Genomic DNA, 57,671 nt, shown 5'->3' with positions numbered 1-57,671 from the left:
ATTTTTGATAAATATAATGTCCCCACAATTTATAATTATCATGATCTTGATAATTCAAGGTAGTTAATATTAAATCTTTACTTTTTTTTATTTTATTTTTTAAATTAGAATTTCTATATTCTATAGAATAGTTAATTTTTTCATTAAAATTTTTAGAAAAAAAAGCACTTAATATTTTTTCTCCATTAAAAGAATTATTTATATAAAAAATTTCTGAAATAGGAGTTTTTACATCATAATATTGAATTTTTTCTCGATAAAAAAAAGGATCTTGAAAAAAAAAGATATTTTTTTGCATATTTTGATTAAAATTTCCTTTCATAAATTTTTCATCTCTAATAATAAGAAAGTCTTTTCCATTTCTGGAAAAAAAACTTATATCATCATTTTTTAAAAAATTTTGAGAATAATATTTTTTTATAGAAAAAGATTTTTCTAAAAAAGTTTTTTTTATATTCATTTCTTCTGTCCAATATTTATAATCTTGAAAAGTAGGATGATAAAATTTATCATTTTCTTTTTCGTCAATATGCATTTGATTTATTTTTTTTTCATCTATACTGTTACAGATGCATGTATAGATGCATGAATTATAGATAAAAAAAATAAAGAAAGTAAAAATAAATATTTTCATATAATCGAATTATGCACTATTTATTAAAATAAATAGAAAAAAATTTATTTATATTTGCATGATGTAAATGTCATTTCTCAAGTAGTAAATGGTATTCTTCAATTAAAGTATTGTGTTGACAATATTTTTGAGGCTTGTCTTTGTGACGGCCTTTTTTTATAATGTCAAAATACCATAAATCATGTTCAAATTTAATTTTAGAACTATTCAGAAAAAAATTTTAGCTGATAGTACTACACCAATAGAATTATATTTAAAATTAAGAGATGTTTTTCCTAATCCGTTATTATTAGAATCTTCTGATTATCAATTTTCAAAAAAAAATTTCTCTATTCTTTGTCTTAATCCTATTTCTGAACTTATTTTAGATAAAAATGTATTGAGAATATCATATCCTAACAGTGTTCACAAACACATTTTTATAAATGAAAAATTAGATATAAAAATTTTAATTGAGGATTTTTTTTCAAAATTTGAAAATAAAAATATAACTATTGATTATTCAGGATTATATGGATATATATCTTATGATAGCATTCAACATTTTGAAAATATTCAATTTAATTCTACAATTAAAGAAATATATAATCTTCCACAAATACGGTTCGGTTTTTATAAAAATTTAATCGTATTTCATCATTTTCATCATGAAATCTATTTAATAGAACATCAATTCCATGATTTTGAAAAAAAAACTTATATCAATCAATTAATTGAATTAATCAAAAAGAAAAATTTTACATCTTTCTCATTTAAATCTGTTGGAAATCGTCATTCAAATGTAACAGATATGGAGTATAAAAAAATGGTATCTTTAGGAATCAAAGCCTGTTTACGTGGAGATGTTTTTCAAATTGTGTTATCTCGTCAGTTTCAACAAAAGTTTAAAGGAGATGAATTTAATGTATATCGTGCTTTACGATTTATAAATCCTTCTCCGTATCTCTTTTATTTTGATTATGGAAATTATAAATTGTTTGGATCTTCTCCAGAATCACAACTTATTATTCATAATCAAATAGCTTATATTAATCCGATAGCAGGAACAATACGAAGATCAGGAAATAAAGAACAGGATAAAAAACTTTCAGAAACCCTAGAAAATGATCCGAAAGAAAATGCAGAACATGTTATGTTAGTAGATTTAGCAAGAAATGATCTTAGTAAAAATTCTTATAATGTAAAAGTAGAAGAATTTAAAGAAATTCAAATTTTTTCTCATGTATTACACATGGTGTCTAAAGTGTCTGGAAAAATAGAAAAGAATATATCAATTATAAAAGTATTTGGAGATTCTTTTCCTGCAGGAACTCTTTCTGGTGCACCTAAGTATAAAGCTATGGAATTAATCGATCAAATTGAAAATCAAAATAGAGGAGTATATGGAGGAGCAATTGGTTTTTTTGGATTAAATAATTCTTGTATTAACACGGCGATAATTATTCGTTCTTTTGTAAGTAAAAATAATATCCTATTTTTTCAAGCTGGCGCAGGTATTGTATCCAATTCTAAAGAAGAAAAAGAATTGGAAGAAGTAAATAACAAACTTATGGCCTTATTGAAGTCTATCGAATTAGCTAAAAACATATGAAAGTATTATGAAAAAAAAAATACTGATTTTGGATAATTATGATTCCTTTACTTATAATCTTGTTCATGCTGTCAAAAAATCGACAAAAAATTCTATACAAGTATCTAGAAATAATGAGATTCAACTTTCAGATATAGAAAAATATAATAAAATTATTCTTTCTCCAGGACCTGGAATTCCTGATGAAGCACATATTTTAAAATCTTTAGTGAAAACTTTTGCATCTACTAAAAGTATTTTTGGAGTTTGTTTAGGACAGCAAGCAATAGGAGAAGTATTTGGAGCTACTCTTATCAATACAAAAAAAGTTTATCATGGAATATCTAGTTTGATTCAAATAGTAGATCCAAAAGAAATTTTATTTCAAAAATTACCTAAAAAAATTAAAGTTGGACGTTATCATTCTTGGATTATATCTCAAAAAAATTTTCCTGACGAACTTCAGATCACAGCTATTGGAAATAAAGGAGAAATTATGGCATTACGTCATAAATTTTACGATGTACGTGGGGTCCAATTTCATCCAGAATCTATTTTAACTCCATATGGAGAAAAAATTATAGATAATTGGTTGAATTTAAGTTAAATTATGAAACAAATACTAAAAAATCTTTTTTTAGAAAAAACACTGAAAAAACAAGAAGCAAAGAATCTATTTTTAGAATTATCAAAAGGAAAAATGAGTCCAACACAAATTATAGCTATAATCACTATATATAATATGAGATCTCCTACTTTAGAAGAAATAATAGGATTTAAACAAGCTATAATGGAACTATCCATAAAAGTTAATCTTACAGAATTTAATGCAATTGACATTGTAGGAACAGGCGGGGATGAAAAAAATACTTTTAATATTTCTACTTTAGCATGTTTTATTGTAGCAGGAGCAGGAGAAAAAGTAATAAAACATGGCAGTTTTAGTTCTTCTTCTATTACTGGTTCTTCAAATATATTAAGAGGATTGGGATATCATTTTACTAACAAAGAAGAAAATTTAAAAAACCAATTAGATAAAGTAGGAATTTGTTATTTACATGCTCCGATATTTCACCCTATATTAGGGACTATATCTGTAGTCAGAAAAGAATTAGGAGTCAGAACTATTTTTAATACGCTTGGTCCATTATTAAATCCAGGAAAACCAAAAAATCAATTATTAGGTGTCAATAATTTAGAATTAGCAAGAATATATTATTATATGTACCAAAATACAAATAAAAATTATGCTATTGTTCATAGTTTAGATGGATATGATGAAATCACACTTACTAGTGGATTCAAATGTTATACGCAAAAAGGTGAACAATTTTATTCTATAGAAGAATTAGAAATGGGAAAGAAAAAAATTATAATTAATCCAAAAGAATTAAAAGGAGGAAAAAATACAGAAGAAAATATCCGTATATTTATCAATGTTTTATCTGGAGAGGGGACTTTCTCTCAAAATGAAGTTGTTTTAACAAACGCTACATTTGCATTAAGTTTATTAAATCAAGATAGTCTTGAAAATAATTATGATAAAGCAAAACGTTCACTAAAAAGTGGAAAAGCAAAGAATATTCTAAAAAAATTATTAAGCTTATGAATATTCTTGACCAAATTATATCTATAAAAAGAAAAGAGGTCTATAACAAGAAAATTGTATCTCCTATAAAAAAATTAGAATCTAGTTCTTTTTTTCAAGAAAAAACTTTTTCTCTGGTAAAAAATATAAATCAAAGTCATACGGGTATCATTGCAGAATTTAAATGTAAATCTCCATCTAAAGGAATTATTAATAATACAATATTTGTAGAAAAAGTAGTTAAGGATTATGAATTATCAGGAGTTAGTGGAATATCTATTCTTACAGATGAACACTTTTTCTCTGGAAAAAACGAAGATTTAAAAAAATCACGTTCTATAGTTTCTATTCCTATATTAAGAAAAGATTTTATTATCGATGAATACCAAATTATAGAATCTAAATCTATCGGAGCTGATATTATTTTATTAATAGCGGGAATTCTTTCTAAAAATCAGATATTTAATTTTTATCAACTTTCAAAAAGTATTGGTTTAGAAGTTTTGATTGAAATTCATAATGAATTTGAAATAGATAAGATAACAGATAATTTTGATATTATAGGAATTAATAACAGAAATTTGCAAACTTTTATTGTAGATTATAATAATTGTTTCAAATTATCTTCAAAAATCCCTAATGATTATGTGAAGATTGCAGAAAGTGGAATCAATAACGTGAATCATATATTAGAATTAAAAAAACAAGGATTCAAAGGTTTTTTAATTGGAGAATATTTTATGAAAGAAAAAGATCCTGGAAAAACCTGTAAGAACCTTATAGATTCCTTGGAAGGGAAGGAAAAAATATGATATGAGATCTATAAAAATGAAAATATGCGGAATAAAATTCAAAATACAAAAAATATCTGATTTGTTACCTGATTTTATAGGTTTTATATTTTATCCTCATTCTCCAAGGTTTGTAGGTTTCAATTTTATTATGCCAAAATTTAAACAAAAAATATTAAAAGTAGGTGTTTTTGTGAATGAATCAGAAGAAAATATATTGAAAATAGTAAAGAAACATAAATTAGATATTGTTCAATTACATGGGACAGAAAGTCCTTCTTATTGTGAAAAATTATTTCAAAAAGGGTTAAAATTAATTAAAAGTTTTAGGATAGATAATCTATTTTCTTTTAATCAAGAAACTATAGATTATATTCCTTTTTGTACTTATTTTTTATTTGATAGTCATACAATTCATTATGGAGGAAGTGGGAAAAAATTTTGCTGGAAAAAACTTGATGAATACACTTTTCATGTTCCATTTTTCTTAAGTGGAGGTATTGGAATGGAAGATTTTGATCAAATCAAAAATTTTTTTCATCCTAAAATGTTTGGAATAGATGTTAATAGTAGATTTGAAATTTTTCCAGGAAAAAAGAACAGTATCAAGTTAAATATATTTATGAAAAAAATAAGAAGTTTATGAAATTTTTTGTAGATAAAAATGGATATTATGGAGAATTTGGAGGGGCTTTTATACCTGAAATGTTATATCATCATATAAAAGAATTACAATGTAAATACAAAAAACTGATTACAAGCTATGAATATCAAAAAATGTATAAAGAATTATTAAAAAATTATGTAGGGAGACCTTCTCCTTTATTTTTTAGTAAAAAGTATTCTAATCAATACAATGCTAAAATTTATCTTAAAAGAGAAGATTTAAATCATACAGGATCTCATAAAATAAATAATGCTATAGGTCAAGCTTTATTAGCTAGAAAATTGGGAAAAAAAAGGATAGTTGCAGAAACAGGGGCTGGACAACATGGAGTAGCGACTGCTACTATTTGTGCATTAATGGATTTAAAATGCATAATTTTTATGGGAGAAATAGATATGCAACGTCAATATAGTAACGTCATCAGAATGAAATCTCTTGGAGCTGAAGTTAGTCCAGTTTATAGTGGAAGTAAAACGTTAAAAGATGCTGTCAATGAAGCTATTCGTTATTGGATCAATCATCCAGAAAGTTATTATTTAATAGGTTCCACAGTAGGTCCTCATCCTTATCCTCAAATGGTAGCAGATATTCAATCTATTATTAGTGAAGAAATTAAAATACAATTAAAAGAGGTAGAAGGATTTTCTTTTCCTAATTATGTAGTGTCCTGTATAGGAGGAGGAAGCAATGCTGCAGGATCATTTTATCATTTTCTTGACAACGATTCTGTATATCTAATCGCTGTAGAAGCAGCTGGATTAGGTATTGAAACAAAAAAAACAGCTGCTTCTATTCACTGTGGATCTAAAGGAATATTACATGGAAGTATGACATTGATTTTACAAGACCAATATGGTCAAGTTCTTCCTACTCATTCTATATCTCCTGGTCTAGATTATCCAGGAATTGGACCTATGTTTGCCAATCTATTTGTAAAAGAACGTGTAAAATTTTTATTTTCTACAGATGAGGAAGCTTTACAGGCAGGATATGAGTTAACTCAATCAGAAGGTATAATTCCTTCTTTAGAAAGTGCACATGCATTAGCTGCATTAAAAAAAATACCTATTCAAAAAAAAGATGTAGTAATTGTGACATTATCTGGAAGAGGGGATAAAGATATTAATATTTACGATAAATATTTTGTTAAATTATTAAAAAATAATGAATCAAATTCATAATTTATTTAAAAATAAAAATAAAAGTATATTATGCATTTATTTTACAGCAGGATTTCCTTATATTAACAGTACAATGGAAATTGTAAAAATTTTGCAAAATCTTTCTGTTGATTTAATTGAAATAGGAATCCCTTATTCTGATCCTTTAGCAGATGGAATAATTATACAAAATAGTAATCAAATTTCGTTGAATAATGGAATGAATATTTCTTTATTATTTGATCAAATAGAAAAATTTAAAAATGAAATAAAAATTCCTATTATTCTTATGGGATATTATAATCAATTTTATCAATTTGGACAAAAGAAATTTTTAAAAAGATGTAAAGAATCAGGTGTTTCCGGACTAATTTTACCTGATCTTCCTATTGATATTTATTTGAATAAATATCAAAACATATTTCATAAATATTCTTTGTCTATGATATTTTTGATCACTCCAAAAACTCATTCATCTAGAATACTGATGTTAAGTAAAATTAGTGATGGTTTTTTATATATAGTTTCTTCTGTTTCTACTACAGGTAGTATGAATTTTTTTGGACAGGAACAAATATCGTTTTTCGAACGTATTAAAGAATTATCTATTGATACTCCAAAATTAATTGGATTTGGCATAAAAGATAAAAAAACTTTTGATTTATCATGTCAGTATGCTAATGGAGGAATCATTGGAAGTTCTTTTATTCAATCATTATCATTAGATAAAAATAAATTAGATCAAAGTGTAACAAAATATATAAAATCTATTAGATAGTTTTTTTACGATTTCCGAAAATCATAGTACCTAATCGAACAATTGTTGTTCCATATTTTATAGCTATATTATAATCTCTGCTCATTCCCATAGAAAGAATATAATGTCCATATTTATTTTTATACTCATTATATATTTTACGTAAATATGAGAATTCATCATGTACTTTTGTTAATTTTTCTTGAAAAGAGGCCATTCCCATTATCCCTATGATTTTTACATTTTTCATTTTTTTATAAGTTTCATTTTCCAATATTTTAGAAGCTTCTTGATAAGTGATTCCTGATTTATTTTTATCATCACAAATTTTTATCTGTAAAAGACAGTTTATGATTTTCTGATATTTTAATGCAATTTTATTGATTATATCAATTTGTTTTATATTTTGAACACTATGAATTAAATGAATAAAAGGTATTATATATTTTAATTTGTTACTTTGAATTCTTCCAATCATATGCCATCGAATGTCTTTCGGCAATTTTTTATATTTTTCTACCATTTCTTGAATATAATTTTCACCAAAATCTCTATGCCCTACTCTATACAATTTCTCTATATTAGAAAAATTTTGATTTTTAGAAACTACTAATATTTGTGTATTCTTTGGTATTAGTTTTTTTATGTCAAAAAATTTATTTTCTATTATGTGATTCATCATCATACTTACGAAAATTTTTTTTCGAATTTTTTCATAATCTCAATGAGAAATTGAACACTTTCTAATGGAAGTGCATTATATATACTCGCACGATATCCCCCTAGATATCTATGCCCATCTAATCCTACAATATTCTCTTTTTTACATATTTTATTAAATTCTTTTTCTAATTCTAAGTTTTTTTCTTTTAAAAAAAAAGAAACATTCATATTAGAACGATTTTCTTTATGTATTTTATTTTCAAATAAATGATTTTTATCTATTTCATCATATAATAGTTTAGCTTTATACTGATTTTGTTCTTCTAAAATAGAAAGGCCTCCTTGATTTTCTATCCATTCTAAAGTCAACATAGAAGTATAAATAGAAAAAACATTTGGAGTGTTTAAAATACTATTGTTTTGTATATGAATTTTATAATCCATATAAGAAGGAATAGTTTTTTTGAACTTTCCCAAAATATCCTTTTTTACTATAACAATGGTCATTCCTGCAGAACTTATATTTTTTTGTGCAGAAGCATAAATTAAACTGAATTGACTAAAATCTAATTTTCTACTCAAAATATCGGAAGACATATCACAAACGACTGGAGTAGATGTTTGAGGAAAAATTTTCATTTGTGTTCCAATGATTGTATTATTAGATGTACAATGAAAATAATCCATATCACATGGAATATGGTAATTTTTTGAAATATATGTATAATTTTTATTTTTACCGGAAAATAACACTATTACTTCTCCAAACTTTTTGGCTTCCTTAATCGCGTTATGAGCCCAAAACCCTGTATCTAAATAAGCGGCTTTTTGATTCATTAAATTATATGGAACCATTGAAAATTGTAATGTAGCACCTCCTTGAAGAAACAAGATAGCATAATCATCATTTAAATTCATAATACGTTTAACTAAAAGAGTAGTTTTTTCAATTATTTCTAAAAAATCTATACTTCTATGAGAAATCTCAAGCAACGATAATCCGGAATCATTAAAATTTATTACAGATTGAGCTGATTTTTTAAGAACTTCTTTTGGTAAAACAGAAGGCCCTGCATTGAAATTATGTACTTTCATAAATAGAACAACTAATTCTTTTCAAAATTAAAAAAAAATACTATGATATTGATATCTTGAAAAGAAACAGATAATAACTCAACTATATTTGTATTCCTAATATTTTTTTTGTTTTTTCTGTCACTTTGAATCTATTATCTAAACAATTTTTTATGATTAAAATAATATATCCGTTTCCATTAATTAACAACCACGTATTTTCTTTTTCTAAAAGAGAAAATTTTTTATCCTTATAATATTTACTTAATTTTTTTCTTCCTTTTCCTTTCATGTTAAAAGGATAAAAAAAATCTCCTTTTCTCCATGTTCTTAATAATAATGGAAATTGAATTTTTTTAAAATCTATAAGAAATAGATCTTTTTTATTTTTTTTTTCTGGATTGTAAAAAAATTTCATATTAATAGGAAATGATATTTGATTGGCTACTTTTAAATCCGTTATCATATAAGTTTTTTTTTTATTTTCTAATAATAATTGATGAGAAATTAAAATCCAATCATTTCTATTTTTAATGATACGATAGTTTTTGGATATAAGTTGTTTACCTGATTGTGCATCAATAAGATTTTCCATACTTTTAATATCATTAAATCCATATGGAGAAAATAATTTAAATAAATAAAAAGACAGAGGTTGTAAATTTTTAAAATTTTTACATTTTATTTTCCAAAAAAATGGATCATATTTTTTTTCTATTGTAAGTTCTTTACGAACTTCTTCTATTTTTTTTTCTATTAAAAAATTTTCATCATAAAGATGATTAATAGTTTTTTGTAATCCATTATGAATAGAAAACGAATAAAATGTATCAAAAGTAGATAAAATTGAACGAATTTTATTTCTTAAATATTTCATTTCTTGATTACTACTGTCAGACCTCCATTTAATATTTTTTATTTTTGCATAATGTAAAATTTCTTTTTTAGTAAAATTAGAAAGAGGTCGAATAAATTTTTCATTTTTTTTAGGTATTCCTAACAATCCTTTGATCCCTGTCCCCCTAAAAGCATTTAGAAAAAAAGTTTCTATAGAATCATCAAAATGATGCCCTAATACTATATATTCATATGAATTTATTTTTACCAATTTTTTAAACCAATCATATCTTAGCTTTCTAGCGGACATTTGTATGGATAATTTATGTTTTTTAGAAAAATATAAAGTATCAAATTTTTTGACATGACATACTATATTTTTTTGAACACAAAAATTTTTTATAAAAATTTCGTCCTCATTGGATTCTTTATTTCTTAATGAAAAATTACAATGTGCTACTTCTGGTTCAATTTCAGGAATATCAAGTAGTAAATTAATAAGAACCATACTATCTAATCCACCGCTTACAGCTACACATACTTTTTTTCTTTTTTTATTTTTAATTAAATTAGAGAAAAAATATTTTTTAATTTTATCTAAAAAAAAATGATGATATAATTTTATTTTCATAAATAATTATTAAATAGATTTCATGATTTCTTGAACTATATCATTTTTTGATTTTTTGTATACATTTATTTTGTTTAAAGATTTTTCATAAAAATATGCTCTTTTAAATAAATGTTTGATGATAAATTGAAATAATTCATTTTTAGATAGATGAGATATTAAAGGTCTCGTTTTTTTTTCTGTAAATAGTCTTCTAAATAAAGTGTAACTTTCAGTTTTTAAATAGAATGTATTTGAATATTTATTTAACAAATAAATGTTTTTGTAAAAACAAGGAGTTCCTCCTCCAACTGATAAAACATATTTATTTTTTTTTTTCAAAAATTTTTTTAACATAAAATGTTCTTTTTTTCTAAAAAAAAATTCTCCCTTTTTCTTAAAAATGTTACAAATAGAATCATTTTTTTTTTCAACAAGAATGGAATCCAAATCATAAAATTCTAAATTTAACTTTTTAGATAGCATTTTTCCTATAGTTGTTTTTCCACTTCCCATATATCCAATTAAACTGATTTTCATAAATCAAAATTATAGTATATTTGTTCAAATTCATAACAACTATTATATTAGACCTGGTAGCTCAGCTGGTAGAGCATTACACTTTTAATGTAAGGGTCCTGGGTTCGAATCCCAGTCAGGTCATTTCGTTTCTTTATATGGTGAAAATTTCCAATGCAACCGGACAATGATCAGAATACTGAATTTCAGGCATAAGATAAGCATTTTTGATCTCTTTTTTTAATGAATTACTTACCATTGCATAATCAATTCTCCATCCCTTATTATTTTTTTTAGCATTATAACGATAATTCCACCAGCTATAATGATGAGGTTCTTTCACTAAACTTCTAAAACTATCTATAAATCCTAAATTGATAAAATGAGTCATCCATTTTCTTTCTTGAGGTAAAAAACCTGACAATTTTTGATTTCGAATAGGATCGTATATATCTATTTCATGATGACAAATATTATAATCTCCACAAATGATGAGATTGTTTAATTTTTTTTTTATTTTTTTGATATGTAAAAAAAATTTTTTCATAAAAAAAAATTTAAAATTCAATCTTTTCATCATATTATTTCCTGAAGGAATATAAAGACTAATTACTGACATATTTTTTAGATCTATACGTAATACTCTTCCTTCTTCATCAACAGAATTTAATCCTATTCCATATTCTACATGAATCGGTTTTTTTTTACATAAAATAGCTACGCCACTATATCCTTTTTTTTTTGCAGGGAACCAGTAATGATTATAACCCAAACAATCAAAAATACTTGTATTTATTTGTTCTGGAAAAGCTTTTATTTCCTGTAAACATAAAATATCTGGTTTATTTTTTTTAATCCAATCAGATAATCCTTTACGAATTCCAGATCGAATTCCATTTATATTATAACTGATGATTTTCATTCTTTTCAAATTTTTAAAAGTAATTAATAAAATATTCAAAATAGTTTTTATATTTGCTGTTATGCGTTATGCATTAAAATGAATATTAATTTTTGATTCACTAAAATTTAAAAAGCTTACAACAGTAAGCTTTTATTATTTTTTCCTGTGTTGGATTATGGATAAACTGAAAATAGCTATTCAAAAATCGGGCCGTCTTTATGACGATTCTATAAAATTACTGAAAGATTGCAGCATTGAAGTTAATATTGGAATAGATAAATTAAAAACAACAGCTCTTAATTTCCCATTAGAAGTACTTTTCCTTAGAGATGATGATATTCCTCAATATTTAGAAGATGGAGTAGCTGATATAGGAATTGTAGGAAAAAATGTTCTTCTAGAAAAAAGAAAAAGAATAATAATTAAAGAAACTTTAGGATTTGGAAAATGCAGACTTTCTATAGCAGTTCCTAAGTCTTTATATTACAACAAAATCAATGATCTAGATGGAAAACGTATTGCAACAAGTTATCCTTTTTTAGTTAAGGAATTTTTTAAAAAAAGATATATAAATGCAGAAATTCATGAAATATCTGGAGCAGTTGAAATTGCTCCTGGAATAGGATTAGCGGATTGTATTTGTGATTTAGTGAGTAGTGGATCTACACTTTTTATGAATGGATTAAAAGAAGTCGAAACTGTTCTTCAATCTGAAGCTGTATTAGCTTCACATCTAAATTTAGGTTCTCCACAAAATATTATTATGGAAAAATTATTATTCCGAATTAGAGCTGTAAAAAAAGCCAAAAATAATAAATATATTCTATTAAACGTTCCAAATGAAAAATTAGAAAAAATCATATCTTATCTTCCGGGAATTAAAAGTCCAGTTATTCTCCCTCTAGCAAATTCAGAATGTAGTTCTGTACATTCTGTGGTCAATGAAAACGATTTTTGGGGAATAATAGAAAACTTAAAAGCGCTTGGAGCTCAAGATATATTAGTACTTCCCATAGAAAAAATTATACTATAAAAATATGGACATGATTCAAGTATATACTCATCCTACATATGAAACATGGAAATCTATTTCGAATAGAAATTATCAAGATATTTCTAAATTAAAGAATTTAGTAATTCCTATTATTGAAAACGTGAAAAATTATGGAGATGTAGCTTTAAAAGCTTATACAAGAAAGTATGATCATACAGACGTCCAATCTATTCAAGTGACAAAAGAAGATTTTGATCAAGCTGATATCAAAATTTCAAATTGTTTAAAAAAATCTATTGAAATTGCATATCATAATATTAAGCATTTTCATCAAGAACAAATACATGAGGAGCCTATAATAGAGATATCAAAAGGAGTTTCTTGTTGGAGAAAAATTACTCCAATCGAAAAAATTGGTTTTTATGTACCAGGAGGATCTGCACCTTTATTATCTACTGTCCTAATGTTAGGAATTCCTGGGAAATTATCAGGATGCAAAAATATTATTTTATGTACTCCGCCAAATAAAAATGGAGAAATTCATCCGTCTATTTTATATGCAGCTAAATATGTAGGAATTTCACAAATCTATAAAGTAGGAGGAGCTCAAGCTATTGCTGCTATGGCTTATGGAACAGAAAGTATTCCTTCTGTATATAAAATATTTGGGCCAGGGAATTCTTATGTAACGATAGCTAAACAGATTGTATCTCAAAAAGGAATGGTATCTATAGATATGCCGGCTGGTCCTTCAGAAGTGGCAATTATGGCTGATAATAATGCTACCCCTAAATATGTTGCAGCTGATTTATTATCCCAATCTGAACATGATCCAGAAAGTTATATTATTGTAGTTACTACAAATAATCAATCTTGGATCAAAGAAGTGAAAAACGAATTAAAAAAACAATTTTTAGATATTTATAATAAAAAAAATATTGTTGAAAAATCTTTGAGAAAAAGTAAAATTGTCGTTTTTTCTTCTTTAAATGAATGTTTAAATTTAATTAATAAAATAGCTCCAGAACATTTGATTATTAATTGTAAAAATGCTTCTTATTGGGGGGATAAAGTAATTAATGCTGGATCTGTTTTTTTAGGAAATTATTCTCCAGTCAGTGCAGGAGATTATGCTTCTGGAACGAATCATGTCCTTCCTACATATGGATATGCTAAATTTTACAGTGGAGTATCTATAGATAGTTTTGTAAAAAAGATTACTTTTCAAAAAATATCTAAAAAAGGATTGAAAAGTTTATCAAAATGTATCAGTATTTTATCTTCTGAGGAAGGACTACTAGCACATAAAAAATCTATCAATATTCGATTAAAAAATGAGTTTTAAATGTATATGCATGAATAAGTTTAATTTGAATTCTCTAATCAGAGATAATATTTTAAATCTGGACCCTTATATTTCTGCTAGAATAGAACATAATCAAGAAAAAAACTATATTTTTTTAGATGCTAATGAAAATTCTTTTGGTTCCCCTTTATCTTTTTTTAATTCTTATAATAGATATCCGGATCCTTTGCAAAAAAAATTGAAAAAAAAAATATCCGAATTTAAAAATATTTCTTCATCTCAAATATTTATTGGAAATGGAAGTGACGAAATTATTGATTTAGTTTATCGTATTTTTTCTCAACCAGGAATAGATCATGCTATTATTTTTCCCCCTACTTATGGGATGTATGAAGTATGTGGAAAAATTCATGGAGTGGATATAAAAAAAATTTTTCTAAAAGAAGAAAATTATCAATTAAATTTGGATGAAATAGAAAAAAATATAAATCCACATAGTAAAATTATTTTTATTTGTTCTCCAAATAATCCTACTGGAAATGATATCAAAAGAGAAGATATTGAAATTATAATAAAAAAATTTACAGGTATTGTCGTTTTAGATGAAGCATATATAGATTTTTCAAATCAAAAATCTTTTTCTGTAGAAATTGATAAATATCCGAATTTAATTGTTCTACAAACACTGTCTAAATCTTGGGGATTAGCAGGATTAAGAATAGGAATCGCTATTACATCTCAATCGATTATTCAATGGATGAACAAAGTAAAATATCCATATAATATTAGTCTCATTTCTCAAAAAATAGCTATCCAAGCATTGGATAATAGAGATTTATTTTTTTTTCATTTAAAAAATATTATTGCGGAAAAGGAATATATGCAAAAATCTTTAAATCAAATTCCTATCATAGAAAAAGTATATCCTAGTTCTGCTAATTTTTTATTAGCAAAAATAAATTTTTCATCTAAAAATCTTTATCAATATTTAATGAAAAAAAAAATAGTTGTTAGAGATCGTTCAAAAATTATTTTATGTAATAATTGTTTAAGAATTACAGTAGGAACTCATGAAGAAAATGAGTATTTAATAGATCAGATTCAAAAATACTCTAAAATAAAAATGTAATGAAAAAAATATTGTTTCTAGATAGAGATGGGACTCTCATACGAGAAAACCCACCTACTTATCAAATTGATTCTATTGATAAAATCAATTTTTATCCAAAAGTTATATTTTTCTTGTCAAAAATTGTTCAAGAATTGGATTACGATTTGGTTATGATCACTAATCAAGATGGGTTAGGAACAGATCAATTTCCTGATCATATTTTTTGGCCTATACATAATCATATCTTAAATGTTTTAAAAAATGAAGGTATTAATTTTCTTTCTGTACATATAGATAAAACTTTTCCAGAAGAAAAGTCTCCAAATAGAAAACCTGGAGTAGGAATGTTAAAAAATTATTTAAAATCTGATTGTTACAATATTTCTAAATCTTTTGTAATTGGAGATAGATTAACAGATATTTTGTTGGCTAAAAATTTAGGATGTCAATCCATATGGATTAAAGATAATCATCATCATAATCATAAAAATTTGACACAAAAAGAAAAAAATTATTATTCAAGTATAGATGAAAAAGATCTCAAAAAAACAATATCCTTCACAACTGATAGCTGGGAAAATATTTATGAATATCTATCATCAGTTTCAACTAAAAAATTGACTCATCAACGAAATACATTAGAAACAAATGTTCAAATTACTATTTCTCTTTATGGAAAAGGAAGAGCCTATATTCAAACAGGACTTAGATTTTTTGATCATCTGTTGCAACAAATAGCATTTCATAGTTCTATAGATTTAAATATTCAAACAAAAGGAGATCTTGATGTAGATGACCATCATACTATAGAAGATACTGGTATTACTTTAGGTGAAATTTTTTATCGGGCTTTAGGAAACAAAAAAGGAATAGAACGTTATGGATTCTATTCTCTTCCTATGGATGATAGTCTATCTACAATTGCATTAGATATTGGAGGAAGAAGTCAATTATTTTGGAAAGCAAAATTTTTCAGGGAAAGAATAGGAAAAATTTCCACTGAAATGTTTATCCATTTTTTTAAATCTTTTTCCGCATCAGCCAAATGTAATTTACATATTTATGCTACAGGAAAAAATGATCATCATAAAATAGAATCTATTTTTAAATGTTTTGGAAGAGCTATTAAAATGGCAATACAAAAGAATTCTTATAATCAAATACCTAGTACAAAAGGTATATTGTAAATATCTTATAATAATGAATATGAAAACGATTATCATAAAATATCCTGCAGGAAATGTTCAATCAGTTCTTTTTTCTTTAGAAAGGATAGGAGTACAAGCTACAGTTACAGATTCTAAAGAATCCATTCAAAATGCAGAAAAAATTATTTTACCTGGGGTTGGAGAAGCTAATTTTGCAATGAAATATTTAAAAGAAAAAAAATTGAATTTACTTTTATCAGAATTAAAACAACCTATATTGGGTATCTGTTTAGGTATGCAACTACTTTGTAAACATTCAGAAGAAAGCAATACTACATGTTTGGGAGTTTTTGATTTATTAGTAAAAAAATTTCAATCTTGTGATAAGAATGATAAGATTCCTCAAATAGGTTGGAATACAATTAATAAGTTGAAAGGTCCTTTATTTGAAAATGTACCAAATGGTAGTTATCAATATTTTGTTCATAGTTATTATGTTCCTTTAGGAAAATATACCATAGCAAAAACAGAATATATACTAAATTATAGTGCGGCCTTACAAAAAAATAATTTTTATGCAGTCCAATTTCATCCTGAAAAATCTTCTTATGTAGGACATAAAATATTGGAAAATTTTATTCGATTATAAATTTATGAAAATGGATATTATAGTAGCTATAGATTTAATTGATGGAAAATGTGTTCGATTAATACAAGGTGATTTTAAAAGAAAAAAAATTTACAATAAAGATCCATTAGAGGTTGCTTTTTTATTGGAAGATCATGGAATATCTAGACTTCATTTAGTTGATTTGGACGGAGCGAAAAAAGGAAAAGTTGTTCATTGGAAAATATTGGAAAAAATAGCGAAACACACACATTTAATTATAGATTTTGGAGGAGGTCTTCATTCTGAAGAGGATATCCGTCTTGTATTTGAAAATGGAGGTCATATGGCAACTGTCGGTAGCATTGCTGTGAAAAAACCTTTTCTTTTAAAAAAATGGATTGATATTTATGGGGGAGACAAAATTTTATTAGGAGTAGATGTGAAAAATAATAAAATAGCGACCAATGGATGGACTAAATTTATTGATTTTCCACTTTTTGATTTTTTAGAAGAAAAAAGCAATCATGGAATTCAAAAAATTTTTTGTACAGATATATCTAAAGATGGAGTTTTATCAGGTCCTTCTTTTTTTTTATATAAGAAAATTATTGAAAAATTTCCAAATATTAAATTGATAGCAAGTGGAGGAATTAGTAATATAAATGATATAGATCAATTATTTGAATTAGGTTGTAGTGGAGTTATTGTTGGAAAAGCTATATATGAAAATAAAATATCATTATCACATCTTAAAAATTGGACAAAAAAGAGAAATAATAACAATCAAATATGTTAGTTAAACGGATCATTCCTTGTTTAGATATAAAAAACGGAAGGACAGTAAAGGGAGTAAATTTTAAACATTTAAAAGATGCTGGAGATCCAGTAGAATTGGGATTTTGGTATACCAAGCAAGGAGCAGATGAATTAATATTTCTGGATATTACAGCAACAAATGAAAGACGTAAAACATTAATTGACTTAGTAAAAGATATTTCACGTCATATTAATATTCCTTTTACAGTTGGTGGAGGAATTCAGGAAGAAAAAGATGTTGAAGATTTGTTAAATGCGGGAGCAGATAAAATTTCTATAAATACAGCTGCTTTTAAAAATCCAGATCTTTTAGAAATACTTTCTAGAAGATTTGGAAGTCAATGTATCGTATTGGCTATTGATACAAAATATGAAGAAGATGAATGGTGGGTATATTTAAATGGAGGAAGAATATCGACTGATACTAAAACCTTAGATTGGGCTAAGGAAGGAATAAATAGAGGAGCTGGAGAAATATTATTAACTTCAATGAATCATGACGGAACAAAAAATGGATTCGCATTGGATATCACTAGAAAAATATCTGAAAATATTTCCACTCCGGTTATTGCTTCAGGTGGAGCTGGTAAATTAGAAGATTTTTATCATATATTTAAAAAAGGAAAAGCTGATGCAGCTTTAGCTGCCAGTATATTTCACTATAGAGAAATAAAAATTTCAAAATTAAAATATTATTTAAATCGTCTTCACATACCTGTTAGGGTATAAAATATAAATGTAATATGATAGATTTTAAAAAAAATTTGATCCCCGTGATTGTTCAGGATTCAAAAACAGATAAGGTATTAATGTTAGGCTATATGAATCAAGAAGCTTATCAAAAAAGCATTGATGAAAAAAAAGTAACTTTTTATAGTAGATCGAAAAAAAGATTATGGACTAAAGGAGAAATTAGTAAAAATTACCTTTTTATTAAAAAAATATTAATTGATTGTGATCAAGATACATTATTAATTAAAGCAGAACCAGCAGGTCCTATTTGTCATAAAGGATCAGATACGTGTTGGAATGAAATAAATCATAATAATTTTTTATTTCATTTGGAAAATATAATATCAAATAAAATAAAAAAAAAACAAGAAAATTCTTATATATATCAATTATCGAAAAAAGGAATTAATAGAATCTCTCAAAAATTAGGAGAAGAAGCAGTAGAACTTATTATTGAATCTAAAGATGATAATAAAAATTTATTTTTAAATGAATCTGCAGACTTACTTTTTCATTATCTTATTCTTTTGAAAAAAAAGGGATTCAAAATACAAGACGTAATTAATATTCTGGAAAATAGGCATTCAAATTCTTAATCTAAGGAATATTTAACATTTTATGAATTTGAAAAGATATTCTCCATTTAGGATTTTCTTTAATATAAGAAATGATTTTTGGAATTATTCTGAAAATATTAGTCCATTCAGGTTGTAAAAATAAGAAACAATTAGTAGATTGAATATAAGTAGCTTGTTCTTCAGCAAATAAAAAATCATTTTCATTTTCAATAATAATTTTTAATTCATTAATTTTTTTATAATTTTCTTGTAAAGGAAGTTTTTTTTTTTAGGAGAAATTGTAATCCAGTCTACATATTTTTCTTTGATAGGATAAGATCCTGAAGTTTCAATATGAATATAATATCCTTTTTTTTTTAATTTTTCAATTAAAGGATGTAAATTCCACATCATAGGTTCACCTCCAGTGATTATAACAGTTTTGACTTTATAATTATTAACATTTTCAATAATTTTATCAATTGTAATAAAATCCTGTTTTTTTATATTCCAACTTTCTTTAGTATCACACCAATCACATTTTATATTACATCCTTCAAAACGAATAAAATATGCAGCTATTCCACAATAATGTCCTTCTCCTTGAATAGAATAAAACAATTCTTTTACAGGATAACTGATTTTTTTCATTTATCTATTCTATTATTTAATGCTGCAAATAAAGTATTTTTTAATAACATAACACGGGTCATAGGTCCTATTCCTCCTGGAACTGGAGTTAAATAAGAGGCTTTTCCATAAACACTATAAAAATCTACATCTCCTAATATTTTTTTATCATGATTATGTATACCAACATCTATAATAACAGCTCCTTTTTTGATCATTTTTCCTTTAAGGAATTTTGGAATTCCTACAGCTACTATTATAATATCAGCTTGTTTTGTGTAATATTCTATATTTTTAGTTTTACTATGAGTAAGTGTTACCGTACTATTTCCAAGATTATTTTTTCTACTCATGAGTATGCTTATTGGTCTTCCCACTATTCTACTTCTCCCAATTATCACAGTATATTTACCTGATATTTGAATTTTGTATTTATCTAAAATCGTCAATATTCCTAATGCTGTAGCAGGAAAAAAAGTTTCTATTCCAAAAGTCATTTTACCAAAATTTTCAGGATGAAATCCATCCACATCTTTTTTAGGGTTGATAGATAAGATAATTTTATCTTGATTTATGTGTTTTTCTAGAGGAAGTTGGACAATAAAACCATCAATACATGGATTTTGATTCATTTTATTTATTTCTACCAATAATTCTTCTTCTAAACTATTTATAGGCAAATGGACCAAAGAATACTTGATTCCGATTTTTTTGCATTCTTTAATTTTATTATTGACATATGTTATGCTAGAACTATTATTTCCTGTTAAAATAATTCCAAGATGAGGAATACGTTTATTTTTATTTACTATTTTTTCCTCTATGATATTGGATATTTCGTTTCTTATTTCTATAGCTAATAGATTCCCATCTAATAATTGAGTAGTCATTTCCTAATTTCTATTTCTTTTGTTAATTGAAGAAATTCATTTACAGATAATTCTTCTGCTCTTTTGTTTAAAAAAGGTATTTCGTGAAAATTTTGAATATAGTTAAATAGTTGTAGAGAATTTCTCAATTTTTTTCTTCTTTGATTAAAAGCAATTTTAACGCATTGAAATAACATATTTTTGTTACAGTGAATCATTTCATTTTTCCTTTTTAAGGAGATTACTCCAGATTGTACATTTGGAGTGGGGAAAAAGACCTTTTTTTTTACAGTAAAAAGATATTTTACATTATAAAATGTTTGAACTAAAACTGATAAAATTCCATAAGTTTTTTTTCCTTTTCGAGATGTAATTCGTTTTGCAACTTCTTTTTGAAACATGCCAATGCATTCTGGTATATATTGATTATATTTTAATATATGAAATAATATTTGAGAAGAAATTTTGTAAGGAAAATTACCAATCACTGCAAAATTTTGTAAATGAATTTCTTCAGGATTCCATTTTAAAAAATCTCTATGAATAATTTTATCTCTATAACTTGGAAAAATTTTTCTTAAAAAGCAAATTAATTTCTCATCGATTTCTATTAGAAAGATATGATTGCATGAATCGGTTTTATTATTTAACTTTAACAAATATTTAGTTAGGATTCCTAATCCAGGCCCAACTTCCACTACTGTATTGTAACCTTCGAAAGAAAGATAGTTTACAATTTTTTTGGCTATATTATGATCTTTTAAAAAATATTGATCAAATTTTTTTTTAAAATAAAATTTATGCATGTACATTACACCATGCAAATATAGTGAAAATAATATATTATTTGTATCTTACAAAACGAGTTGCATCAAACATTTAGTTTTTCACATGATATGCTTAAAATCTCTTTTATACGAAAGAACAAAGAAAAAGTTTTATTGGGATTAGAAAAACGTAATTTTACAAAATTACATCTTGTCAATGAAATATTAATTTTAGACGAAAAAAAAAAAATAATTCAAAATATTTTAAACAAAATATTGGAAAAAGAAAATTTGATATCAAAAAAAATAGGTCAAATTTTAAGTTTAAATAATGATGATCATCAAATCAAATATTTGAAGGAAAAATCTTCTTCCTTAGAAGAAAAAAAAATAAATATTTCTGTTCAATTAAAAAAAATTTCAAAAGATTTAGAAAAAAAATTAAATCAAATTCCTAATATACCTGATGAAAAAGTAAAAAAGAATTCTATAAAAAAAGATGTTATCCTTCAGGAAGGAGACATTCATTCTTCTGTTGTCAATCCTTTGCCTCATTGGGAATTATCAAAAAAATTTTGTTTATTTGATTCAAATTTGGGAACAAAAATATCTGGATCAGGTTTTTTAGTTTATATGGGAAAAGGAGCTAAATTACAAAGAAGTTTAATTCAATATTTTCTAGATCGAAACATACAAGCTTCATATAAAGAATACAGTTTACCTTATCTTGTTAATGAGAAGTCTGGATATGCTACGGGACAAGTTCCAGATAAAGAAAACCAAATGTATTTTATAGAAAAAGATAACTTTTATTTAATTCCTACTGGAGAAATTCCTATCATGAACTGTTATAGAGACAGAATATTAACATACATAGATCTTCCTATAAAAGCGACTACTTATACTTCTTGTTTTAGAAGAGAAGCAGGATCTTATGGATCAAAAGTTAGAGGATTAAATAGATTACACCAATTTGAAAAAGTAGAAATTATTCAAATAACTACACCATATTCTTCTTTTTCTTCATTAAAAGAAATGGTTTTACATGTAAAAAATATTTTACAATCATTAAACTTACCTTTTCGTATCATTTGTTTGAATGGGCCAGATCTTGGCTTTTCTTCTGCTATAACTTATGATTTGGAAGTTTATTCTATGGCACAAAAAAAATGGTTAGAAGTGAGTTCTGTATCAAATTGTACTAATTTTCAATCTAATAGATTACGTCTTAGATATAAAACAGTTGCAGGTAAAATAGAATTATGTCATACTCTTAATGGTAGTGCTTTAGCTTTGCCACGAATAATGGCAGCTTTGTTAGAAAATAATCAGACTGAAAATCAAATTAATATTCCTAAAGTTTTAATTCCTTACACAGAATTTGATCATATTAAGTAAAATAATTTTTTATGAAAGTCACTGAGCATATAGCTAAATCAAAGAAAAGTTTATTTTCTTTTGAGATCTTACCTCCTTTAAGAGGACGTGATATTAAAGATATTTTTTCTACTTTAGATCCATTAATGGAGTTTCGTCCTCCTTTTATTGATGTGACTTATCATCGTGAAGAATTTATTTATGTAGAAAAAGATAATGGCCTTTTACAGAGAAGGAAAATTTCGAGACGGCCAGGTACCGTAGGTATTTGTGCTGCTATTATGAATAAATATGGAATAGATGCAGTTCCTCATTTAATTTGTGGAGGTTTTAATAAACAAATGACAGAAAATGCTTTAATCGATCTCAATTTTTTAGGGATAGACAACGTTTTGGTTCTTAGAGGAGATCCTATGAAATATGAAAGAAATTTTTTTGCGCAAAAAGATGGACACAAATATGCCCTAGAACTAGTGAAACAAGTTCAAGATTTGAATATAGGAAAATATCTCGATAAAACTTTTGTGGAAAAAAAAGAAGCTCCATTATTTGATTTTTGTATTGGAGTAGCAGGATATCCAGAAAAACATTTAGAAGCTCCAAATATAGAGAGCGATTTATTTTTTTTAAAAAAAAAAATAGAAGCAGGAGCTAATTATATTGTGACTCAAATGTTTTTTGACAACAAAAAATTCTTTTCTTTTGTAAAAAAATGTAGATCGGAAGGGATTTCTGTTCCTATTATACCTGGAATCAAGCCTATTTCTTCTAAAAAGCAATTAAATATTCTTCCATCTCGTTTTTATTTAAATATTCCTAATGAATTAGTAAAAGAAATAGAAAAAACGAAAGATAAAAAAAATGTATCTCATATTGGAATTGAATGGGCTATTCATCAATCTAAAGAATTAAAGAATTCTGGAGTAAAAGTTATTCATTATTATACAATGGATAGACCAGAAAATATTTATAAAATAGTTCAAGCAATTTATTGATGCATCAATATTTAAACATTTAAATAAAGGGTTTTTTTTATAGCGTTGATTATTTTTTTTTCATCAGGAAACCAATTTTTTATCAAATTAGAAGCATAAGGTGCAGGAGTATCTAATAAAGTTATTCTATGAATAGGAGCATCAAGATAATCAAATGCTTTTTTTTGTATAAAATATGAAATCTCAGAAGCAATAGATGAGAAAGGCCATGATTCTTCCAAAATTACTAAACGATTGGTTTTCTGGACAGAAAAAACAATAGACTCATAGTCCAATGGACGTATGGTTCTAATATCTATTACTTCCACACTAATATTTTCTTTATCCAACTTATATGCGACATTTAAAGCTATTTTCATAATCTTTCCAAAAGATACTAAACTGATATCAGTTCCTTTTTTTTTTACATCTGCTTTTCCAATGGGTATGAGATATTCTTCATCTGGAATCATCATCTGATCTCCGTACATTTGTTCAGATTCCATAAAAATTACTGGATTATTATCTCTTATTGAAGATTTTAAAAGACCTTTTGCATCATAAGGATTACATGGAATAACCACTTTTAATCCAGGACAACTAGCATACCAACTTTCAAAAGATTGAGAATGTGTAGCGCCTAATTGTCCTGCAGAACCTGTGGGCCCTCTAAAAACAATGGGAATATTCCATTGTCCTCCACTCATATAACGTATTTTTGCTGCATTATTAATAATTTGATCCATCGCAACTAAGGAAAAATTAAAAGTCATGAACTCAATAATAGGTCTACATCCATTCATAGCAGATCCTACACCTATTCCAGAAAAACCTAATTCCGATATAGGAGTATCAATAATTCTTTTTGGTCCAAATTCTTCTAACATTCCCTTAGAAGCTTTATAAGCCCCATTATATTGGGCGACTTCTTCTCCCATCAAATACACAGTATGATCTCTTCTCATTTCTTCACTCATAGCTTCTGCTATAACTTCACGAAAACTCTTTTTTTTCATAACATATGAGGTATCAATTTTTCATAATATATAATATAAAAAATAACGGAAAAGAAAGAAAAATCTTTCTTTTCCGTTAATCGGGTAACTAATTTAATTTTGTTTTTTATTTTCTTTTTCTTTTTTCTCTTTTTGTTTTTTTAAAAAGTATTCTTGTTTTTTTTGTAAATCCATTTGTTCTTCTCTAGCTTTTGCTAGTGATTTTGATATTTTATGTAAAAGAATGTTTTTTTCTTTAAGTATTTTTAATTTTTCTTTTCCATATTTTTTTTCATCTTCAAAATCTTTTTGAGCTTTTTTTTGTTCTTCTGTCCCTACAGGTTTAAATCTCATTATCATCTTTCTTCTTTTGATCTCTTCCAGAATTTGTTTTTGAATTTTCACCATTTCATGATATTCATCATAATGTTTTGTATTTTCTTGTTCTAATTCTTTTACTTTTTCTCCTACTTCTTTTATTTGTTTGGATAATTCTTCTGGATCAATATCATCTATGTTGTAAGGGGGCTCTGGTTCTGGTTCAGGTTCTTTTGGAGTAGGATTAGGGGTTGAAGCTATACCGTTAGGAGAATCAGGAACACCTACAGAAGTATTTTTTTTCACGCCAGGTTCTTCTTCATCTGCAGATGTTATTCCATCATTACAAGATAGAATAAATCCCAACGCAATTAAAATCGTTGGAATCAAAAATCTCAAAGAAGTATTCATAATAAAAAATTTTTAATATTATTATTAAATATATAAAAAAAATTATTACATAATAATAATAATTTTATTATATTGATTGTGAATGATAAAATATCCTTTATTTAGGATATTTGGGAACGGTAATTAGATTTGTATAATTTATATGTTATTATGGATCAATTCATTAGATTAGCTATAAGGGGAATATCCTTAAGTCAAATACAATCTGGTATATATGTTTTGTTGCTCGAGGAAGAATCTGGAAGAATCAAACTTCCGATTATTATAGAGAGTTTGCAAGCTCAGTCTATTGCTTATGCTTTAGGGAAAAGGGATCCATCAAGATCTTTTACACATGATTTATTTCTTTCCATTGCAAAAGTATTTCATATTAGATTCAAAGCCGTGGTGATATATAAATTGGTCAATGGAATATTTTTTTCTTATATATTGTTGGAGGGGGATTTTATAGAAACAGAAGAAGAAAGAAAAGAAATTAAGAAAAAAGAATATAAAATAGATTCAAAAACATCAGATGCTGTTGCTTTAGCCGTACGTTTTCAAGCTCCTATTTATACGACAAAGGAAATTTTTGATAAAGCTGGTATTTATTTTGAGAATGGATTTCCTATTGATAAAGAAAATGATGTTTCTGAAGCAGAAATGAAAAATAGTAGTCTTTTTTTTTCAAAAGAAAAAAGTCAACAAGATTTAGAAAATATGACAGAAAAAGATTTGAATGCTTTGTTAAATCATGCAGTAGTTAACGAATGTTATGAACTTGCAGCACGAATCAAAAAAGAATTGGATAGAAGAGAATAATTATTTATTTTTTTCAAATCTAATAAAACTGTAATTAAATAAATGATTTTTATCTTTTTCATAAATCAATTCATGTATTTTTTTCCATTTTTTTGGATCTATTTTTGGAAATTTAGCATCTCCATAAAATTTTTTATGAATTAGAGTGAGTTCTATAGAATGTGCTTTTTCAATTGTGTATGCATATGTTTTTTCTCCTCCTATAACAAATAAATTTTTTAAATTTTCTATTTGTTTGATAGAGGAAACAATTTGAACATTTATTTTATTTTTGAATTGAAAATTCTTTTTATTTTTTGTTAATATAATATTTTTCCTTTTCGGAAGTATTTTTCCAATGGATTCGAATGTTTTTCTTCCCATCAGAACTGATTCTCCTGTAGTTAAATTTTTAAAACGTTTTAAATCATTAGGTAAATGCCACATTAATTGATTGTTTTTTCCTATAAATCCATTTATGGAAACAGCAGCAATCAAAACTATTTTCATGATTATTTCAATTTTTTTTATATTTTTAAATTTATGGAGATTCCAATTAAATACGATCCAAAATCCGTAGAAAAAAAAATATATCATTATTGGATGAAAGGAAATCATTTTTCATCTTACCCAGATGATAGAATTCCTTATACTATAATTATGCCTCCTCCAAATGTTACTGGAGTTCTTCATATAGGACACATATTAAATAATACAATACAAGATGTATTGATTCGGTATGCGAGAATGAGAGGATATAATACTTGTTGGATTCCTGGAACGGATCATGCATCCATTGCTACGGAGGCAAAAGTTGTTCATAAATTAAAAAAAAGAGGATTATCAAAAATTTCTTTAGGAAGAGAAAAGTTTTTGTATTATGTCATGAAATGGTCTAAAAGTCATCAAAATATTATTTTTGATCAGATAAAGAAATTAGGTTGTTCATGTGATTGGAATAGAACTCAATTTACAATGAGTTCAAAATTATCTCAATCTGTTACGAAAGTTTTCATTGATTTATATAATCAGGGATACATATATAGAGGTTATCATGTTATTAATTGGGATCCAGAAGCTAAAACTACTCTTTCTGATGAAGAAGTAATTTATAAAGAACATATTGGAAAATTATATTATTTAAAATATAAAATAAAAGGAGAAGAAAATTATGTAACTGTAGCAACAACTCGTCCTGAAACCATATTTGGGGATACAGCCATTTGTTTTCATCCAAATGATGTCCGTTATTCTCATTTGATAGGACAATATGCTAGAATTCCAATAATTAATAGATATATTCCAATTATACAAGATTCATACGTAGATCCAAATTTTGGAACTGGGTGTTTAAAAATTACTCCGGCTCATGATAGAAATGATAAAAATATAGCAGATAGACATGATTTAGATGTAATTGACATTTTCAATGAAGATGCAACTTTAAATGAAAAAGGTCTTCACTATGAAGGAATGGATCGTTTGAAAGTAAGAGAAAAAATTATAGAAGAACTTAATAAGTTAAAAGTTTTAAAAAATATAGAAAAATATAATCATAAAGTAGGTTTTTCAGAACGAACTTTATCATTAGTCGAACAAAGATTATCCATCCAATGGTTTTTAAAAATGAAGAAAATGTCTATTTCTGCTATAAAAGCTGTAAAAAATGGAGATATTAGATTTTACCCAAAAAAATTTGGTAAAACTTATTTTAAATGGATGAAAGAAATCCGTGATTGGAATATATCTAGACAATTATGGTGGGGACATCGGATTCCTGCTTATTATTATGGAAAAAAAATTAATGATTTTGTTGTAGCAGAAAATTTAGAAAAAGCATTAGAAAAAGCAAGAAGTAAAAGTAAAAATCCATATTTAAATTATAATGAAATGTGGCAAGATCCAGATGTTTTAGATACTTGGTTTTCGTCTTGGTTATTACCTTTATCTGTCTTTGATGGAATTCATCATCCTCATAATCATGAAATTTGTTATTATTATCCCACTGAAGAAATAGTGACAGGTTCAGATATATTATTTTTTTGGATTGCACGTATGATTATATCCGGTTTTTTATTTAAAAATCAAAAACCCTTTAAAAGAGTATATTTTACTGGAATTGTTAGAGATGATAAAAATCATAAAATATCAAAATCGTTAAATAATTCTCCAAATCCTATAAATTTGATTCATCAATATGGAGCTGATGCTGTTCGTATGGGACTTATGTTAAAAAGTAGTGCAGGAAAAGATTTTCATTTTGAAGAAAAAATATGTTTACAAGGAAGAAATTTCTCTAATAAAATATGGAATGCTTTTCGTTTAATTAAAAGTTGGAAAATACTAAGAAATAATCAGAATGTTCCTGATTATTCTTTACTTGCTATAAAATGGTTTGAGAATCGTTTTTATTATGTTTTGGAGACTTTTGAAAAATTTTTTAAAGAGTATAAATTAGATGAATCATTAATGATTTTATATAAATTTATTTGGTCTGATTTTTGTTCTTATTTTCTTGAAATTATCAAACCAATTTATGGTAATAAATGTGTACCAGAAATCGTATATTTAAATACGATTAATTTTTTTGAGAATATATTAAAATTATTACATCCATATATGCCTTTCATTTCAGAAGAAATTTGGAATCTTATTAAAAAAAGATCACGTCAAGAAACTTTAATGAGTTCTTATTGGCCTGAAAAAAAAAATTATGATTATGATATTTTAGTTTCTTTCGAAAGAGCTACTGAAATAATATCTAAAATACGCAATATTAGAAATCAAAATCATATTTCTCATAAAAAAAGTCTTATTTTATTTTCTATGAGAAAAAAAGAAGAAAAATATGATTCCATTATATTAAAATTAGCTAATTTAGATAAAATCATTCCGGTTTTAAAGAAACCGGAATCTGTGTCTTTTTTTTCTTTTTTTTTAGATACAGATCAGTTTTTTCTATCCTTAAATCATGAAAAATATTCTAAAAATTATAGGGATGATATTGTTAAAATTGAAAATCAAATTCAATATTTTTATAACTTATTATCCGTTATTAGAAAAAATTTATGTAATAATAAATATGTAACTTCTGTTACAAAAAGTTTGCTTTTGAAAGAGAAAAAAAAAGAAAATGATACATTAAATAAAATAAAAAAACTTAAGGAATACTTGGATTTTTTAAAAAAATAAAATTACCAACTGCTGCTACCTCCTCCTCCTCCGAAATTTCCTCCTCCTCCAAATCCATCAAAGTTATCATCATGGTTATCATCATGGTCTTTATCAAAATTTGAATTTCTGAATAAGATATTCGTGAAAAGTAATGTATTTAATAATGAAGTGTTTTTTGTTAAAAAACAAAAGAATATAATCAAAAAAATGCTAATTAATAAATTCCATGTGGAAAATATTTGATTACTCTTACTCTGTTTTTTTTGAAATTTATTTTTCAGAATTTGAAATATTTCTTGAGTTCCATAATTTATAGCTTGATAATAAAGATTATTTTTTAATATAGGTTTGATTTTTTTTATAATCTTCATAGTTAAAATATCGGTCATGTAAGGTTCTATTCCATATCCGTTTTGGATAGATATTTTTCTATCATAAATGGATAATAATATAATTATGCCATTATTTTTATAAAATTTTCCAATTTTCCATTTTTCTCCCCATCGAGATGCTAATAAATTTGGATCTTCTCCGTTAAGATTATTAATGATAATTACCAAAATCTCTGTTGATGTAATTTTACAATATGTAATAAGTTTTTGATTTAATTTTTCTATTTGTTTTCTTGATAAAACTCCTGCATAATCCTGTACAGGATATATTCTTTTTGGAGCTTCAGGTATATCAAACTGTCCTTGTACTAAATTTGTACAAAAAAAAACTAAAAAAATTAAAATAGATCGAACAATTTTTTTCATGATTTTTTTGAATTGATTTTATTTCAATTCATAATATGATCTAGATATATCCGAATCTGATATTCCATATCCGATATTCCATAAACGAAATAACCATTTTTCATCTAAAATCAACTTAATTAGAAAAATCTATAATAGGAGATTTTTTTGATCCTACTTGAGATTGAAAATATCCTTTTTCTTGAAATTGAGAAAAAAAGTTCGCAATTATAATTTTTGGAAATTGGTTTCTATAAGTATTGAAACTGTTCACTTTATCATTAAAACGATTTCTTTCCACATTAATACGATTTTCTGTTCCTTCTAACTGATTTTGTAATTCAAAAAAATTTTTAGTTGATTGAATATTAGGATAATTTTCCACAATTAATAGTAATCGACTGACAGAATTATTTAAGTGATCTTGTACTTTTTGAAATTTATTTACTTGATCTTGATTTAAATCATTTCTGTTTATAGAAAAAGAAGTTGCTTTTGCTCGAGCTTCTACGATTTGTTTTAGTGTATTTTTTTCGAAATTAGCAGATCCTTTTACTGTATTGACTAAATTTGGAATTAAATCAATTCTACGTTGATAAACATTTTCTACTTGTCCCCATTGGGTTTTAATATTTTCATTTAATTTGACTAATTGATTGTATGTATTAGATATCCACAATACAATTATTAATATTAAAACTAATATGGAAAAAATAGCTATAAGAAAATTTTGTTTCATGGTAAAAAAAAAATTTTATTTTTATGATTTTAAAAAAATTTCTCTGTTAGAAAAGTAAAAAAAACATTCTTTAAAAGCATTCTGATTACTGTCAGATCCATGTATAGCATTTTTTTCTAAAGAGGAGGCATATAAATTTCGTATAGTTCCTTTTTTTGCGTGGATTGGATTAGTGTCTCCTATTAAAATTCTAAAATCTTTTACAGCATTTTCTTTTTCTAATATTATAGACACAATTGGTCCAGAAGACATAAATGTTATTAAAGATTCAAAAAATGATTTTTTTTTATGTTCTGAATAAAATTTTTTAGCAGATTGTTTAGATAATTCTGTCATTTTTATCGCTAAAATGTGAAAACCGGATTGAACTATTTGAGATAAAATAGGAACAACATATCCTTTTTTTACAGCATCTGGTTTGATAATAGAAAGAGTGATTTTTCCAAACATGTGATCAATCATAGTTTCTATTTTTTTAAACTTAAAAATACTTAAAATTAAATAAAGAAATTCATAAATGAAAATTGCTGTATTTTCATTATAAAAATATATAGTTTTATGAAAAAAAATAATAAAAAATTGAGTGATGAGGAGGAAAACTTTTTTGATTTTGATTCATTTAGAAAAATGGTTTTAAATGATTATAAATTAGCAAGAATTAGTCGTGAAACTAGCATATTAGGGCGTAGAGAAGTTTTAAATGGAAGAGCTAAATTTGGAATATTTGGAGATGGGAAAGAAATTCCTCAGTTAGCTATGGCAAAAGTTTTTCAAAATGGAGATTATCGATCTGGATATTATCGTGATCAAACGTTTATGATGGCCATTGGAGTTTTAACTGTAAAAAATTTTTTTTCGCAATTATATGCACACTCAGATTTGGAGGCAGAACCTGTTTCATCTGGAAGAATGATGACCGCTCATTTTGGTACACGTTTTTTAAATGAGGATGGAAATTGGAAAAATCTTATTAAAAAAAAAAATTCCAGTGCTGATATTTCCTCTACTGCGGCTCAAATGCCTAAATTATTAGGCCTAGCTCAAGCTTCTAAAGTTTATAAAAAATTAAAAAATTTAAAGGAAACTCATAAAATATTTTCTCATAATGGAAATGAAGTAGCATTTGGAACTATTGGGAATGCTGGGATTTCTGAAGGATTATTTTGGGAAACATTAAATGCTGCTTCAGTATTACAAATACCAATAATCCTTTCTATTTGGGATGATGAATATGGAATATCTGTTCCGAATAAATATCAATTTTCAAAAAAAAATATTAGTGATCTTTTATCTGGTTTTCATAGGAATAAAAAAGAAAAAGGAATAGAAATTATTCGTGTAAATGGATCGAATTACATAGATCTTACGAAAACATATGTTACAGCAGATAAAATTGCTCGTTATGAACATGTTCCCGTTGTCATACATGTAACAAATTTAACTCAACCTCAAGGACATTCTACTTCTTCTTCACATGAAAGATACAAGTCTAAAGAACGTTTAGAATGGGAAGTGAATAATGATGGAATAAAAAAATTTCGAGATTGGATTCTTAATTTTCGAATCAATGAAAAAGATTGTTGTAAAATAGCTAATGTTAGTTTTTTAGATCAAATAGATGGAGAAGCTAAAAAATATGTTGAAAATGAAAAAGAAAAAGCTTGGAAAGCGTTTCAAAAACCTATTATTAAAATTAAAAATGAAGTAGCAAGCATCTTATATAAAATACAAAATACTTATAAAGAAAAAAAATGGATTCAAAAATATATTCAAGAATTACATAATACAACTAAAAATTATCCTACAAAAAAATCAATCTTTCGCATTGCTAGAAAAATATTATATTTTTTAAAAGAAGTGAAGTCTGATCAAAAAGATTCTTTGATAAAGTGGATTAGAAAAAAATACCATGAAGAACAAGAAAATTATTCTTCACATTTGTATAGCATTTCTGAAAAAGCATCTATGAAGAAAACAGAAGTTTTTCCTATATATACTAATCTTGAAGTAGATGGTAGGATTGTATTAAGAGAAAATTTTGATAAATTATTAGAAATACATCCTGATCTTTTAATATTTGGAGAAGATGTCGGAAAAATAGGAGATGTGAATCAAGGTTTGGAAGGATTGCAAAAAAAATATGGAAAAATTCGTGTTTGTGATACAGGAATACGTGAGTCTACCATTATTGGTCAAGGAATAGGTCTTGCAATGCGAGGGCTTCGTCCTATAGTCGAAATTCAATACATAGATTATATTTTATATGCCCTACAAATTATGAGTGATGATTTAGCTTGTTTGCAATATCGAACAAAAGGAGGACAAAAAGCTCCTGTTATTATTAGAACTAGAGGACATCGTTTAGAAGGAATATGGCATTCTGGGTCTCCAATGGGTGGAATGATTAATTATTTGAGAGGAATTTTAGTTCTCGTTCCCAGAAATATGGTTAAAGCGGCTGGATTTTATAATACTTTATTATCTGGAGATGATCCTGCTTTAGTCGTCGAATGTCTTAATGGATATAGAATTAAAGAAAAATTACCAAATAATTTAGGTTTATTTAGAACTCCTATTGGAGTAGTAGAAAAAACAAGAAAAGGAAAAGATATTACTATGGTCACTTACGGTTCTACTTGGAGAATTGTTAGCGAAGCAGCAGAAGAATTATATAAGATGAATATAAATTCTGAAGTTATTGATATTCAATCGTTAATTCCATTTGATTTACAAAAAGATATTGTAAAAAGTTTACAAAAAACTAATAGATTATTGATCATAGATGAAGATGTTCCAGGAGGAGCTTCCGCTTATATTTTACAAAAAATATTAGAAGAACAAAATGGATATTATTATTTAGATAGTCCACCTGTTACGATCACAGCTAAAGAACATCGTCCTCCCTATGGATCAGATGGAGATTATTTTTCCAAGCCTTCTGTGGAAAATATTGTAGAAAAAGTATTAGAAATAATGCATGATAGTTAATAAATTTTATTATTTATTATATTTGTTTTGTATTGTAGTGTCTTGTTTTGTTTGATTTCGATTAATGTTTTTTAATTTTATGAAAATAGAAAAAACTTTACGTTCTAGGATTGAAGAAATGGATTTTAACAATATTGTTTTTGGAAATCAGTATTCTGATCATATGTTTTGTTCTGAATTCAAGAATGGAGAATGGAAAAATTCTATTATAAAACCTTTTGGAAATATAATGTTTTCCCCTATATCTTTAGTATTCCATTATGGACAAGCTGTTTTTGAAGGTATGAAAGCTTATAAAGATGAGAATGAAAATGTTTTTTTATTTCGTCCGGAAGAAAATTTAAAAAGAATCAATAGATCTGCTACCCGTTTAGAAATGCCAAATATTCCAAAAAATATTTTTTTAAATGGATTAAAAAAATTAATAGATTTAGACAGGGATTGGATTCCAAAAAATTATGGACAATCTCTATATATTCGTCCTTTTCTAATTGCAACTGATGGAGTTTTGTCTGCTAAGCCTTCTAAGGATTACATGTTTATGATTATATCTACTCCCGCAGATACTTATTATAAACATCCTTTAAAAATTAAAATAGAGGAAAAATATAGTCGTTCTGCATCAGGAGGTGTTGGATTTACTAAAGCTGCTGGTAATTATGCTTCTTCTTTTTATCCTACTAGACTTGCTCATGAAGAAGGATTTGATCAAATATTGTGGACAGATTCTTCTACTCACACAATGATTGAAGAATCCGGAACTATGAATGTTTTTTTCTATTTAAATAATAAACTTATAACCCCAAAAGCCAATGATAACATATTAAGTGGAATTACTTGTAAAAGTATTCTTTCTTTAGCTAAAAAAGAAGGCTTTTTCGTTGAAGAACGAAGTTTAAACGTTTCAGAAATTATCAAAGGATTTCATACCGGTGAATTAAAAGAAGCTTTTGGTTGTGGGACCGCTGTTGTTGTTAATGATTTTCAAACAATTAGTTATAAAGGAAATAATTTTTTATTACCAAATATTGCAGAGAAAAAAAGAATATCTTTTTATTTAAAGAAAAAATTATTGGATATACAACACAATCGATCTGAAGATCCTTTTGGATGGAGAGTTTTATTAAAAAGAGATTTGTAAAAAAATCATTTGATATCGTTTATGAATGATCATTTTCAATCCATAGAAAAAATAGTAAAAGAATCTGTGTTTGTTTTATATAAATTATATGATTCTACTGAATTAGATTTTCAATATACTAAAAAGGAATATCCAGGAGATATTACTTTAATTTTATTTCCTTTATCAAAAAAATTAAAAAAGTCTGTTGATGAAATAGGAATCAATATAGGAAATTATGTTCAAAATAAGTTAAAAGAACTGATTCATTTTTCTGTTGTTAAAGGATTTTTAAACTTTATTTTCGAAGATGGTTATTATATTTATCTCTTGAAAAACATGTTAAACACAAATTTTTATGATTTAAAACATCATTCTAAAAAAATCATGATAGAATACTCTTCCCCTAATACAAATAAACCTCTTCATTTAGGCCATATTAGAAATAGTCTTATTGGATCATCTATAGCTGAAATATTAAAAACGGTTGGGCATGAAATAATCAAAACTCAAATTATTAATGATAGAGGAATACATATATGTAAATCTATGATAGCTTGGAAGAGATTTGGAAAAGGAAAAACGCCTGATAATGTTAAAATGAAAGGAGATCATTTTGTAGGAAAATATTATAGTTTATTTGATAAAATTTATCGTAAAGAAATTCAAGAAGAGTCTTGTAACAGTCAAAGACCCATTCAAAATACAATTATGAATGAGGCTAGAGAAATTTTGAAAAAATGGGAATTAGGAGATCCTGTTATTAGAGAAACTTGGAAAGAAATGAATCAATGGGTTTATAAAGGGTTTAAAGAGACTTATAAAAAATTGGAAATTACTTTTGATCAAACAGAATACGAGAGTGATGTTTATGATATTGGAAAAAAAATTGTGAAAAAAGGTCTTAAGAAAGGTATTTTTTTCCAAAAAAAAGATGGATCGATTTGGATCGATTTAATAAAGGAAGGTTTTGATCAAAAACTTTTATTACGATCTGATCAAACCTCTGTATACATAACTCAAGATATTGGAACGGCTGTGGAACGTTTCAAAAAATACAATGTAGATCAAATTATTTATATCGTAGGAAAAGAACAAGATTATCATTTTCAAGTTCTTTTTAATGTATTAAAACGTTTAGGATATATATGGGTCAATAAATTATCCCATTTATCTTATGAAATGGTATATTTGCCAAGTGGAAAAATGAAATCAAGGGAAGGAAATATTATAGATGCAGATAGTTTAATTTTAAAAATGTCTTCTATTGCAAAAAAGAATTTTTTAAAAAAATTTCATGAATCTGAATATCAAGATAGAAAAGAAGATCAAGATGCTGAAATAATAGGATTAGGAGCTTTGAAATATTATTTTCTTAAAATAGACCCGAGAAAAAAAATAATTTTTCATCCTGAAAAATCTATAGATTTTAAAGGAAAAACAGGAACATATATTCAATATACTTATTCAAGACTTCGTTCTTTAGAACGAAAGTTTTTCAATTTTTGTTCATTAATTAATTATTATTGGTCAAATATAAAATTTGACATACATGAAAAAAACATGATCAAAATTCTTCAAAAATATCCATTTGTTTTAAAAAAAGCAGCAATGCATTTAAATCCTTCTTTAATAGCAAATTATATTTATGAAGTATCTAAAACTTTTAATCATCTTTATCAAAATAAGAAATTAATAGATCCCTTAAACATGATTCATAGCAACATTTGTATGAATATTATCCATATCACAGGAAATGTTTTAAAATCTGGAATGAATTTATTAGGCATTAAAATGCTTGATCGTATGTAGTAAGTAGTAATAAGTAATATATTAGTAAATAAAATGTATACTTTATGTTTGAACGTTTACAAAATAAATTATCTCAAGCTCTTCATATTTTGAAGGGACATAATACAATTACAGAAGTTAATATTGCATCTTCTTTAAAAGAAATCGCAAAATCACTTATTGATGCAGACGTTAATTATAAAATAGTTAAAAATTTTATTCAAAGAGTTCAAAAGAAGTCACTTGGAAAAAAAGTATTAACTTCCTTAAATCCAAGACAATTAATTATTAAAATAGTATATGACGAATTAGTTTCAATAATGGGAGAAAAAAGTGGAGAAATGAATCTTTCTAAAGATCCTACTATTATTTTAATTTGTGGATTACAAGGAAGCGGAAAAACTTCTTTTTCCTCTAAACTTGCTTTCTTTCTAAGAAAAAAAAACAAATTTCCTTTATTAGTTGCTGCAGATATTCATCGTCCTGCAGCTATAGATCAACTGAAATTGATAGCTGAAAAAATAAACATTCCTGTTTTTTCTTTAAAAGAATGTAAAAACGTTATTGAGATTGTGTCTCAATCTATTATTTATGCTTCTAAAAAAAAGAAAAACGTAATTATCATTGATACAGCTGGAAGGTTAGCAATAGATGCGATCATGATGGAAGAAATCAAAAAAATAAATCAATATTCTAACCCAGATGAAATTTTATTTGTTGTAGATACGATGACAGGACAAGATGCTATAAATACGGCTCAATCTTTTTCAAAAGTGTTAAACTTTGATGGTATTGTAATAACGAAATTAGATGGAGATAGTAGAGGGGGCGTTGCTATAACCATATCTAGTGTAGTGAAAAAACCTATAAAATTTATTAGTAATGGTGAAAAAATAGAAGATTTGGAAGTTTTTCATCCAGATAGAATAGCTAATAGAATATTAGGTATGGGTGATATAGTTTCTTTAGTTGAAAAAGTACAAGATAAATTTGATGAAAAAAGAACTCAAAAAATTTATAAAAAAATTTCAAAAAATCGTTTTGGTTTTAGTGATTTATTAGAACAAATTCAACAAATTAAAAAAATAGGAAATATAAAAAATCTGATTTCAATGATTCCCGGAATCGATAGATATTTTTCTTTTTCTGGAAATCAAACAAATTCTTTCAAAAAAGTAGAAGCAATTATTCATTCTATGACTCCTTATGAAAGAAATCATCCGAAAATCCTTTCGGATATAAGAAGAAGACAAAGAATATCTAAAGGATCTGGTATAAAATTGAATGATATAGATATTTTTTTGAAGCAATTTCATGACATGAGTCAAATTATGAAAAAAATTCATGCTCATTCAGGAAAAAAAATTGTAAAAGATTTTATATATCAAATGATTAATAAAGAAAGGAATGTATGATTTTAATTAAAATTTTCTTTTATTGAAAATATTTTTAATTTTGTTCATTTAACATTTCAAAAATACGATAAAATGTTCCGTTTGGAATTTGATATGAGTGAAACATTGAAACATGATGAAAGGTTTTTTAAATAGAGATAAGTTTTTGGAGATCTTAGATAATGTAGATATTTGGGATATCATCATAATAGGAGGTGGAGCTACAGGATTAGGAATAGCTTTAGATTCTTCTTCTAGAGGATATAAAACTCTTTTACTAGAACAATCTGACTTTTCTAAAGCTACTTCTAGTAGAAGCACGAAATTAGTTCATGGAGGGATACGATATTTAGCTCAAGGAAATATAAGATTAGTTTATGAAGCATTACGAGAAAGAGGTTTTTTATTAAAAAATGCTCCTCATTTAGTCAAAAAACAAAAATTTATTATTCCAATTTTCAATTGGAAAATGGGTATTATGTATTGGACTGGATTAAAATTGTATGAATGGTTATCTGGCTCTCTAAGTTTTGGAAAATCTAAATTTTTATCTAAAAGTGAAATAATCAAAAGTTTTCCAGAAATTAAAAGTAAAGAGTTAAAAGGAGGTATTTTATATTATGATGGACAGTTTGATGATTCACGTTTAGCTATAAATTTAGCACAAACTTGTGTTAAGAAAGGTGGAATTTTGTTAAATTATTTTCAGGTAATAAGTTTACTAAAAAAAGTTGGAAATAAAATTTCTGGAGTTCTAGCCTGTGATGTCGAAACTAAAAAAAAATATTCTATTTATTCAAAAGTAGTTATAAACGCTACTGGTGTTTTCTATGATTCTATTTCAAAAATGGATGAGTCGACATGTCCTATTGTAATCAAACCAAGTCAAGGAACACATGTTGTATTAGATAAATCTTTTTTTAGTAGTTCAAATGCGATAGTGATTCCAAAAACTCAAGATGGAAGAGTCTTATTTTGTGTTCCATGGTATGATCATGTTTTGGTTGGAACCACAGATACTTTTTTAGAAAAAAGTGTTCTTGAACCAAAACCTTTGGAAGAAGAAATTGATTTTATATTACAAACTTTCAATAAATATTTTGTAATTCATACAAAAAAAAGTGATATACTAAGTGCATTTTCCGGATTACGTCCTCTTTTTCTCCCTAATAATTTTTGTTCTACGGATACTAAAACGAAAGATATTTCTAGATCTCATAAACTTATAATTAGTCCATCTGGATTGATTAGTATTATAGGTGGAAAATGGACTACATACAGAAAAATGGCAGAAGATACAGTCAATAAAGCTATTAATATAGGTAATCTAAATAAAAAGCCTTCTGTAACAAAAAATCTTAAAATTTATGGATCTTATTCTTCATATAAAAGTAAAAATTATCATTGGAATAAATATGGAGAAGATGAATATCATATCAAAAAATTAATTGATAAAAATCCATTATTAGGTGTTTCTTTAATATCAAAAAATTCTTCTTCTTATACTGAAGCAGAAGTAATTTGGATGGTTCGTTATGAAATGGCGAGAACAATTGAAGATGTTTTGGCTAGAAGATTTCGTTTGTTATTTTTGAATGCTAAAAAAGCTATAGATATAGCACCAAGAATAGCTACATTAATGGCTAAAGAACTTTCTAGAGATGAAAAATGGGAAAAATCACAAGTAGCTGCTTTCAAAAAGCTAGCTATGCAATACTATTATCCAGTGGCTTAATAGTAGGGTCGAAAAGTTATTATATGTTTATGAAAAAATATGTGCTGTCATTAGACCAGGGAACTACCAGTTCTAGAGCTATTATTTTTGATCAAGTTGGGAATATTGTTTCCGTAGCTCAAAGAGAATTTACACAAATTTATCCTCATCCGGGATGGGTAGAACACAATGCAGAAGAAATATGGTCTACACAAGCTTCAGTTGCTTTGGAAGCTATTTTAAAAGCTAACTTAGAAGGTGAAAATATTGTATCAATAGGAATCACAAATCAAAGAGAAACTACTGTTGTTTGGGATAAAAAAACAGGAGAACCTATTTTTAATGCTATAGTATGGCAAGATCGACGAACATTCAAATATTGTGATCAAATTAAAAAAGAAGGATTAACCGAAATGATTCGAAAAAAAACAGGTTTAATTATAGATCCATATTTTTCCGCTACAAAAATTAGATGGATTCTGGAAAATATTCCAGGAGCTCAAAAAAAAGCTGACTCTGGATCCTTAGCATTTGGAACAATAGATTCATGGTTAATATGGAATTTAACTGGAAAAGAAATTCATGTTACAGATGTAACTAATGCTTCGCGTACTATGTTATTTAATATTCATACATTAAGTTGGGATCAAGAACTGATAGATCTATTTAATATTCCAGTAAACATGCTTCCAGAAGTAAAGTCATCTAGCGAAATTTTTGGTTATACGACAGGACATATTTTATCACATAAAATTCCTATATCTGGTATTGCAGGAGATCAACAAGCCGCTCTTTTTGGTCAAATGTGTACTAAAATTGGTATGGTAAAAAATACTTATGGAACGGGATGTTTTATGTTAATGAATGTGGGTAATCATCCTGTTTTTTCTCAAAATAATTTAATTACTACTATTGCTTGGAAGATTAAAAATCAAGTCCAATATGCATTGGAAGGAAGTGTTTTTATTGCAGGAGCTGTGATTCAATGGTTAAGAGACGGACTTGGGTTACTTTTATCTTCTAACGAAGCGGAAAAATTAGCTTCTTCAGTGGACAATACAGAAGGTTTATATATGGTTCCAGCTTTTTCAGGTTTAGGAGCTCCTTATTGGGATCAAAAAGCTAGAGGTACTATTGTAGGAATTACGAGAGGAACTTCTTCTGCACATTTTGTTAGAGCTGCTTTAGAAAGCATTGCTTTCCAAAATATGGACGTACTTAAAGCGATGGAAGCAGATTCTGGTATTTCTATAAAAGAACTTCGTGTAGATGGAGGAGCAACAGTAAATAAATTATTAATGCAATTTCAATCTGATATTTTAAATGTCAAAGTTGTCAAATCAAAAATTTCTGAATTAACAGCGGCAGGAGCTGCTTATTTAGCTGGATTAGCTGTAAATTATTGGAGTAGTCTTGAAGAAATTCAAGATAAATGGCAATTAGAACAAGTTTTTGAACCAAAAGAAATGTCTAGTAGATTGAAAAGAATTCAAGGTTGGAAAAGAGCTATTAAAACAACTCGTTCTTGGTCTAGAAAAATAAAATAAGTAATATAATGACAAAAATATATGCAGAAATCATAGGAACAATGATTCTAGTATTTTTAGGAAATGGAGTAGTTGCAAATGTGATTTTATCAAAAACTAAAGGGCATAGCAAATATGGAGGATGGGTTCCTATTACTCTAGGATGGGCATTAGCTGTTTTTATGGCAATAATAGTTTCTGCTCCTTATAGTGGAGCTCATTTAAATCCATGTGTAACAATCAGTTTTGCCATAATTGGAAAATTTAGGTGGGAAATGGTTCCTTTTTATATTTTTTCTCAATTCGTTGGAGCTATGTTAGGATCTTTATTTGTATGGGTTTTATACAAGGATCATTTTTTGGAAACTCAAGACGAACAAGAAAAATTATCTGTTTTTGTGACTATCCCTTCTATAAAAAATTTATTTTCTAATTTTTTAAGTGAAGTATTAGCAACTTTCATTTTTATATTTATTTCTTTATATCTTTCTACAGAAGGAATTCTTTTTTTTGGAGAAAGAAAATATCCTATAGGGTTAGGGTCTTTAGGGGCTATTCCTTATGCTTTAGTCGTGTTAGGCGTTGTTCTATCTTTAGGAGGGGCTACAGGTGCTGCTATAAATCCTGCTCGTGATTTAGGTCCAAGAATTATATATTCTATTATTCCTATTACGGGAAAAGTAAAAAATCATTGGAATTATGCTTGGGTTCCTATAATTGGTCCTATTGTAGGGGGGATAATAGCATCTACATTATATTTATTTTTATCATCATAAATCATAAAATAAAAAAACTTGTAACTTATTTTTATGAATAAAAATAAATCATCTTATCAAAAAGATTATGATCATAGAAAAATAGGTAGAAAACTTAAATTTTTTATTTTTTCTGATAGAGTAGGAACCGGATTACCTTTATGGTTACCTAGAGGAACAGTTTTAAGAAAAAATTTGGAAGAATTTTTAATTGACGTTCAAAAAAAATCAGGATATGAAATGGTCGTTACTCCACATATTGGCCATAAAAAATTATATGTTAGAAGTGGACATTGGAATAAATATGGAAAAGATCATTTTCGAACTATTCATACTCCTCGTAAAGAAGAAGAATTTCTTTTAAAACCTATGAATTGTCCTCATCATTGTGAGATTTATCGTTCTCAAGAATGGTCTTATCGTGATCTTCCTAAACGTTTTGCTGAATTTGGAACAGTATATCGCTATGAACAAAGTGGAGAGCTTCATGGATTAACCAGAGTAAGATGTTTTACTCAAGATGATGCACATATTTTTTGTACTTATGATCAATTATTAGAAGAATTTAAGAAAGTTATTAATTTAATTTTTTATGTTTTTCGTTCATTAAGTTTTTTTACATATACAGTTCGTATCTCTCTTAGAGATCCTAAAAAAATAGGTGATTATATAGGATCAGAAATAAATTGGGAAAAAGCTGAAAAGGCTATATTACAAATAGTCAAAGAAGAAAAAATCGAATCATATGTTAATTATGGAGAAGCCGCTTTTTATGGACCAAAACTAGATTTTTTAATAAAAGATTCTTTAGGTAGAAGTTGGCAACTTGGAACAATTCAAGTAGATTATAATTTACCTGAAAGATTTGATTTATATTATAAAGGAAAAAATAATGAAAAATGTCGTCCAGTAATGATCCATAGAGCTCCTTTTGGTTCATTAGAACGTATTATTGCTATTATGATAGAACATACAAAAGGAAATATTCCATTGTGGTTGGTTCCGAATCAAGCTGTCATACTTCCTATAAGTGAAAAATATATAATCTATGCAAAAAAAATTTTAAATTTAATGTCGAATTACAATATTCGTGCGTTTATTGATAATAGAAATGAGAAAATTAACAAAAAAATAAGGGATTCTGAAGAAAATAAAATTCCTTATATGATTATTTTAGGAAAAAAAGAGGAAAAAGATCAAATGATATCATTGCGACGTCATGGATTAGGACATATGGGAATATTTTCTATTTCCGATGGGATAGAACATATTTTAAATGAAACAAATAAATTCAAAAATCAAAACTAAAACTACTATTATAAAAAAGAAATTTTCAAGAGGGAATAGAAAAAACAAAATGTACCGACCATTACCCCAAAAAAAAGAAGAATATCGTATCAATGAAAGTATTGATATACAAAAAGTTCGTTTAGTCGGTGATTCTTTACTAAAGAATGGGATTTATTCTATACAAGAAGCACTTCAATTTGCAATAAAAAGGGAATTGGATTTAGTCGAAATTAATCCTAAATTAAGTCCTCCAGTATGTAAAATATTGGATTATAAGAAATTTCTATATGAACAAAAAAAAAGAAAAAAGCAATTTAAAGCAAAACAAGTTAAAGTAAATACTAAAGAAATTAGATTTGGACCACAAATTGGAGATCATGATGGAAAAGTTAAAATTAGAAGTGCTGAAAAATTTTTAATGCGTGGAGATAAAGTGAAAGTATTTGTTTTTTTTAAAGGACGTTCTATAGTATATAAAGATCAAGGAAAAATAAAATTGTTAAAATTTGCAGAAGAAATTGAAGAATATGGAAAAGTTGAACAAATGCCGGTTATGGAAGGGAAAAGAATGTATATGATATTAGCTCCAAAAAAATTTTGATATGCCTAAATTAAAAACGAAATCAGGATCTAAAAAAAGATTTAAAATAACAGCAAATGGATATGTGAAAAGAAAACATGCATTCAAGAATCATCTGTTAAATAAAAAATCAAAAAGAAGAAAACGTAATCTTTCTGTATTTACTTTGTTGAAAAAATCAGATCAAAAAAATATAAAAAAACAAATCTATGCCTAGATCTACTAATTCCGTTTCATCTAGACGAAAACGTAAAAAAATACTGAAATTAGCAAAAGGATTTTATGGTTCCAGAAGTAAAATTTATACAGTTGCTAAAAATGCTGTAGAAAAGTCTTTGTCTTACGCCTTTTCAGGGAGAAAAAAAAAGAAAAGAGATTTTAGATCTCTTTGGATTCAACGTATAAATGCAGGAGTCCGTCAATATGGAAAATCATATTCTGAATTTATGAGTAAATTATCAGAAAAAAAGATTAAAATAAATCGAAAAATTTTATCATTCATATCTATGAATGATCCTAACACCTTCAAAAAAATAATAGATGATGTTTACTCAAAATAAATTATAAATTCTTTTTTGATAAACTTATTAATTTTTTTTCTATTATTTTTTTTTCCATAGAAGAGAAATAATCAATAAAAAGTTTTCCTTCAATATGATCATATTCATGTAAAATGACTCTCGCACATAGCCCTTTTAAAGCTTTTTTTTGTTTTTTCCAATTTTTATTATAATATTCAATTATTACATTAGATTTCCTTTTTATACACCCCATAATTCCAGGAATACTAAGACATCCTTCATTAAACTTATATTCTTTTCCATAAATCTTTAATATTTTAGCATTAATAAAAACTTCCTTATAATAATTTTTTATATTCTCTTCATTTAAAAAAGGAGTTTCTACTATAAAAAGTTTAATATTTTTTCCAATTTGTGGTGCGGCTAATCCTATACCTTTTACTTTATGTATAGTTTCAAACATATCTTGAATCAATTTATTGATTTTTTCTCTTCTTTGATAGGAAGAAAAATCTATATCCAAACATTTTTTTCTTAAAATCGGATTTCCATAAAGAATTATAGGTAATATCATATGATTTGATTTGCAATTAATTTTTTTTTTCTTTTTTTGTAAGATAAGATTGTAAAATTATAGTAGCACTAATTTGATTTAAAATTACTTTTTTTCTTCTTTTTTTTTTTTTAACCCTAATCTGATCATGGTATAAAAAGCCATTTTAGATGTAAAACGTTCATCTAATCTCTCTATAACAATTTTAGGATATTTGATGTGAAATTGATTTATAAATTTTTGAATATCTTTTTCTATTAAAATTTCTTTTTTATTATTCAGTTTTTTTGGTAATCCAACAACAATTTTTTCGATTTTTTCATCTCTTAAAAAAGATTCTAAAAAATTCATTAAATTTTTAGTAGGAATAGCATTTAATCCAAATGCAAATATTTTTTTTTCGTCTGTTATAGACAATCCAGTAATTTTTTTTCCATAATCTATTCCTAGTATTTTTGCCATTATTCAAATATATATAATACTTGTTATCTTATTTTATTTTTGCTACTTTTGTTGTATTAATTATTGAATTAAAAGTGAATAAACTAAAATTAGAAATCGATAAAATTTGGGAAAACAAAAATGCATGGATGACTGATTCAAATATCAAAAATATAGTTATTCAAGTTATTGATCATTTAGAAACGGGGGCATTGAGAGTTTCAAATTATTTAAACGGAAAATGGATAGTTAATGAATGGGTAAAAAAAGCTATTATTATGTATTTTTCTATTCAAAAAATGAATAGAATCGAATTAGGTCCATTAGAATTCTATGATAAAATTCCTATAAAAAATAAATTTAAAGAAAAAAAAGTTCGTGTCGTCCCTCATGCGATTGCACGTTATGGTTCGTATATATCCCCTGGAGTTATTCTTATGCCTTCTTACGTTAATATAGGAGCATATATAGGGGAAAATACCATGATAGATACATGGTCTACAGTAGGAAGTTGTGCTCAAGTTGGAAGTGGTGTACATGTTAGTGGGGGTGTAGGAATAGGAGGAGTATTAGAACCTTTACAAGGGAATCCAGTTATTATTGAAAATGATGTTTTTATTGGATCTAGATGTATTTTAGTGGAAGGAATTTTAATAAAAGAAGGAGCTGTTTTAGGAGCTAATGTTGTTTTAACTGCCTCTATTAAAATTTTTGATGTTACGAATAAAGAACCTATTGAAATGAAGGGGGTAATTCCTGAATATTCTGTAGTCATACCTGGATCTTATCCAAAAAAATATCCTTCAGGAACATATCATGTTCCATGTGCTATGATTATAGGAAAAAGAAAAGAGAGTACAGATAAAAAAACATCATTAAATGATGCATTGAGAACCCATAACTTAGCAAGTTAAATGTCTTTTCAGATCGAAATCAAAAAAAGTGTAGATATATTAAAAAAGGGGAAAATTTTGTTATATCCTACAGATACTGTATGGGGATTAGGATGTGATGCATTTAATATGCAAGCTATAAAAAAAATATGTAAAATTAAAAATAGAAATATTTTTAAATCTATGATTCTTTTGGTGGAAAGTATGGATCGTTTATGTCAATTAGTAGGAAAAATATCTTTTTTTACTCAAACGATAATTTTAGATAATTTAGTTAAACAAGAGAAGCCGATTACTATAGTATATGATAACATTAAAAAAATAAAATCTAATTTTATTAGAAAAGATAATACTTTAGCTGTTCGTTTAACATATGATCCATTTTGTATTTTTTTAATACGTAATTTAGATAAACCCATAATTTCTACTTCGGCTAATTTTTCAGGATTTATGACTCCTAAATCTTTTTCAGAAATTCATCCTTATATTATAAGAAAAACAGATTATGTTGTAAATTTTCGTAGAGAAGAAAAAGCGATCTATAGTGGTTCTTCTATTATAAAAGTTGTTTCCGATCATAATATCAAAATATTACGTATGTAAATTGATATGAATTTATCATCTGCTATTCATAGAAAAATATTTCATATTGTAAGTATTTCTGCTCAAAAAATCAAACAAGATAGTTATGTTATAGGAGGTTATGTTAGAGATTATTTATTAGGAAAAATAAAATTTAAAGATTTAGATATTTTAACGATAGGAGAAGGAATTAGGTTGGCTAAAGAAGTTTCTAAATACATAACTCCTGATCCTAAAATCAGGATATTTAAACGTTTTGGTACAGCAATGTTGGAATATGAGAATCAAAAAATCGAATTTGTGGGATCAAGAAAAGAATCCTATCATTTTTATAGTAGAAAACCTATTATAGAATTTGGATCATTGAAAGATGATCAAAATAGAAGGGATTTTACAATCAATGCTCTAGCTATTAGTTTAAATCGTAATAATTATGGGGAATTAATAGATCCATTTGGAGGATTATTAGATTTGAAACAAAAAATATTAAGAACTCCATTAGATGCAAACATTACTTATTCTGACGATCCATTACGAATGATGCGAGCAATTCGATTTGCTACTCAACTAAAATTTGTGATTGAAAAATATTCATTTCAATCAATTAAAAAAAATAAAAACAGAATAAATATTGTTTCTTCAGAAAGAATTATAGATGAATTTAATAAAATTCTTTTATCTGAAAAACCTTCTTTAGGATTATTTTTATTATATAAATCTGGATTATTATCAATCATATTGCCAGAGTTAGTTTTATTAAAAGGAATAAAGGAAAAAAATGGATATAAACATAAAGATAATTTTTATCATACTTTACAAGTAGTAGATAATATTAGTAAAGAAAAAAATAATTCTCTTTGGTTAAGATGGGTTGCATTACTTCATGATATAGGAAAGACTCATACAAAGAAATTTTTACCGAAAATAGGATGGTCTTTTCATGCTCATGAATTGGTAGGATCTAATATGATTCCAAATATATTTCAACGTTTAAAACTGCCTAAAGGTTCTTATATGAGATATGTTAAAAAGATTATTCAACATAGTTATAGACCTATCACATTAATAGGAAATCACACTAAAGATTCTGCTATACGTAGATTATTATTCGATATAGGAGACGATTTAGAAGATTTAATGAAATTATGTATTGCTGATATTACTACTAATAATATTGAAAAAAAAAATAAATATAAAAAAAATATTTATCTTCTTATGGAAAGAATTAGAAAATTGGAAGAAAGAGATAGAATTCAAAACTGGAAATCACCTATATCAGGAAATGATATTATGAATACATTTCATATTAATCCATGTAAAAAAATAGGAATTATAAAAGATTTTGTTAAGGATTCTATTTTGGAAGGGAAAATATCTAATGATTTCCACTCTGCTTATTTTCTTATGTTAAAGAAAGGAGAAGAATTGGGATTGAAAAAAAAATAATATATGTTATTTTCTAACATCAATGGAATAAATAAAAAAAAAATTGTGTTATTGATTCATAACAATCCAGATGGAGATGCTTTGGGATCTTCTCTTGCTCTTTTTTTTTATCTAAGAAAATTAGAACATGACGTAGATTTAATATCTCCAACAGAATATTCTGAATCTTTTCAATGGCTTCCTGGATCGGAGGATATTATTGTTTTTTCTGACAACACACAATCTATAGTGCAACAAAAAATTATCGAATCAGATTATATTTTTCTTATAGATTTTAATAATTTATCAAGAATCAATAAAATAAAAAATTTTTTTTTGTATTCAAAAGCAAAAAAAATACTAATTGATCATCATCCTTTTCCATTTTTTTTTGATTTTATGTTTTCAGACCCTACAGCAGCAGCTACCAGTATTTTAGTTTTTCGATTCATATCTGATATGAATAATTTAGATAAAATCGATAAAAAAATAGCAACGTGTTTGTATGTAGGATTAATGACTGATACAGGTTTTTTTCGTTTTCCTTCTGTTACTTCAGAAACTCATTTTATTGCCGGAAAATTAATAGAAAAAGGAATTGATATAGATTACATTTATGATCATCTACAAGAAAAATATAATGAAAATAGATTAAAACTTTTATCTAAAGCTTTAAAAAAATTAAAAGTCATTCAAAAATACCGAACAGCTTATACAAGTATAAAAGCTTCAGATATGAAAAAAAATTCATATAAACAAGGAGATACAGAGGGAATCATTACCTATGGATTAGGTATTAAAAATATTATTTTTTCAGTTTTCTTTTTTGAAGAAAAAGAAAAATATCCCATCAAAATCTCCTTTCGTTCTAAAGGAGATTTTGATGTAAATATGTTTGCAAGAAAGCATTTTAGAGGAGGAGGACATAAAAATGCAGCAGGAGGAATATTAGAAAAAAGTTTATCTGAAGCTATAGAATATTTCTTAAATATTATTCCTAATTATGATAAAACCCTTATGTTTTCCATTTGATATTACATCCATAACTTAATTTTACTATTGGATCTATTTTTTTTCCTTCTAAAATATTTTGCAATATATTTCTCACATCTAAACCTGTAACAGGAATATGATTTTCAGGTCTAGAGTCATCTAATTGACCATGATAACATAAATTTCCTTTTCCTGAAAATATAAAAAATTCAGGAGTGCATTTTGCAGAATAGTATTTAGCAACTACTTGTGTTTCATCAAAAAAATAAGGGAATGGATAGCCTAATTTATGATATACTTTTTTCATATTTTCTGGAGAATCATCCGGATATTTTTCTGCATCATTAGAATTAATTGCTAAAAATGAAATTTTTTTTGGTAAAAAATCATTTGCTAAACGAATCAATTCTGTATTAATATGTTTAACATATGGACAATGATTACAAATAAACATTATTACAGTTGCTTTATTTGAAAAATAATCTTTTAAAAATTTTTTTTTTCCTGAAGAAACTTCTAATAATTCAAAATTTTTGATTTGAATTTTAATTTCTCTAGAAGAAAAAGTTCGTACCATAATTTATAATTTTTTTTTATAACAAAAAACAAAAGATTTTTTCTTTTCTTCTTCAGCTAATTCAGCATCTATTAATATTCTTCCACTATGTTCATCTATCAAAAGTTTATTTCGTTGTATTAACTCTGAATATTTTTGAGGTGTGATTGCTAAATAAGAACCTAATGGAGCTCCTCTTTGTACTGGAGCTACAGCTACTCCATTTTTAACTCCATTTCTAATTCTTTGATAGGTTTTTAATAAATTATTATCTACCTTTTTAGAAAAATATAAAGATTGCTCCAATAAAATTTTTTCTTCTTTATCGTTTTCTAATAAAGTATGATTCAATTCTTTTTTTTTATGAAAAAGGTGTTCTTCTTTATTTTTTAATACATGTTCTTTTTTTTCTAAAATTTCTTTTTCTTTATGAATTTCAATATTCAACTCTTTAATTATTTTTTTAGCTAATTGTATTTCTAATTTTTGATAATCAATTTCTTTATCTAAAGAATATAATTCTTTATGATTTTTTATATGATCCTTTTGTTTTTCATATTTTTTGATCAAAATTTCTGAATATTTAATATTTTTATTTTGCTTATTTATGTTTTCTTTTATAGAAGAAATATTTTCATGAATATTTTCTAATTTTTTTTTTATTTGATCTAGTTCTTCTTCTAGATTTTTTATTTCCATAGGAATGTTTCCACGGAATTTTCGTATTTCATCAATACGAGAATCTATTAATTGAAGATGATATAGTACTCTCAATTGATCTACGACAGTGATTGCTTTTTTATGGACCATAATTAATAAAAATATTTAACTGGATTAGTATGAACTTCTGATTGATAAACAGAAATCGAAGTAAAATTTTTATCTAAAAAAGATTTCAGCAAGTTTTTAGTAAATTTTTCAGATTCATAATGTCCTATATCTACAATTAATATTTTTTTCTCATATTTAAAAAAATCATGATATTTCAAATCAGAGGATATAAAAACATCAGCTTCTTCTTTTACTGAAAATTCTATTCCTAAACGTCCTGAACCTGTAATCATAGCTATTTTTTTAATTTTTTTTCCTGTAAAATTGGAATGTCGAATACAAGGAATATTCATTTTTTTTTTGATAAAAAGAAGAAAATCATATTCATTCATTTTTTCTATAAGATTTCCCACAAAACCTATACCTACATAAGGATTTACATTTTCAAGATTATAAATTTCGTAAGCTACTTCTTCATAAGGATGATTTTTAAAAAGGGCATTTCTTATTATATTTAATTTATAATCAGGAAAAATGACACTAATGCAAGTCTCTTTTTCCATATGAAAAGTTTCTTTTTTACCAAAAAAAGGTTTAGTTTTCATGTTTCCCATGTAACTTCCCAATCCATCAAAATTAAAACTACAATGACTGTAATTAGAAATATTTCCAGCTCCTGCTTCAAACAAAGCATTTCTAACCTTTACAGCGTAATTAATTGGTACATAGGTAATTAATTTTTTTATAGTTTCTTTTTTTGGAAAAAGTACCTTTTCTCTTTTTATTTGTAATAATTTAGAAATATAAGAAGAGGTTCCTTCCCATACAACATCTAAGTTTGTGTGAATTACATAAATAGATATATCATTTTTTAGCGCATGAATTATAATTCTTTCTGAAAACGTTTTTCCAGTAATATTTTTCATAGGCATAAAAATGATAGGGTGAAAAGAAATTATTAAATCACATTTTCTACTAATAGATTCGTCAAAAACTTCTTCCGTGAGATCTAAAGTTATCAATATATTTTTGACTTTTTTATGAAGTGATCCTACTATCAATCCAACGTTATCATAAGATTCTGCATATTCTAGAGGAGCCAAATTTTCCAGTACATCAGCTATATCTCTCACAAACACTTCCATATCAATAAAAATATCCGTTTTAACAAATTTATCAAAAAAAATTGATTTTTATATTTTTTATAGTATAATATAGTATAATAATGAAAATTAAATTCAAACAGAAAGGAAAGGATATGAACATTATTAAAAAAAAACCAAAATGGTTAAAAGTAAGACTACCAATAAGCAAAAATTATCATGAATTGCAAAAATTAGTTTCTTTGCATAAACTGAATACGATTTGTCAAAGTGGGAGTTGCCCAAATATAGGAGAATGTTGGGATAAAGGAGTGGCTACTTTTATGATATTAGGAAATATTTGTACAAGATCTTGTAGATTTTGTGGAGTAAAAACAGGAAAACCTGATAAAATCAATTGGGAAGAACCAGAAAAAATAGCAAAATCCATAAAAATATTAAAAATAAAACATGCAGTATTAACTTCTGTTAATCGGGATGATTTACATGATATGGGTTCTTCTATATGGGTTCATACTATACAAAAAATACGATATTTAAATCCTTTTATTACAATAGAAGCTTTAATTCCAGATTTTAAAGGAGAAAAAAAAATAATAGATAAAATAGTTGATCTGCATCCAGAGGTAATTTCTCATAATGTTGAAACAGTTTCTAGACTAACAAAACAAATTCGTATTCAAGCTCAATATGATCGAAGTCTTAAAGTTTTGCAATATATCAAAGAAAAGAATAGAAATATACGTACAAAAACAGGAATTATGTTAGGATTAGGAGAAACAAAAGAAGAAATTATAGAAACAATGAAAGATATCAAAGAATCTCAAGTGGATATTTTGACAATGGGACAATATTTACAACCTTCTTTAAAACATTATCCTGTTCGTTTTTTTGTTTCTCCAGAACAATTCCAAGAATTGAAAAAAATTGGATTAAAAATGGGGTTTAAATATGTTGAAAGTGGACCATTAGTTCGATCTTCTTATCATGCAGAAAAACACGTAAAATGAATAATTAATAGTTTTTTTTTTCTATTCCGAATATATATTGACTTTTTTTTTCGTTCCACATTTTTTTTTCACATAAAAATTTTTTAATGTAAAAAGATATAGATGTATCATTTCCAAGTTTAGAAAATAAGATAAGTTGTTCAATAGAACGGGTAGTAGCTACATATAACAAATTGATATTGTCAAATTTAATATTTGATTGATAATATTCATAAAAATTACGAATGTTATTGTCATGTTTTATATGTTTGAAATTTTTTTCTATTTCTAAATAAATAGGATTGAATCCATTATATAAATGAGGATTGACATCTATCCATATTTCTTCTTTCGAAGAATCAACATTCCAATCAGTAAAAGGAATAAGAACCACAGGAAATTGCAATCCTTTAGATTGATGAATAGTCATAATACGAATAGCATTGATGTTATTAGAAATCACAATACTTTCTTTTTCTTTTTTTAACTCCCAATAATCTAAAAAATGTATGATTGAATTTTCTGCTATTTTTGTAGTTCTATGAACAAAATCTAAAAAAGAATAGATATATGCATAGTTTTTTTTATTTAATAATCCAAATGCTTCAATAATATCTTCTGATATACTGTATATTGATTTATTATATAATTTGTTTAATGTTAAAGAGTTTTTAAAAAAAATTTTTTTTAAAAAAAGATTTAAAGGTAAAAAAATAATTTTCATAATAAAATCATGATGATTCATCTTAATATGAAAAAATCCTTTTTTTGACAATAAAAAAATTAAAACAACTCTTTTTCGATAATTATATGGGTAAGCAATAATATATAAAAAATTTATTATGATTTGTATTTCAAAATGATTTTTTATTAGTAGAGAAACAGAAGTATTTACAACTATACCATCTTCTACTAGTTTTTCAGATAAAAAATGACCTTCTTTATTATTCCTGACTAAAATAGCAATATCTGATAATGCATATTTTTGTTTCAATAATTTTTCTATTTTATTTTTTATTTTTAAATAAATATATTCTTTGTAATTTTGATTAGAATTTTTAATAAAATTGATTTCTACATATCCACCAGATTTTTTATCTATTTTTTGTTTATAATTCTTATATATATTTTGATAAATTGTAGAATTGAATATTTTAGATATAGATTGATAAAGTGAATTATTAAATTTTACAATTTCTTCATAGCTACGGAAATTTTTTTCTATGCTTCTAATTTTTTTATTATAATTTGACTTAGAATTTATTAATTTTATAAATTGACTTGAGTCACCCCCTCTCCATCTATATATAGATTGTTTAGGATCTCCTACTATCATAGCTGATCCATTTTCTGATAATGCATTTTCAACTAAAATTTGAATATTTTTCCATTGTAAAAATGAAATATCCTGAAATTCATCTATAAAATAATGGTGATATTGTAATCCAATTTTTTCATACATTTTTGGGAATGTTTCTTGTCCAATTTTTTCATAAAGGATTTTATTCAATTCTGTATTTAAAATAATTTTTTTTTCATTTATTATATAACGGAACTCTTTTTCTACTTCGTGTATTATTGATAATATGCTTATATTTTTTAAGAAAAGTTTGTCCAAAAGATAGTTTGATATATTTTTTTTATATAAAAATTTTGTTTCTTCATATAATGAAAGTATTCTTTTTTTATTTTTTTCTATTAGTATTTTTTGATTTTTGTCAGAAAAATATTTTGAATAAAATATTTTTCTTTTCATATATTTTTCAATACGTTCATGAAAAGGATTCAAAAATATATTTTCATTTTTAAATTTTTGGAAAAATCTGGGTAAATCTAAATGAATAAATGAATGTTTTTTAATAAGAGTTTTTTCTAAAAGATTAAAAAATTTTTCTCCTTTTTTTTTACATTCTTTTTCAAAAATTTTGGTTCTTTTGATTAAAATATTTTTTAATTGAATAAAATCTTCCAAAGAATAATTTTTCATTTTTTTTACAGGAAAAAAATTGTTTTCTTTAACCATTATATGAGCTATTTTTAATAATTCTTTTTTTAAATCCCAATTTTTTCCTTTTTTTAGTTTTTCCAAGGAAGATTGAATTAAAACTTTTGACCATTTTTCAGAATTTTTTAATCTGTACAATATATTTTCTACTATTTTTAACAAAAACCGATCGATGTCCATTTCTAAATGGATTTCTCTTTCTGAAAAAAAAGATCTTATAATATTATAGGTAAATTTATCTATTGTACTTACATTTCTAGAAAAAAAATAGAAATCATGTAGAATAGAAAATAATATTTTTTCAGAACGTTGATATAATTGATGTTTTGTTAAATTGAAATTTTTTGTGATATAATCAAACAAAAAACGATATTCTTTTTTAATTTTTTGAATTGAAAATTCTTTTATACACTGTATAATACGATTTTTCATTTCTTCTGAAGCCTTTTTAGTAAAAGTTAAAACTAAAACTCTTTTAAATTCATCAGGATAAGGACTTTTGAGTAAAACATAAAGATAATTTATGACTAAAAGAGTCGTTTTTCCAGAACCAGCTGAAGCGTTATATATTTTTAATGTAGATGGAGAAACTAGCATAGTGAATTTTATTTTATTAAGTTAATTAAAAAAATTTTTTTTATATTTTTTATAAAATTTAAACATATGCATAAAAAATTTCCATTTGGTGTAGCTACTGGTGATCTTGTTACAGAAATATTCGAGTATGCTAAAAAAAATGTATTTTCTATACCAGCTGTAAACGTTGTTGGATCTAATACTATCAATGCTGTTATGGAAACCGCTGCAGAAGTAAATTCTCCTGTTATTATTCAATTATCTAATGGAGGTGCTATTTTTAATGCAGGAAAAGGATTAGATAATGATCAACAAAAAGCAGCAATTCAAGGCTCTATAGCTTGTGCTATGCATGTTCATGAATTGGCTTTATATTACAAAACAACAGTAATTCTTCATACAGATCATTGTTCTAAACCTTTTCTTCCATGGATAGATGGATTGATAGAAGCCAATGAGAAACATTATAAACGTTTTGGAAAAACTTTGTTTAGTTCACATATGTTAGATCTTTCTCAGGAATCTTTAAAAGAAAATATTCACATTTGTGAAAAATATTTCGATAAAATGAATAAAAGTAAAATGACTATTGAAATAGAACTTGGAGTAACGGGAGGAGAAGAGGATGGTATAGATAATTCTAATGTAGAAAACAAAAAACTTTATACTCAACCCGAAGAGGTTGCTTATGCCTATGAAAAATTAATGAAAATCAGTAATAATTTTATAATAGCAGCATCTTTTGGTAATGTACATGGAGTTTATAGACCTGGAAATGTAATACTTCGTCCTGAAATTTTGAAAAATACACAAGAATACATACAAAATAAATTTCATACGAAGACTAAACCCGTTTCTTTTGTTTTTCATGGAGGATCAGGATCAACAGAAGAAGAAATACAAAAAGCTATTAATTATGGAGTTGTTAAAATGAATATAGACACTGATTTACAGTATGCTTTTACTTGTGGAGTTCGAGATTATATGAATCTAAATCAAGAATATTTAAAAAAACAAATAGGAAATCCAAAAGGGGAACATATTCCTAATAAAAAATATTATGATCCTAGAGTCTGGCTAAGAGAAGGAGAGAAATCGTTTAAAAAAATTTTAAGAAAATATTTCAAATTTATGAATAATATTAATACTTTATAAAATAACCATGGCTTGGTTTTTAAGAAAAAAAAAGAATATATCAACATCTATAGATGATAGAAAAGATTTACCAAAAGGTATTTGGTACAGAACTCCTAGTGGAAAGATTATAGATACAGAAGAATTAAAAAAAAACGCTTATGTTAGTCCAGAAGATGGATATCACGTAAGAATTCACAGTCAAGAATATTTTGAAATTCTTTTTGATCATGGAGAATTTATAGAAATGAATGTAAAAATGATGAGCAAAGATCCTATGAAATGGAAAGATTATAAAAAATATTCAGATAGAATTCAAGAAGCAAGAAAAAAAACAAATTTATATGATGCTATTAGAACAGGAGTGGGAAAAATTCAAACAATAAATATTGTGATATCTTGCATGGATTTTTCATTTATAGGAGGATCTATGGGATCTGTAGTCGGAGAAAAAATATCTAGAGCGATCGAATATTGTATTGATAAAAAATATCCATATGTATTAATTTCTAAATCTGGAGGAGCAAGAATAATGGAATCCTCTTTTTCATTAATGCAAATGGCTAAAACTATAGCTAGACTTACCCAATTACGTGATGCTAGAATCCCTTATATTTCCGTTTTAACTGATCCAACTACAGGAGGTGTTACTGCTTCTTACTCTTTACTTGGAGATATAAATATAGCAGAACCAGGAGCTCTTATTGGATTTGCTGGTCCTAGAGTAATTAGAGAAATCATAGGAAAAGATCTTCCAAAAGGATTTCAAACAGCAGAATTCTTAATGAATCATGGATTTATCGATTTAATTTCTCCTAGAACCAAATTAAAAAAAAACATATATAATTTAGTTTCTATGATGATATAAAATCATTCCCATTCAATAGTAGATGGCGGTTTAGAAGTAATATCATATGCAATTCGATTAATTCCATCAACTTCATTAGTAATTCTATTTGAAACTTTTTCTAAAAAATCATAAGATAAATGTGAAAAAGTAGCAGTCATAAAATCTTCAGTATTCATTACACGTAAGATAGCTGCATATTCATATGATCGTTTATCACCTTTAATTCCTACAGATTTTACAGGAAGTAAAACAATAAAAGCTTGACTCACTGAATTGTATATATCGTAATTTTTTAATTCTTG

Annotated in this window: 58 protein-coding genes, 1 tRNA gene and 1 pseudogene (2 of these 60 running past the window's edge); 38 read left to right on the top strand and 22 right to left on the bottom strand. The window is 25.8% G+C overall.

Annotated features, from left to right (window positions below; genetic code table 11):
• On the bottom strand, window positions 1-535 hold the start of the coding sequence (locus H0H55_RS01105; protein WP_238784175.1) for a putative porin. Its footprint begins 1,112 nt before the window's first position; 535 of the gene's 1,647 nt are visible here — the first part of the coding sequence; its start codon is at window positions 533-535; its stop codon lies beyond the left edge, outside the window.
• A gap of 280 nt (window positions 536-815) precedes the next feature.
• On the opposite strand from H0H55_RS01105, the gene H0H55_RS01100 reads away from it, so the two are divergent.
• Genes H0H55_RS01100 through trpA form a run of 7 tightly spaced genes read left to right on the top strand, consistent with a single transcriptional unit; the run spans window position 816 to window position 7,188 of the window.
• The gene (locus H0H55_RS01100; protein ID WP_185861461.1) at window positions 816-2,225 is read left to right on the top strand and encodes an anthranilate synthase component I family protein; all 1,410 of its coding nucleotides are present in this window, start codon (window positions 816-818) and stop codon (window positions 2,223-2,225) included.
• A 7-nt stretch (window positions 2,226-2,232) separates the two neighbouring features.
• Window positions 2,233-2,811 carry an anthranilate synthase component II gene (locus H0H55_RS01095; RefSeq protein WP_185861460.1) on the top strand — a complete coding sequence of 193 codons (579 nt, stop codon included), beginning with the start codon at window positions 2,233-2,235 and terminating at the stop codon, window positions 2,809-2,811.
• A gap of 3 nt (window positions 2,812-2,814) precedes the next feature.
• Window positions 2,815-3,813, top strand: coding sequence for an anthranilate phosphoribosyltransferase (gene trpD, locus H0H55_RS01090; RefSeq protein WP_185861459.1), 999 nt, complete (start codon window positions 2,815-2,817; stop codon window positions 3,811-3,813).
• Complete coding sequence (gene trpC / locus H0H55_RS01085; RefSeq protein ID WP_185861458.1) at window positions 3,810-4,604, top strand: indole-3-glycerol phosphate synthase TrpC; 795 nt, start codon at window positions 3,810-3,812, stop codon at window positions 4,602-4,604. The genes trpD and trpC overlap by 4 nt, the downstream gene beginning before the upstream one ends.
• Window positions 4,605-4,620: 16 nt before the next feature.
• Window positions 4,621-5,229: a phosphoribosylanthranilate isomerase gene (gene trpF / locus H0H55_RS01080; protein ID WP_238784174.1), complete on the top strand. Its 609-nt coding sequence runs from the start codon at window positions 4,621-4,623 to the stop codon at window positions 5,227-5,229.
• Window positions 5,226-6,431, top strand: coding sequence for a tryptophan synthase subunit beta (gene trpB / locus H0H55_RS01075; RefSeq protein WP_185861456.1), 1,206 nt, complete (start codon window positions 5,226-5,228; stop codon window positions 6,429-6,431). The genes trpF and trpB overlap by 4 nt, the downstream gene beginning before the upstream one ends.
• Window positions 6,415-7,188: a tryptophan synthase subunit alpha gene (gene trpA, locus H0H55_RS01070; RefSeq protein ID WP_185861455.1), complete on the top strand. Its 774-nt coding sequence runs from the start codon at window positions 6,415-6,417 to the stop codon at window positions 7,186-7,188. The genes trpB and trpA overlap by 17 nt, the downstream gene beginning before the upstream one ends.
• On the opposite strand, the gene H0H55_RS01065 is transcribed toward trpA, so the two are convergent.
• From H0H55_RS01065 to H0H55_RS01050, 4 genes are all read right to left on the bottom strand, one after another.
• Window positions 7,181-7,852 (bottom strand): YggS family pyridoxal phosphate-dependent enzyme, encoded by a 672-nt coding sequence (locus H0H55_RS01065; protein WP_317168409.1) that lies wholly within the window; start codon window positions 7,850-7,852, stop codon window positions 7,181-7,183. The two genes, trpA and H0H55_RS01065, sit on opposite strands and share 8 nt — an antisense overlap.
• A 2-nt stretch (window positions 7,853-7,854) precedes the next feature.
• The gene (gene serC, locus H0H55_RS01060) at window positions 7,855-8,925 is read right to left on the bottom strand and encodes a 3-phosphoserine/phosphohydroxythreonine transaminase (protein ID WP_185861454.1); all 1,071 of its coding nucleotides are present in this window, start codon (window positions 8,923-8,925) and stop codon (window positions 7,855-7,857) included.
• Window positions 8,926-9,007: 82 nt separating this feature from the next.
• Entirely contained in the window at window positions 9,008-10,372 is a 1,365-nt protein-coding gene (gene tilS, locus H0H55_RS01055) for a tRNA lysidine(34) synthetase TilS (RefSeq protein ID WP_185861453.1), read from the bottom strand.
• Window positions 10,373-10,381: 9 nt separating this feature from the next.
• The gene (locus tag H0H55_RS01050) at window positions 10,382-10,891 is read right to left on the bottom strand and encodes a shikimate kinase (RefSeq protein WP_185861452.1); all 510 of its coding nucleotides are present in this window, start codon (window positions 10,889-10,891) and stop codon (window positions 10,382-10,384) included.
• Window positions 10,892-10,941: 50 nt separating this feature from the next.
• Here H0H55_RS01050 and H0H55_RS01045 point away from each other — a divergent pair.
• Window positions 10,942-11,014, top strand: a tRNA-Lys gene (locus H0H55_RS01045).
• A 10-nt stretch (window positions 11,015-11,024) separates the two neighbouring features.
• Here the strand turns inward: H0H55_RS01045 and H0H55_RS01040 are convergent.
• Complete coding sequence (locus tag H0H55_RS01040) at window positions 11,025-11,792, bottom strand: exodeoxyribonuclease III (RefSeq protein ID WP_185861451.1); 768 nt, start codon at window positions 11,790-11,792, stop codon at window positions 11,025-11,027.
• A 157-nt stretch (window positions 11,793-11,949) separates the two neighbouring features.
• Between H0H55_RS01040 and hisG the strand changes: the two genes are divergently transcribed.
• From hisG to hisIE, 8 genes are read left to right on the top strand one after another with little or no spacing between them, the layout of a single operon-like run.
• Window positions 11,950-12,807: an ATP phosphoribosyltransferase gene (gene hisG / locus H0H55_RS01035; protein ID WP_185861450.1), complete on the top strand. Its 858-nt coding sequence runs from the start codon at window positions 11,950-11,952 to the stop codon at window positions 12,805-12,807.
• 10 nt (window positions 12,808-12,817) lie between these two features.
• Entirely contained in the window at window positions 12,818-14,113 is a 1,296-nt protein-coding gene (gene hisD, locus H0H55_RS01030) for a histidinol dehydrogenase (protein WP_394798771.1), read from the top strand.
• 10 nt (window positions 14,114-14,123) lie between these two features.
• Complete coding sequence (hisC, locus tag H0H55_RS01025; RefSeq protein WP_185861448.1) at window positions 14,124-15,203, top strand: histidinol-phosphate transaminase; 1,080 nt, start codon at window positions 14,124-14,126, stop codon at window positions 15,201-15,203.
• On the top strand, window positions 15,203-16,372 hold the full coding sequence (gene hisB, locus H0H55_RS01020) for a bifunctional histidinol-phosphatase/imidazoleglycerol-phosphate dehydratase HisB (RefSeq protein ID WP_185861447.1): 1,170 nt from the start codon (window positions 15,203-15,205) through the stop codon (window positions 16,370-16,372). The genes hisC and hisB overlap by 1 nt, the downstream gene beginning before the upstream one ends.
• 19 nt (window positions 16,373-16,391) lie before the next feature.
• Window positions 16,392-16,982, top strand: a complete 591-nt coding sequence (gene hisH / locus H0H55_RS01015) for an imidazole glycerol phosphate synthase subunit HisH (RefSeq protein WP_185861446.1) — start codon at window positions 16,392-16,394, stop codon at window positions 16,980-16,982.
• Window positions 16,983-16,992: 10 nt separating this feature from the next.
• Entirely contained in the window at window positions 16,993-17,739 is a 747-nt protein-coding gene (hisA, locus tag H0H55_RS01010) for a 1-(5-phosphoribosyl)-5-[(5-phosphoribosylamino)methylideneamino]imidazole-4-carboxamide isomerase (RefSeq protein ID WP_185861559.1), read from the top strand.
• Window positions 17,733-18,488 carry an imidazole glycerol phosphate synthase subunit HisF gene (gene hisF / locus H0H55_RS01005; RefSeq protein WP_185861445.1) on the top strand — a complete coding sequence of 252 codons (756 nt, stop codon included), beginning with the start codon at window positions 17,733-17,735 and terminating at the stop codon, window positions 18,486-18,488. The genes hisA and hisF overlap by 7 nt, the downstream gene beginning before the upstream one ends.
• A gap of 14 nt (window positions 18,489-18,502) precedes the next feature.
• Complete coding sequence (hisIE, locus tag H0H55_RS01000) at window positions 18,503-19,087, top strand: bifunctional phosphoribosyl-AMP cyclohydrolase/phosphoribosyl-ATP diphosphatase HisIE (protein WP_185861444.1); 585 nt, start codon at window positions 18,503-18,505, stop codon at window positions 19,085-19,087.
• A 1-nt stretch (window position 19,088) separates the two neighbouring features.
• Here the strand turns inward: hisIE and H0H55_RS00995 are convergent.
• The 3 genes and pseudogenes from H0H55_RS00995 to rsmA form a co-directional block, all read right to left on the bottom strand.
• Window positions 19,089-19,699: pseudogene (locus H0H55_RS00995) on the bottom strand (7-carboxy-7-deazaguanine synthase QueE).
• Window positions 19,696-20,568 (bottom strand): bifunctional 5,10-methylenetetrahydrofolate dehydrogenase/5,10-methenyltetrahydrofolate cyclohydrolase, encoded by an 873-nt coding sequence (locus H0H55_RS00990; protein WP_185861443.1) that lies wholly within the window; start codon window positions 20,566-20,568, stop codon window positions 19,696-19,698. Before H0H55_RS00990 ends, H0H55_RS00995 begins: the two are co-directional and overlap by 4 nt.
• On the bottom strand, window positions 20,565-21,353 hold the full coding sequence (rsmA, locus tag H0H55_RS00985) for a 16S rRNA (adenine(1518)-N(6)/adenine(1519)-N(6))-dimethyltransferase RsmA (protein WP_185861442.1): 789 nt from the start codon (window positions 21,351-21,353) through the stop codon (window positions 20,565-20,567). Before rsmA ends, H0H55_RS00990 begins: the two co-directional genes overlap by 4 nt.
• Window positions 21,354-21,443: 90 nt before the next feature.
• Here rsmA and serS point away from each other — a divergent pair, with 90 nt between their 5' ends.
• Both serS and metF read left to right on the top strand, forming a co-directional pair.
• Window positions 21,444-22,712: a serine--tRNA ligase gene (gene serS / locus H0H55_RS00980; RefSeq protein WP_185861441.1), complete on the top strand. Its 1,269-nt coding sequence runs from the start codon at window positions 21,444-21,446 to the stop codon at window positions 22,710-22,712.
• Between the two features lie 11 nt (window positions 22,713-22,723).
• Window positions 22,724-23,686: a methylenetetrahydrofolate reductase [NAD(P)H] gene (metF, locus tag H0H55_RS00975; RefSeq protein ID WP_185861440.1), complete on the top strand. Its 963-nt coding sequence runs from the start codon at window positions 22,724-22,726 to the stop codon at window positions 23,684-23,686.
• An 11-nt stretch (window positions 23,687-23,697) separates the two neighbouring features.
• On the opposite strand, the gene H0H55_RS00970 is transcribed toward metF, so the two are convergent.
• Both H0H55_RS00970 and H0H55_RS00965 read right to left on the bottom strand, forming a co-directional pair.
• Complete coding sequence (locus H0H55_RS00970; protein WP_185861439.1) at window positions 23,698-24,681, bottom strand: pyruvate dehydrogenase complex E1 component subunit beta; 984 nt, start codon at window positions 24,679-24,681, stop codon at window positions 23,698-23,700.
• Between the two features lie 93 nt (window positions 24,682-24,774).
• Window positions 24,775-25,389 (bottom strand): hypothetical protein, encoded by a 615-nt coding sequence (locus tag H0H55_RS00965; RefSeq protein ID WP_185861438.1) that lies wholly within the window; start codon window positions 25,387-25,389, stop codon window positions 24,775-24,777.
• A 150-nt stretch (window positions 25,390-25,539) separates the two neighbouring features.
• Here H0H55_RS00965 and H0H55_RS00960 point away from each other — a divergent pair, with 150 nt between their 5' ends.
• Window positions 25,540-26,190, top strand: a complete 651-nt coding sequence (locus H0H55_RS00960) for a bifunctional nuclease family protein (RefSeq protein ID WP_185861437.1) — start codon at window positions 25,540-25,542, stop codon at window positions 26,188-26,190.
• Here H0H55_RS00960 and H0H55_RS00955 read toward each other — a convergent pair whose 3' ends face one another.
• Window positions 26,191-26,679, bottom strand: coding sequence for a dihydrofolate reductase (locus H0H55_RS00955; RefSeq protein WP_185861436.1), 489 nt, complete (start codon window positions 26,677-26,679; stop codon window positions 26,191-26,193).
• A gap of 33 nt (window positions 26,680-26,712) precedes the next feature.
• Here H0H55_RS00955 and H0H55_RS00950 point away from each other — a divergent pair, with 33 nt between their 5' ends.
• Complete coding sequence (locus H0H55_RS00950; protein ID WP_185861435.1) at window positions 26,713-29,361, top strand: valine--tRNA ligase; 2,649 nt, start codon at window positions 26,713-26,715, stop codon at window positions 29,359-29,361.
• Window positions 29,362-29,363: 2 nt separating this feature from the next.
• Here H0H55_RS00950 and H0H55_RS00945 read toward each other — a convergent pair whose 3' ends face one another.
• The 3 genes from H0H55_RS00945 to ndk all read right to left on the bottom strand — a co-directional run bounded on the left by H0H55_RS00945 (window position 29,364) and on the right by ndk (window position 31,281).
• Window positions 29,364-30,101 (bottom strand): TPM domain-containing protein, encoded by a 738-nt coding sequence (locus tag H0H55_RS00945; protein WP_185861434.1) that lies wholly within the window; start codon window positions 30,099-30,101, stop codon window positions 29,364-29,366.
• A gap of 115 nt (window positions 30,102-30,216) precedes the next feature.
• On the bottom strand, window positions 30,217-30,819 hold the full coding sequence (locus tag H0H55_RS00940; protein ID WP_185861433.1) for a LemA family protein: 603 nt from the start codon (window positions 30,817-30,819) through the stop codon (window positions 30,217-30,219).
• 21 nt (window positions 30,820-30,840) lie between these two features.
• Complete coding sequence (gene ndk, locus H0H55_RS00935; protein WP_185861432.1) at window positions 30,841-31,281, bottom strand: nucleoside-diphosphate kinase; 441 nt, start codon at window positions 31,279-31,281, stop codon at window positions 30,841-30,843.
• A gap of 96 nt (window positions 31,282-31,377) precedes the next feature.
• On the opposite strand from ndk, the gene H0H55_RS00930 reads away from it, so the two are divergent.
• The 11 genes from H0H55_RS00930 (at window position 31,378) to rplT (ending at window position 44,537) form a co-directional block, all read left to right on the top strand.
• Window positions 31,378-33,807, top strand: a complete 2,430-nt coding sequence (locus tag H0H55_RS00930; protein ID WP_185861431.1) for an alpha-ketoacid dehydrogenase subunit alpha/beta — start codon at window positions 31,378-31,380, stop codon at window positions 33,805-33,807.
• Window positions 33,808-33,886: 79 nt separating this feature from the next.
• The gene (locus H0H55_RS00925) at window positions 33,887-34,948 is read left to right on the top strand and encodes a branched-chain amino acid aminotransferase (protein ID WP_185861430.1); all 1,062 of its coding nucleotides are present in this window, start codon (window positions 33,887-33,889) and stop codon (window positions 34,946-34,948) included.
• Window positions 34,949-34,969: 21 nt separating this feature from the next.
• The gene (gene argS / locus H0H55_RS00920) at window positions 34,970-36,739 is read left to right on the top strand and encodes an arginine--tRNA ligase (protein ID WP_185861429.1); all 1,770 of its coding nucleotides are present in this window, start codon (window positions 34,970-34,972) and stop codon (window positions 36,737-36,739) included.
• A gap of 44 nt (window positions 36,740-36,783) precedes the next feature.
• A complete protein-coding gene (ffh, locus tag H0H55_RS00915) occupies window positions 36,784-38,133 on the top strand; it encodes a signal recognition particle protein (RefSeq protein ID WP_185861428.1) in 1,350 nt (449 codons plus the stop codon).
• A 112-nt stretch (window positions 38,134-38,245) separates the two neighbouring features.
• A complete protein-coding gene (locus H0H55_RS00910; RefSeq protein ID WP_185861427.1) occupies window positions 38,246-39,847 on the top strand; it encodes a glycerol-3-phosphate dehydrogenase/oxidase in 1,602 nt (533 codons plus the stop codon).
• 23 nt (window positions 39,848-39,870) lie between these two features.
• Entirely contained in the window at window positions 39,871-41,373 is a 1,503-nt protein-coding gene (glpK, locus tag H0H55_RS00905) for a glycerol kinase GlpK (RefSeq protein ID WP_185861426.1), read from the top strand.
• A gap of 8 nt (window positions 41,374-41,381) precedes the next feature.
• Window positions 41,382-42,128, top strand: a complete 747-nt coding sequence (locus tag H0H55_RS00900; protein WP_185861425.1) for an MIP/aquaporin family protein — start codon at window positions 41,382-41,384, stop codon at window positions 42,126-42,128.
• A gap of 33 nt (window positions 42,129-42,161) precedes the next feature.
• On the top strand, window positions 42,162-43,415 hold the full coding sequence (gene thrS, locus H0H55_RS00895) for a threonine--tRNA ligase (protein ID WP_185861424.1): 1,254 nt from the start codon (window positions 42,162-42,164) through the stop codon (window positions 43,413-43,415).
• A gap of 49 nt (window positions 43,416-43,464) precedes the next feature.
• On the top strand, window positions 43,465-43,998 hold the full coding sequence (gene infC, locus H0H55_RS00890; protein WP_185861558.1) for a translation initiation factor IF-3: 534 nt from the start codon (window positions 43,465-43,467) through the stop codon (window positions 43,996-43,998).
• 1 nt (window position 43,999) lies between these two features.
• Complete coding sequence (gene rpmI, locus H0H55_RS00885; protein WP_185861423.1) at window positions 44,000-44,194, top strand: 50S ribosomal protein L35; 195 nt, start codon at window positions 44,000-44,002, stop codon at window positions 44,192-44,194.
• Complete coding sequence (gene rplT, locus H0H55_RS00880) at window positions 44,187-44,537, top strand: 50S ribosomal protein L20 (RefSeq protein ID WP_185861422.1); 351 nt, start codon at window positions 44,187-44,189, stop codon at window positions 44,535-44,537. Before rpmI ends, rplT begins: the two co-directional genes overlap by 8 nt.
• Window position 44,538: 1 nt before the next feature.
• Here rplT and def read toward each other — a convergent pair whose 3' ends face one another.
• Together def and H0H55_RS00870 are read right to left on the bottom strand one after the other, a co-directional pair.
• Complete coding sequence (gene def, locus H0H55_RS00875; protein WP_185861421.1) at window positions 44,539-45,072, bottom strand: peptide deformylase; 534 nt, start codon at window positions 45,070-45,072, stop codon at window positions 44,539-44,541.
• A gap of 84 nt (window positions 45,073-45,156) precedes the next feature.
• The gene (locus H0H55_RS00870) at window positions 45,157-45,513 is read right to left on the bottom strand and encodes a RuvX/YqgF family protein (protein ID WP_238784173.1); all 357 of its coding nucleotides are present in this window, start codon (window positions 45,511-45,513) and stop codon (window positions 45,157-45,159) included.
• Window positions 45,514-45,641: 128 nt separating this feature from the next.
• Here H0H55_RS00870 and H0H55_RS00865 point away from each other — a divergent pair, with 128 nt between their 5' ends.
• Genes H0H55_RS00865 through H0H55_RS00850 form a run of 4 tightly spaced genes read left to right on the top strand, consistent with a single transcriptional unit; the run spans window position 45,642 to window position 49,424 of the window.
• Window positions 45,642-46,406: a 2,3,4,5-tetrahydropyridine-2,6-dicarboxylate N-succinyltransferase gene (locus H0H55_RS00865; RefSeq protein ID WP_238784182.1), complete on the top strand. Its 765-nt coding sequence runs from the start codon at window positions 45,642-45,644 to the stop codon at window positions 46,404-46,406.
• A complete protein-coding gene (locus tag H0H55_RS00860; RefSeq protein WP_185861420.1) occupies window positions 46,407-46,988 on the top strand; it encodes an L-threonylcarbamoyladenylate synthase in 582 nt (193 codons plus the stop codon).
• 6 nt (window positions 46,989-46,994) lie between these two features.
• Entirely contained in the window at window positions 46,995-48,413 is a 1,419-nt protein-coding gene (locus tag H0H55_RS00855) for a CCA tRNA nucleotidyltransferase (protein WP_185861419.1), read from the top strand.
• Between the two features lie 3 nt (window positions 48,414-48,416).
• Window positions 48,417-49,424, top strand: coding sequence for a DHH family phosphoesterase (locus H0H55_RS00850; RefSeq protein WP_185861418.1), 1,008 nt, complete (start codon window positions 48,417-48,419; stop codon window positions 49,422-49,424).
• Here the strand turns inward: H0H55_RS00850 and H0H55_RS00845 are convergent.
• The 3 genes from H0H55_RS00845 to H0H55_RS00835 are packed head-to-tail and all read right to left on the bottom strand — an operon-like array spanning window position 49,408 to window position 51,857.
• Entirely contained in the window at window positions 49,408-49,962 is a 555-nt protein-coding gene (locus H0H55_RS00845; RefSeq protein ID WP_185861417.1) for a thioredoxin family protein, read from the bottom strand. The two genes, H0H55_RS00850 and H0H55_RS00845, sit on opposite strands and share 17 nt — an antisense overlap.
• 3 nt (window positions 49,963-49,965) lie before the next feature.
• Window positions 49,966-50,751, bottom strand: a complete 786-nt coding sequence (locus H0H55_RS00840; protein WP_185861416.1) for a zinc ribbon domain-containing protein — start codon at window positions 50,749-50,751, stop codon at window positions 49,966-49,968.
• A 2-nt stretch (window positions 50,752-50,753) separates the two neighbouring features.
• Window positions 50,754-51,857, bottom strand: a complete 1,104-nt coding sequence (locus H0H55_RS00835; RefSeq protein ID WP_185861415.1) for a Nif3-like dinuclear metal center hexameric protein — start codon at window positions 51,855-51,857, stop codon at window positions 50,754-50,756.
• Between the two features lie 113 nt (window positions 51,858-51,970).
• On the opposite strand from H0H55_RS00835, the gene lipA reads away from it, so the two are divergent.
• Window positions 51,971-52,825, top strand: a complete 855-nt coding sequence (gene lipA, locus H0H55_RS00830; protein ID WP_238784181.1) for a lipoyl synthase — start codon at window positions 51,971-51,973, stop codon at window positions 52,823-52,825.
• A gap of 4 nt (window positions 52,826-52,829) precedes the next feature.
• On the opposite strand, the gene H0H55_RS00825 is transcribed toward lipA, so the two are convergent.
• Window positions 52,830-55,406, bottom strand: coding sequence for a UvrD-helicase domain-containing protein (locus H0H55_RS00825; RefSeq protein WP_185861413.1), 2,577 nt, complete (start codon window positions 55,404-55,406; stop codon window positions 52,830-52,832).
• Between the two features lie 66 nt (window positions 55,407-55,472).
• Here H0H55_RS00825 and fbaA point away from each other — a divergent pair, with 66 nt between their 5' ends.
• The gene (gene fbaA, locus H0H55_RS00820) at window positions 55,473-56,540 is read left to right on the top strand and encodes a class II fructose-bisphosphate aldolase (protein ID WP_185861412.1); all 1,068 of its coding nucleotides are present in this window, start codon (window positions 55,473-55,475) and stop codon (window positions 56,538-56,540) included.
• 7 nt (window positions 56,541-56,547) lie between these two features.
• The gene (gene accD, locus H0H55_RS00815; RefSeq protein ID WP_185861411.1) at window positions 56,548-57,387 is read left to right on the top strand and encodes an acetyl-CoA carboxylase, carboxyltransferase subunit beta; all 840 of its coding nucleotides are present in this window, start codon (window positions 56,548-56,550) and stop codon (window positions 57,385-57,387) included.
• A gap of 2 nt (window positions 57,388-57,389) precedes the next feature.
• On the opposite strand, the gene guaA is transcribed toward accD, so the two are convergent.
• A protein-coding gene (gene guaA, locus H0H55_RS00810; protein WP_185861410.1) for a glutamine-hydrolyzing GMP synthase crosses the window boundary here: on the bottom strand, window positions 57,390-57,671 show its 3' portion. 1,260 nt of this gene lie beyond the right edge of the window; the window shows 282 of its 1,542 coding nt (coding positions 1,261-1,542); its start codon lies off the right edge, out of view — the gene reads right to left on this strand; it ends in the stop codon at window positions 57,390-57,392.

Origin of the sequence: Blattabacterium cuenoti (assembly GCF_014251795.1) — a bacterium.
GTDB lineage: Bacteria > Bacteroidota > Bacteroidia > Flavobacteriales > Blattabacteriaceae > Blattabacterium > Blattabacterium cuenoti_AB.
This window is presented reverse-complemented; position numbering and strand designations above follow the sequence as displayed.

Excerpts from the sequence above, each read along its gene's own strand:
- H0H55_RS01100 (WP_185861461.1), top strand. The coding sequence starts at position 816 with ATGTTCAAATTTAATTTTAGAACTATTCAGAAAAAAATTTTAGCTGAT.
- H0H55_RS01095 (WP_185861460.1), top strand. The coding sequence starts at position 2,233 with ATGAAAAAAAAAATACTGATTTTGGATAATTATGATTCCTTTACTTAT.
- trpD (WP_185861459.1), top strand. The coding sequence starts at position 2,815 with ATGAAACAAATACTAAAAAATCTTTTTTTAGAAAAAACACTGAAAAAA.
- trpC (WP_185861458.1), top strand. The coding sequence starts at position 3,810 with ATGAATATTCTTGACCAAATTATATCTATAAAAAGAAAAGAGGTCTAT.
- trpF (WP_238784174.1), top strand. The coding sequence starts at position 4,621 with ATGAAAATATGCGGAATAAAATTCAAAATACAAAAAATATCTGATTTG.
- trpB (WP_185861456.1), top strand. The coding sequence starts at position 5,226 with ATGAAATTTTTTGTAGATAAAAATGGATATTATGGAGAATTTGGAGGG.
- trpA (WP_185861455.1), top strand. The coding sequence starts at position 6,415 with ATGAATCAAATTCATAATTTATTTAAAAATAAAAATAAAAGTATATTA.
- H0H55_RS01065 (WP_317168409.1), bottom strand. The coding sequence starts at position 7,852 with ATGATGATGAATCACATAATAGAAAATAAATTTTTTGACATAAAAAAA.
- serC (WP_185861454.1), bottom strand. The coding sequence starts at position 8,925 with ATGAAAGTACATAATTTCAATGCAGGGCCTTCTGTTTTACCAAAAGAA.
- tilS (WP_185861453.1), bottom strand. The coding sequence starts at position 10,372 with ATGAAAATAAAATTATATCATCATTTTTTTTTAGATAAAATTAAAAAA.
- H0H55_RS01050 (WP_185861452.1), bottom strand. The coding sequence starts at position 10,891 with ATGAAAATCAGTTTAATTGGATATATGGGAAGTGGAAAAACAACTATA.
- H0H55_RS01040 (WP_185861451.1), bottom strand. The coding sequence starts at position 11,792 with ATGAAAATCATCAGTTATAATATAAATGGAATTCGATCTGGAATTCGT.
- hisG (WP_185861450.1), top strand. The coding sequence starts at position 11,950 with ATGGATAAACTGAAAATAGCTATTCAAAAATCGGGCCGTCTTTATGAC.
- hisD (WP_394798771.1), top strand. The coding sequence starts at position 12,818 with ATGATTCAAGTATATACTCATCCTACATATGAAACATGGAAATCTATT.
- hisC (WP_185861448.1), top strand. The coding sequence starts at position 14,124 with ATGAATAAGTTTAATTTGAATTCTCTAATCAGAGATAATATTTTAAAT.
- hisB (WP_185861447.1), top strand. The coding sequence starts at position 15,203 with ATGAAAAAAATATTGTTTCTAGATAGAGATGGGACTCTCATACGAGAA.
- hisH (WP_185861446.1), top strand. The coding sequence starts at position 16,392 with ATGAAAACGATTATCATAAAATATCCTGCAGGAAATGTTCAATCAGTT.
- hisA (WP_185861559.1), top strand. The coding sequence starts at position 16,993 with ATGGATATTATAGTAGCTATAGATTTAATTGATGGAAAATGTGTTCGA.
- hisF (WP_185861445.1), top strand. The coding sequence starts at position 17,733 with ATGTTAGTTAAACGGATCATTCCTTGTTTAGATATAAAAAACGGAAGG.
- hisIE (WP_185861444.1), top strand. The coding sequence starts at position 18,503 with ATGATAGATTTTAAAAAAAATTTGATCCCCGTGATTGTTCAGGATTCA.
- H0H55_RS00990 (WP_185861443.1), bottom strand. The coding sequence starts at position 20,568 with ATGACTACTCAATTATTAGATGGGAATCTATTAGCTATAGAAATAAGA.
- rsmA (WP_185861442.1), bottom strand. The coding sequence starts at position 21,353 with ATGCATAAATTTTATTTTAAAAAAAAATTTGATCAATATTTTTTAAAA.
- serS (WP_185861441.1), top strand. The coding sequence starts at position 21,444 with ATGCTTAAAATCTCTTTTATACGAAAGAACAAAGAAAAAGTTTTATTG.
- metF (WP_185861440.1), top strand. The coding sequence starts at position 22,724 with ATGAAAGTCACTGAGCATATAGCTAAATCAAAGAAAAGTTTATTTTCT.
- H0H55_RS00970 (WP_185861439.1), bottom strand. The coding sequence starts at position 24,681 with ATGAAAAAAAAGAGTTTTCGTGAAGTTATAGCAGAAGCTATGAGTGAA.
- H0H55_RS00965 (WP_185861438.1), bottom strand. The coding sequence starts at position 25,389 with ATGAATACTTCTTTGAGATTTTTGATTCCAACGATTTTAATTGCGTTG.
- H0H55_RS00960 (WP_185861437.1), top strand. The coding sequence starts at position 25,540 with ATGGATCAATTCATTAGATTAGCTATAAGGGGAATATCCTTAAGTCAA.
- H0H55_RS00955 (WP_185861436.1), bottom strand. The coding sequence starts at position 26,679 with ATGAAAATAGTTTTGATTGCTGCTGTTTCCATAAATGGATTTATAGGA.
- H0H55_RS00950 (WP_185861435.1), top strand. The coding sequence starts at position 26,713 with ATGGAGATTCCAATTAAATACGATCCAAAATCCGTAGAAAAAAAAATA.
- H0H55_RS00945 (WP_185861434.1), bottom strand. The coding sequence starts at position 30,101 with ATGAAAAAAATTGTTCGATCTATTTTAATTTTTTTAGTTTTTTTTTGT.
- H0H55_RS00940 (WP_185861433.1), bottom strand. The coding sequence starts at position 30,819 with ATGAAACAAAATTTTCTTATAGCTATTTTTTCCATATTAGTTTTAATA.
- ndk (WP_185861432.1), bottom strand. The coding sequence starts at position 31,281 with ATGATTGATCACATGTTTGGAAAAATCACTCTTTCTATTATCAAACCA.
- H0H55_RS00930 (WP_185861431.1), top strand. The coding sequence starts at position 31,378 with ATGAAAAAAAATAATAAAAAATTGAGTGATGAGGAGGAAAACTTTTTT.
- H0H55_RS00925 (WP_185861430.1), top strand. The coding sequence starts at position 33,887 with ATGAAAATAGAAAAAACTTTACGTTCTAGGATTGAAGAAATGGATTTT.
- argS (WP_185861429.1), top strand. The coding sequence starts at position 34,970 with ATGAATGATCATTTTCAATCCATAGAAAAAATAGTAAAAGAATCTGTG.
- ffh (WP_185861428.1), top strand. The coding sequence starts at position 36,784 with ATGTTTGAACGTTTACAAAATAAATTATCTCAAGCTCTTCATATTTTG.
- H0H55_RS00910 (WP_185861427.1), top strand. The coding sequence starts at position 38,246 with ATGATGAAAGGTTTTTTAAATAGAGATAAGTTTTTGGAGATCTTAGAT.
- glpK (WP_185861426.1), top strand. The coding sequence starts at position 39,871 with ATGTTTATGAAAAAATATGTGCTGTCATTAGACCAGGGAACTACCAGT.
- H0H55_RS00900 (WP_185861425.1), top strand. The coding sequence starts at position 41,382 with ATGACAAAAATATATGCAGAAATCATAGGAACAATGATTCTAGTATTT.
- thrS (WP_185861424.1), top strand. The coding sequence starts at position 42,162 with ATGAATAAAAATAAATCATCTTATCAAAAAGATTATGATCATAGAAAA.
- infC (WP_185861558.1), top strand. The coding sequence starts at position 43,465 with ATGTACCGACCATTACCCCAAAAAAAAGAAGAATATCGTATCAATGAA.
- rpmI (WP_185861423.1), top strand. The coding sequence starts at position 44,000 with ATGCCTAAATTAAAAACGAAATCAGGATCTAAAAAAAGATTTAAAATA.
- rplT (WP_185861422.1), top strand. The coding sequence starts at position 44,187 with ATGCCTAGATCTACTAATTCCGTTTCATCTAGACGAAAACGTAAAAAA.
- def (WP_185861421.1), bottom strand. The coding sequence starts at position 45,072 with ATGATATTACCTATAATTCTTTATGGAAATCCGATTTTAAGAAAAAAA.
- H0H55_RS00870 (WP_238784173.1), bottom strand. The coding sequence starts at position 45,513 with ATGGCAAAAATACTAGGAATAGATTATGGAAAAAAAATTACTGGATTG.
- H0H55_RS00865 (WP_238784182.1), top strand. The coding sequence starts at position 45,642 with ATGACTGATTCAAATATCAAAAATATAGTTATTCAAGTTATTGATCAT.
- H0H55_RS00860 (WP_185861420.1), top strand. The coding sequence starts at position 46,407 with ATGTCTTTTCAGATCGAAATCAAAAAAAGTGTAGATATATTAAAAAAG.
- H0H55_RS00855 (WP_185861419.1), top strand. The coding sequence starts at position 46,995 with ATGAATTTATCATCTGCTATTCATAGAAAAATATTTCATATTGTAAGT.
- H0H55_RS00850 (WP_185861418.1), top strand. The coding sequence starts at position 48,417 with ATGTTATTTTCTAACATCAATGGAATAAATAAAAAAAAAATTGTGTTA.
- H0H55_RS00845 (WP_185861417.1), bottom strand. The coding sequence starts at position 49,962 with ATGGTACGAACTTTTTCTTCTAGAGAAATTAAAATTCAAATCAAAAAT.
- H0H55_RS00840 (WP_185861416.1), bottom strand. The coding sequence starts at position 50,751 with ATGGTCCATAAAAAAGCAATCACTGTCGTAGATCAATTGAGAGTACTA.
- H0H55_RS00835 (WP_185861415.1), bottom strand. The coding sequence starts at position 51,857 with ATGGAAGTGTTTGTGAGAGATATAGCTGATGTACTGGAAAATTTGGCT.
- lipA (WP_238784181.1), top strand. The coding sequence starts at position 51,971 with ATGAACATTATTAAAAAAAAACCAAAATGGTTAAAAGTAAGACTACCA.
- H0H55_RS00825 (WP_185861413.1), bottom strand. The coding sequence starts at position 55,406 with ATGCTAGTTTCTCCATCTACATTAAAAATATATAACGCTTCAGCTGGT.
- fbaA (WP_185861412.1), top strand. The coding sequence starts at position 55,473 with ATGCATAAAAAATTTCCATTTGGTGTAGCTACTGGTGATCTTGTTACA.
- accD (WP_185861411.1), top strand. The coding sequence starts at position 56,548 with ATGGCTTGGTTTTTAAGAAAAAAAAAGAATATATCAACATCTATAGAT.